53 protein-coding genes and 3 tRNA genes are annotated in these 55,279 nt (G+C 70.0%); 25 read left to right on the top strand and 31 right to left on the bottom strand.

Features of this window, described 5'->3' with window-relative positions:
- Window positions 1-25: 25 nt before the first annotated feature.
- Complete coding sequence (locus MKD51_RS01695) at window positions 26-766, bottom strand: RDD family protein (RefSeq protein WP_240237432.1); 741 nt, start codon at window positions 764-766, stop codon at window positions 26-28.
- Window positions 767-833: 67 nt separating this feature from the next.
- On the opposite strand from MKD51_RS01695, the gene MKD51_RS01690 reads away from it, so the two are divergent.
- Window positions 834-1,853: a pirin family protein gene (locus tag MKD51_RS01690; RefSeq protein ID WP_240237430.1), complete on the top strand. Its 1,020-nt coding sequence runs from the start codon at window positions 834-836 to the stop codon at window positions 1,851-1,853.
- Window positions 1,854-1,888: 35 nt separating this feature from the next.
- Here MKD51_RS01690 and MKD51_RS01685 read toward each other — a convergent pair whose 3' ends face one another.
- Window positions 1,889-2,677, bottom strand: a complete 789-nt coding sequence (locus MKD51_RS01685) for an alpha/beta hydrolase (protein ID WP_240237428.1) — start codon at window positions 2,675-2,677, stop codon at window positions 1,889-1,891.
- The gene (locus MKD51_RS01680) at window positions 2,674-2,964 is read right to left on the bottom strand and encodes a DUF1905 domain-containing protein (protein ID WP_240237426.1); all 291 of its coding nucleotides are present in this window, start codon (window positions 2,962-2,964) and stop codon (window positions 2,674-2,676) included. The genes MKD51_RS01685 and MKD51_RS01680 overlap by 4 nt, the downstream gene beginning before the upstream one ends.
- A gap of 69 nt (window positions 2,965-3,033) precedes the next feature.
- Between MKD51_RS01680 and MKD51_RS01675 the strand changes: the two genes are divergently transcribed.
- From MKD51_RS01675 to nagB, 4 genes are all read left to right on the top strand, one after another.
- Complete coding sequence (locus MKD51_RS01675) at window positions 3,034-3,684, top strand: TetR/AcrR family transcriptional regulator (protein WP_240237424.1); 651 nt, start codon at window positions 3,034-3,036, stop codon at window positions 3,682-3,684.
- Window positions 3,685-3,726: 42 nt separating this feature from the next.
- A complete protein-coding gene (locus tag MKD51_RS01670; protein ID WP_240237422.1) occupies window positions 3,727-4,443 on the top strand; it encodes a GntR family transcriptional regulator in 717 nt (238 codons plus the stop codon).
- Window positions 4,444-4,551: 108 nt separating this feature from the next.
- Entirely contained in the window at window positions 4,552-6,465 is a 1,914-nt protein-coding gene (gene nagE, locus MKD51_RS01665) for an N-acetylglucosamine-specific PTS transporter subunit IIBC (protein WP_240237420.1), read from the top strand.
- A gap of 28 nt (window positions 6,466-6,493) precedes the next feature.
- Window positions 6,494-7,276 carry a glucosamine-6-phosphate deaminase gene (gene nagB / locus MKD51_RS01660; protein ID WP_240237418.1) on the top strand — a complete coding sequence of 261 codons (783 nt, stop codon included), beginning with the start codon at window positions 6,494-6,496 and terminating at the stop codon, window positions 7,274-7,276.
- A gap of 55 nt (window positions 7,277-7,331) precedes the next feature.
- Here the strand turns inward: nagB and MKD51_RS01655 are convergent, their stop codons facing one another.
- Window positions 7,332-8,237 carry a hypothetical protein gene (locus tag MKD51_RS01655; protein WP_240237416.1) on the bottom strand — a complete coding sequence of 302 codons (906 nt, stop codon included), beginning with the start codon at window positions 8,235-8,237 and terminating at the stop codon, window positions 7,332-7,334.
- A gap of 185 nt (window positions 8,238-8,422) precedes the next feature.
- Complete coding sequence (locus tag MKD51_RS01650) at window positions 8,423-9,004, bottom strand: HhH-GPD-type base excision DNA repair protein (protein WP_240237414.1); 582 nt, start codon at window positions 9,002-9,004, stop codon at window positions 8,423-8,425.
- A gap of 287 nt (window positions 9,005-9,291) precedes the next feature.
- On the opposite strand from MKD51_RS01650, the gene MKD51_RS01645 reads away from it, so the two are divergent.
- Complete coding sequence (locus tag MKD51_RS01645) at window positions 9,292-9,552, top strand: hypothetical protein (RefSeq protein ID WP_240237412.1); 261 nt, start codon at window positions 9,292-9,294, stop codon at window positions 9,550-9,552.
- A gap of 118 nt (window positions 9,553-9,670) precedes the next feature.
- Window positions 9,671-10,426 carry a GntR family transcriptional regulator gene (locus MKD51_RS01640; protein ID WP_240237410.1) on the top strand — a complete coding sequence of 252 codons (756 nt, stop codon included), beginning with the start codon at window positions 9,671-9,673 and terminating at the stop codon, window positions 10,424-10,426.
- On the opposite strand, the gene MKD51_RS01635 is transcribed toward MKD51_RS01640, so the two are convergent.
- Together MKD51_RS01635 and MKD51_RS01630 are read right to left on the bottom strand one after the other, a co-directional pair.
- Entirely contained in the window at window positions 10,377-11,084 is a 708-nt protein-coding gene (locus MKD51_RS01635; RefSeq protein ID WP_240237409.1) for a sugar isomerase domain-containing protein, read from the bottom strand. The genes MKD51_RS01640 and MKD51_RS01635 overlap by 50 nt on opposite strands.
- A complete protein-coding gene (locus MKD51_RS01630) occupies window positions 11,075-12,910 on the bottom strand; it encodes a PTS transporter subunit IIC (RefSeq protein ID WP_240237407.1) in 1,836 nt (611 codons plus the stop codon). The genes MKD51_RS01635 and MKD51_RS01630 overlap by 10 nt, the downstream gene beginning before the upstream one ends.
- A 95-nt stretch (window positions 12,911-13,005) precedes the next feature.
- On the opposite strand from MKD51_RS01630, the gene MKD51_RS01625 reads away from it, so the two are divergent.
- The 9 genes from MKD51_RS01625 to MKD51_RS01585 all read left to right on the top strand — a co-directional run bounded on the left by MKD51_RS01625 (window position 13,006) and on the right by MKD51_RS01585 (window position 22,318).
- A complete protein-coding gene (locus tag MKD51_RS01625) occupies window positions 13,006-14,379 on the top strand; it encodes a glucose-6-phosphate dehydrogenase (protein ID WP_240237405.1) in 1,374 nt (457 codons plus the stop codon).
- On the top strand, window positions 14,379-14,663 hold the full coding sequence (locus tag MKD51_RS01620; protein ID WP_240237403.1) for a DUF2470 domain-containing protein: 285 nt from the start codon (window positions 14,379-14,381) through the stop codon (window positions 14,661-14,663). The genes MKD51_RS01625 and MKD51_RS01620 overlap by 1 nt, the downstream gene beginning before the upstream one ends.
- 70 nt (window positions 14,664-14,733) lie before the next feature.
- A complete protein-coding gene (locus MKD51_RS01615; RefSeq protein ID WP_240237402.1) occupies window positions 14,734-15,357 on the top strand; it encodes a biliverdin-producing heme oxygenase in 624 nt (207 codons plus the stop codon).
- Window positions 15,354-16,109 carry a DUF3159 domain-containing protein gene (locus MKD51_RS01610; protein WP_240237400.1) on the top strand — a complete coding sequence of 252 codons (756 nt, stop codon included), beginning with the start codon at window positions 15,354-15,356 and terminating at the stop codon, window positions 16,107-16,109. The genes MKD51_RS01615 and MKD51_RS01610 overlap by 4 nt, the downstream gene beginning before the upstream one ends.
- 298 nt (window positions 16,110-16,407) lie before the next feature.
- A complete protein-coding gene (locus MKD51_RS01605; protein ID WP_240237398.1) occupies window positions 16,408-16,989 on the top strand; it encodes a protein-L-isoaspartate O-methyltransferase in 582 nt (193 codons plus the stop codon).
- A 47-nt stretch (window positions 16,990-17,036) separates the two neighbouring features.
- Window positions 17,037-18,215 carry a M24 family metallopeptidase gene (locus MKD51_RS01600; RefSeq protein WP_240237396.1) on the top strand — a complete coding sequence of 393 codons (1,179 nt, stop codon included), beginning with the start codon at window positions 17,037-17,039 and terminating at the stop codon, window positions 18,213-18,215.
- On the top strand, window positions 18,212-19,492 hold the full coding sequence (locus MKD51_RS01595; protein WP_240237394.1) for a M20 family metallopeptidase: 1,281 nt from the start codon (window positions 18,212-18,214) through the stop codon (window positions 19,490-19,492). The genes MKD51_RS01600 and MKD51_RS01595 overlap by 4 nt, the downstream gene beginning before the upstream one ends.
- A gap of 74 nt (window positions 19,493-19,566) precedes the next feature.
- On the top strand, window positions 19,567-21,045 hold the full coding sequence (locus MKD51_RS01590; protein WP_240237392.1) for an MFS transporter: 1,479 nt from the start codon (window positions 19,567-19,569) through the stop codon (window positions 21,043-21,045).
- Between the two features lie 100 nt (window positions 21,046-21,145).
- Entirely contained in the window at window positions 21,146-22,318 is a 1,173-nt protein-coding gene (locus MKD51_RS01585; RefSeq protein ID WP_240237390.1) for a zinc-dependent alcohol dehydrogenase, read from the top strand.
- A 202-nt stretch (window positions 22,319-22,520) separates the two neighbouring features.
- On the opposite strand, the gene MKD51_RS01580 is transcribed toward MKD51_RS01585, so the two are convergent.
- Window positions 22,521-22,604, bottom strand: a tRNA-Leu gene (locus MKD51_RS01580).
- A gap of 94 nt (window positions 22,605-22,698) precedes the next feature.
- Between MKD51_RS01580 and MKD51_RS01575 the strand changes: the two genes are divergently transcribed.
- The 7 genes from MKD51_RS01575 to pknB all read left to right on the top strand — a co-directional run bounded on the left by MKD51_RS01575 (window position 22,699) and on the right by pknB (window position 31,702).
- The gene (locus MKD51_RS01575; protein WP_240237388.1) at window positions 22,699-23,376 is read left to right on the top strand and encodes a DUF3662 and FHA domain-containing protein; all 678 of its coding nucleotides are present in this window, start codon (window positions 22,699-22,701) and stop codon (window positions 23,374-23,376) included.
- Entirely contained in the window at window positions 23,373-23,924 is a 552-nt protein-coding gene (locus MKD51_RS01570; RefSeq protein WP_240237387.1) for an FHA domain-containing protein, read from the top strand. The genes MKD51_RS01575 and MKD51_RS01570 overlap by 4 nt, the downstream gene beginning before the upstream one ends.
- 2 nt (window positions 23,925-23,926) lie before the next feature.
- A complete protein-coding gene (locus MKD51_RS01565) occupies window positions 23,927-25,168 on the top strand; it encodes a protein phosphatase 2C domain-containing protein (RefSeq protein ID WP_240237385.1) in 1,242 nt (413 codons plus the stop codon).
- A complete protein-coding gene (locus MKD51_RS01560; RefSeq protein WP_240237383.1) occupies window positions 25,165-26,568 on the top strand; it encodes an FtsW/RodA/SpoVE family cell cycle protein in 1,404 nt (467 codons plus the stop codon). The genes MKD51_RS01565 and MKD51_RS01560 overlap by 4 nt, the downstream gene beginning before the upstream one ends.
- Before the next feature lie 23 nt (window positions 26,569-26,591).
- On the top strand, window positions 26,592-28,046 hold the full coding sequence (locus MKD51_RS01555; RefSeq protein WP_240237381.1) for a penicillin-binding protein 2: 1,455 nt from the start codon (window positions 26,592-26,594) through the stop codon (window positions 28,044-28,046).
- Window positions 28,043-29,797 (top strand): protein kinase, encoded by a 1,755-nt coding sequence (locus tag MKD51_RS01550; RefSeq protein WP_240237379.1) that lies wholly within the window; start codon window positions 28,043-28,045, stop codon window positions 29,795-29,797. Before MKD51_RS01555 ends, MKD51_RS01550 begins: the two co-directional genes overlap by 4 nt.
- Before the next feature lie 81 nt (window positions 29,798-29,878).
- On the top strand, window positions 29,879-31,702 hold the full coding sequence (gene pknB / locus MKD51_RS01545; RefSeq protein ID WP_240237377.1) for a Stk1 family PASTA domain-containing Ser/Thr kinase: 1,824 nt from the start codon (window positions 29,879-29,881) through the stop codon (window positions 31,700-31,702).
- A 20-nt stretch (window positions 31,703-31,722) separates the two neighbouring features.
- On the opposite strand, the gene MKD51_RS01540 is transcribed toward pknB, so the two are convergent.
- Genes MKD51_RS01540 through MKD51_RS01530 form a run of 3 tightly spaced genes read right to left on the bottom strand, consistent with a single transcriptional unit; the run spans window position 31,723 to window position 33,370 of the window.
- A complete protein-coding gene (locus MKD51_RS01540; RefSeq protein WP_240237375.1) occupies window positions 31,723-32,436 on the bottom strand; it encodes an aminodeoxychorismate/anthranilate synthase component II in 714 nt (237 codons plus the stop codon).
- Window positions 32,433-32,624, bottom strand: a complete 192-nt coding sequence (locus tag MKD51_RS01535; RefSeq protein ID WP_240237373.1) for a hypothetical protein — start codon at window positions 32,622-32,624, stop codon at window positions 32,433-32,435. The genes MKD51_RS01540 and MKD51_RS01535 overlap by 4 nt, the downstream gene beginning before the upstream one ends.
- Window positions 32,624-33,370, bottom strand: coding sequence for a class E sortase (locus tag MKD51_RS01530; RefSeq protein WP_240237371.1), 747 nt, complete (start codon window positions 33,368-33,370; stop codon window positions 32,624-32,626). The genes MKD51_RS01535 and MKD51_RS01530 overlap by 1 nt, the downstream gene beginning before the upstream one ends.
- A gap of 40 nt (window positions 33,371-33,410) precedes the next feature.
- Between MKD51_RS01530 and MKD51_RS01525 the strand changes: the two genes are divergently transcribed.
- Window positions 33,411-33,674, top strand: coding sequence for a cell division protein CrgA (locus tag MKD51_RS01525; protein WP_240237369.1), 264 nt, complete (start codon window positions 33,411-33,413; stop codon window positions 33,672-33,674).
- A gap of 54 nt (window positions 33,675-33,728) precedes the next feature.
- Here the strand turns inward: MKD51_RS01525 and MKD51_RS16270 are convergent, their stop codons facing one another.
- Both MKD51_RS16270 and MKD51_RS01515 read right to left on the bottom strand, forming a co-directional pair.
- On the bottom strand, window positions 33,729-34,595 hold the full coding sequence (locus MKD51_RS16270) for a rhomboid family intramembrane serine protease (RefSeq protein ID WP_240237367.1): 867 nt from the start codon (window positions 34,593-34,595) through the stop codon (window positions 33,729-33,731).
- A 7-nt stretch (window positions 34,596-34,602) separates the two neighbouring features.
- On the bottom strand, window positions 34,603-35,142 hold the full coding sequence (locus MKD51_RS01515; protein WP_240237358.1) for a peptidylprolyl isomerase: 540 nt from the start codon (window positions 35,140-35,142) through the stop codon (window positions 34,603-34,605).
- A gap of 142 nt (window positions 35,143-35,284) precedes the next feature.
- Here MKD51_RS01515 and MKD51_RS01510 point away from each other — a divergent pair, with 142 nt between their 5' ends.
- Entirely contained in the window at window positions 35,285-35,884 is a 600-nt protein-coding gene (locus MKD51_RS01510; protein WP_240237356.1) for a hypothetical protein, read from the top strand.
- Between the two features lie 72 nt (window positions 35,885-35,956).
- On the opposite strand, the gene MKD51_RS01505 is transcribed toward MKD51_RS01510, so the two are convergent.
- From MKD51_RS01505 to dnaA, 18 genes are all read right to left on the bottom strand, one after another.
- Window positions 35,957-36,142 carry a hypothetical protein gene (locus MKD51_RS01505; RefSeq protein WP_240237354.1) on the bottom strand — a complete coding sequence of 62 codons (186 nt, stop codon included), beginning with the start codon at window positions 36,140-36,142 and terminating at the stop codon, window positions 35,957-35,959.
- 17 nt (window positions 36,143-36,159) lie between these two features.
- Window positions 36,160-36,594, bottom strand: a complete 435-nt coding sequence (locus MKD51_RS01500) for an NUDIX domain-containing protein (protein WP_240237352.1) — start codon at window positions 36,592-36,594, stop codon at window positions 36,160-36,162.
- 9 nt (window positions 36,595-36,603) lie between these two features.
- Window positions 36,604-38,559: a BCCT family transporter gene (locus MKD51_RS01495; RefSeq protein ID WP_240237343.1), complete on the bottom strand. Its 1,956-nt coding sequence runs from the start codon at window positions 38,557-38,559 to the stop codon at window positions 36,604-36,606.
- A gap of 121 nt (window positions 38,560-38,680) precedes the next feature.
- Window positions 38,681-40,072 (bottom strand): threonine/serine exporter family protein, encoded by a 1,392-nt coding sequence (locus MKD51_RS01490; RefSeq protein ID WP_240237341.1) that lies wholly within the window; start codon window positions 40,070-40,072, stop codon window positions 38,681-38,683.
- 71 nt (window positions 40,073-40,143) lie between these two features.
- Window positions 40,144-40,992, bottom strand: coding sequence for an NAD(P)H-binding protein (locus MKD51_RS01485; protein ID WP_240237339.1), 849 nt, complete (start codon window positions 40,990-40,992; stop codon window positions 40,144-40,146).
- An 87-nt stretch (window positions 40,993-41,079) separates the two neighbouring features.
- Complete coding sequence (locus MKD51_RS01480) at window positions 41,080-41,628, bottom strand: TetR/AcrR family transcriptional regulator (RefSeq protein WP_240237337.1); 549 nt, start codon at window positions 41,626-41,628, stop codon at window positions 41,080-41,082.
- Window positions 41,629-41,751: 123 nt separating this feature from the next.
- Window positions 41,752-41,824, bottom strand: a tRNA-Ala gene (locus MKD51_RS01475).
- Window positions 41,825-41,851: 27 nt separating this feature from the next.
- Window positions 41,852-41,928 (bottom strand) — tRNA-Ile (locus tag MKD51_RS01470).
- Between the two features lie 61 nt (window positions 41,929-41,989).
- Entirely contained in the window at window positions 41,990-42,397 is a 408-nt protein-coding gene (locus MKD51_RS01465; protein WP_240237335.1) for a DUF3566 domain-containing protein, read from the bottom strand.
- A complete protein-coding gene (gene gyrA / locus MKD51_RS01460) occupies window positions 42,394-45,045 on the bottom strand; it encodes a DNA gyrase subunit A (protein WP_240237333.1) in 2,652 nt (883 codons plus the stop codon). The genes MKD51_RS01465 and gyrA overlap by 4 nt, the downstream gene beginning before the upstream one ends.
- A 15-nt stretch (window positions 45,046-45,060) precedes the next feature.
- Entirely contained in the window at window positions 45,061-47,121 is a 2,061-nt protein-coding gene (gene gyrB, locus MKD51_RS01455; RefSeq protein ID WP_240237331.1) for a DNA topoisomerase (ATP-hydrolyzing) subunit B, read from the bottom strand.
- Window positions 47,122-47,357: 236 nt separating this feature from the next.
- Window positions 47,358-48,779, bottom strand: coding sequence for a four-carbon acid sugar kinase family protein (locus MKD51_RS01450; RefSeq protein ID WP_240237329.1), 1,422 nt, complete (start codon window positions 48,777-48,779; stop codon window positions 47,358-47,360).
- Window positions 48,780-48,859: 80 nt separating this feature from the next.
- Complete coding sequence (locus tag MKD51_RS01445) at window positions 48,860-49,558, bottom strand: FCD domain-containing protein (RefSeq protein WP_240237327.1); 699 nt, start codon at window positions 49,556-49,558, stop codon at window positions 48,860-48,862.
- A 45-nt stretch (window positions 49,559-49,603) separates the two neighbouring features.
- Complete coding sequence (locus MKD51_RS01440; protein WP_240237325.1) at window positions 49,604-50,098, bottom strand: DciA family protein; 495 nt, start codon at window positions 50,096-50,098, stop codon at window positions 49,604-49,606.
- A complete protein-coding gene (gene recF / locus MKD51_RS01435) occupies window positions 50,091-51,218 on the bottom strand; it encodes a DNA replication/repair protein RecF (RefSeq protein WP_240237323.1) in 1,128 nt (375 codons plus the stop codon). The genes MKD51_RS01440 and recF overlap by 8 nt, the downstream gene beginning before the upstream one ends.
- Window positions 51,219-52,106 carry a phosphogluconate dehydrogenase (NAD(+)-dependent, decarboxylating) gene (gene gnd, locus MKD51_RS01430; RefSeq protein WP_240237321.1) on the bottom strand — a complete coding sequence of 296 codons (888 nt, stop codon included), beginning with the start codon at window positions 52,104-52,106 and terminating at the stop codon, window positions 51,219-51,221.
- A gap of 29 nt (window positions 52,107-52,135) precedes the next feature.
- Entirely contained in the window at window positions 52,136-53,278 is a 1,143-nt protein-coding gene (dnaN, locus tag MKD51_RS01425) for a DNA polymerase III subunit beta (protein ID WP_240237319.1), read from the bottom strand.
- Between the two features lie 589 nt (window positions 53,279-53,867).
- Window positions 53,868-55,277 carry a chromosomal replication initiator protein DnaA gene (gene dnaA, locus MKD51_RS01420; RefSeq protein WP_240237317.1) on the bottom strand — a complete coding sequence of 470 codons (1,410 nt, stop codon included), beginning with the start codon at window positions 55,275-55,277 and terminating at the stop codon, window positions 53,868-53,870.
- Window positions 55,278-55,279: the final 2 nt, after the last annotated feature.

Below are 55,279 nucleotides of genomic sequence, written 5' to 3'. Positions count from 1 at the left end.
CCGCCGCGCGGCGGTTACGCGGCGACTACCGCGAGCGCACCACCAGCGTGCGGCCCGCCTTGTCGTGGAAGGCCTGGTTGCGGCTGTCCCAGTTCGGCCACAGGTGGTCGGCGATGCTGAAGATGCCCGCCAGGAAGCCGAGCAGCGGCACGCCGTTGACGACGCCTGGACCGAACTGCACGAGCCAGCGCAGGCCAGCCGCCCGCAGCTCGGGGTTGCGGTCCTCGTCGACCTGGCGCACGCGGATGCCGACGAGCATCTTGCCGGGCGTCGCGCCGCGGGTGACGTGGAAGCCGATGTTGTAGAGGGCAGCGAAGACCAGGTTGGCGATGGTGATCGTGAGGCCCGTCGCACTGAGCGGCGACAGCATCGCGTTGACCTGATCGATCGCGGTGGGGTCCTCCGCCTCGAGCGCGCTGCTCATGGCATCGACGACGCCCAGCATCTGCAGCATGATCATCGTGATGACGACCATCGGGATCAGGTCGAGCAGGTAGGCGCCGAGGCGGCGGCCCCAGCTCGCGAGCGGCAGCTGGCCGTCGGCATCGGCGGACTGCGAGCGCTCTGCAGCGCGCTCGGGGTGACCGGCCGGCGGCTGCGCCCAGCCAAGGCTGCGACCGGTGGCGCGGAGCTCCTGCTGGGCGGGCTGCGGCTCGGGCGTGGGCGCCTGGGCGTGGCTCGTCCAGCGCTCGCCATCCCAGTAGCGCGTGGCTCCGGCAACGGCGGCGAAGGGATCCGGGTACCACCCGGCAGGCTGCTCAGTCACCCTTCGATGGTACGGCGCGGAGCGATGCCCTGCCCCGCGCGGCCCGTGCGCGGCTAGCGTTGGCTTCATGAGCAACGCCGAGGCGACGATCGTCGAGAACAGTGAGGCGGCCTGCCTCGATGAGGCTGCGGCCGCTGGCCTCGAGCTGCTGCTGCCGCGCGAGGTGCCGCTCGGCGGCCCACGCGCGATGTCGGTGCAGCGGGTGCTGCCCAACAAGCACCGACACTTCATCGGCGCCTGGTGCTTCGCCGACGCATTCGGCCCCTCGCCCGTCCGTTCGGGCGCGGATCCCGCAGCGCGCGGCATGGAGGTGCCCCCGCATCCGCACACCGGCCTCCAGACCTGGAGCTGGCTCGTCGACGGCGCGATCGAGCACCGCGACTCTGCAGGGTTCTCGCACACGGTGCGGCCCGGCGGGCTCAACATCATGACCGCCGGTCGAGGCATCGCGCACAGCGAGTACTCCACGCCTGAGACGACGATGCTGCACGGCGTGCAGCTCTGGACGGTGCTGCCGAGCAGCGAGCGCCAGCGCGAGCCCTCGTTCGACGGGCTCGACGCGGTGCCGCAGGTGCAGCTCGCCGATGGCGTCCTCGGCAGCGTCTTCGTGGGCGAGCACGCGGGCGGCGCGAGCGACGTCGGCGCATACTCGCCGCTGCTGGGGGTCGAGCTGCGCATGGCGGCCGGCAGCGAGGTGCGGCTCGAGCTGCGCGCAGGCTTCGAGCACGGCGTGCTCGCGCTCACCGAGGGCGTCACGGTCGACGACGTGCGCCTCGGCCGCGGCTCGATGGCCTACGCCGCGCCGGGGCGCGAGGCGGTCATCGTCTCTGCCGCGCAGGACGCCATCGTCATCCTCCTGGGCGGCGAGCCCTTCGAGGAGGAGGTCGTGATGTTCTGGAACTTCATCGGCGCCGACCACGCCGAGGTGCTCGAGGCACGGGAGCAGTGGATGCGCGAGCGCGACTCGGGCACGGAGACCCGGCCGCGCTTCGGCTCGGTCGTCGACGACGCGAGTCAGCCGCTCGCGGCCCCGCGCCTGCCGGCCGTCGAGCTGCTGCCGCGCGGCCGGGCGAAGCGCCGCGCCTGACCCGCGAGGCGCGGCGTCGCGCGCGGGGTTCGCGGTCAGGGCCGCGCGAGCTCGGCGATCGCCGTCGCCATCGGGCCCGCCGCCCAGTCGTGCATGGCGCCGGGCACCACGCGGAACACCGCGCTCGGGATCGCCGCCTGCAGGGCCTCGGCGGTCTCCGTCATGCCGGGGAAGGTCTGCGCCCCGACCATCACGAGCACCGGCACCGTGATGCCGGCGAAGCGCTCGGCGGCCGGCAGCTCCTCGGCCCACGCGAGCGAGCGCGCATCGGCGCGATAGGTGCGGCTGCCGAGCACGATCTGCGACCAGGAGGGATCCTGCATCGCACCCTCGAGGAACTCCGGCGGCATGTCGCGCATGTACTCCTTCTGCGCGGCCTCCCAGTCACCCGCGTCGAGGTGGCGCAAGAAGTCGGCCTCGAACGTCGCCGCCCCGCCTTCGAACTGGCCGATCGGCGCCTCCCAGAGGGCCAGCGCCGTCACGGGCAGCCCTGCGTCAGCGGCCGCGAGCGCGATCGAGCAGCCCGACGAGTGCCCGACGAGCACGGCGCTGCCGCCGACCTCGTCGATCGCAGCGGCGATGGCGGCGAGCTCGCGGTCGAGCGTCAGATCGCCCTCTGCCTGGCTGTCGCCGCGACCGAGCCGGTCGTAGACCAGCGTCTGCACGCCCTGCTCTGCAGCCAGCCGCGCGGTCTCGGTCGTCGTCGTGTCCATCGCCCGGAACGGCCCAGCGCCGGCGACGAACACCACGCCCGGCGCGCCGTCCGCCCCGTACCGGTCGAAGCCGATCCGGTCGCCCGCGCTGGACTGCGAGTAGTCGGTCATCGTCCGCTCCTCTCCCGCGGCGCGATCCGCACCACGACCAGGTCGCCGTCGTCCTTGCCGACCGCCCGCATGACCGCCTGCTTGAGCGGCAGCATGTGCGTGCCGCCGCCGAAGGGCAGGAGGGTCGCCTCGATCGGCACGCTATCGACGCTGCCTTCGACACGCACAGGGTTGCCCGTGCCCAGCACCGCCTTCGATCCGGGCAGCAGCACGTACGTCCAGCCGCCCTTCTGCTTGTCCCGCACGATCGTCGCCTCGAGCTCGATCGCCGTGGTCGTCGCCGACATCCCGACTCCTCCTGGAACTAGACCGTCCAGTTCCATTGCAATGCTCAAACTAGACGGTACAGTTCTCGCATGTCAATGGTTGACCCCGCATCCGCTCCCGCACCCGGTCGCAGCCAGCGCATCCACGCCGCGATCCTCGCCGCCGCCGAAGAGGTCTTCCTGCGCGACGGCTACGTCGGCGCGAGCATGGACGAGGTCGCAAAGCTCGCCGGCGCCTCGAAGCAGACCGTCTACAAGCACTTCGGCAGCAAGCAGCAGCTCTTCATCGACCTCGTCACGTCGATGACGGTGATGACCGGCGATCCGGTCGGGCACGAGACGGTGGATGCGTCGGCCCCCGTCGCCGAGACGCTCACGGCCCACGCGGTCGAGATGCTCAATGCGGTGCTGACCCCGCGCATCCTGCGCCTGCGGCGCCTGGTGATCGGCGAGGCCAACCGCTTCCCCGAGCTCGGGAAGGCGCTCTTCGAGCACGGACCGGCCCGAGCCATGGCGGGCGTCGAGCGCCGGCTCCGCGCATTGGTCGAAGCGGGCGCGCTCCCCGACCACGACGCCGCCACGACCGCGCAGCACTACAACTGGCTCGTGATGGGCGCGCCGCTCAACGCCGCCATGCTGCTCGGCGACGAGGCGATCCCCACTCCCGCCAAGCGCCGCGCGCACGCGAAGGCGGCGGTCGCGGCGCTCCTCCGCTCGATCGGCGCCCCGCCCGCGTCGTAGCCGCGCGAGAGTCGCGGCTGCCGAGGTGAGATGCTGGATCGCATGGCAGAGACGGGCGGGACGACGGCGCTCGATCGGGTGCGCTCGCTCGCCACCAGCCTCGCTCCGGGCGAGCTGCTGCCCTCGGAGCGAGCGCTCGCCGCCGAGCTCGGTGTCGCGCGCATGACCGTGCGCGGCGCCATCGACGTGCTCGAGCGCGAGGGCCTCGTGCGCACGCGCCGCGGCGTCGGCACAGAGCGGCTCGCGCCGCCGGTGCGGCTGCAGGTGCGGCTGCGATCGTTCGCGAGCGCCGTACGCGAGCATGGGCTGAGACCCGAGACGCGCTTGCTGTCGTATGCGCGTGGCACCGAGCGGCCCGCAGAGGTCTCAGCGCACCTCCGGCTCGCCGACGACGCCGAGACCGTGCACCTGCGCCGGCTGCGGCTCGGCGACGACCGACCGCTCGCTCTCGAGGATGCGTGGCTCCCGACGGCACTCGTGCCGCAGCTCGACCGAGAGGCCGCAGAGGGCAGCCTCTACGAGCTGCTCGAGGCGCTCGACCTGCTGCCGACCGAAGGGGTCGAGGTCGTGACGGCGGCCCTGCCGAACGCCGAGGAGATCGCGGTGCTCGAGATCGCACCCACGTATCCCGTGCTGCGCCTCTCGCGCACCGCCGTCTCCCATGGCCTGCCCGTCGAGTACTCCCGCGTCACCTTCCCGGCCGACCGGTACGAGCTCACGTTCCCGCTCGCCGAGCGGCTCTCGCTGCCCTCGTCCTGACCGCAGCACGCTCGAACGCCGACGCCGCGGCGCGCCGGTGGTCTAGTCCACAGCCCCGACGTCGAGTAGAGTCCCTGCAACTCTCTCCCTCGACCTTGGAGTCGCACGATGAAGTTCCTCCAGAGACTCGGCAAGTCGCTCATGCTGCCGATCGCCGTCCTGCCCGTCGCGGCGATCCTCTCCGGCGTCGGCTACTGGATCACCTCCGTCGCGGGCGAGAACGTCGCCGCGGCGTTCTTCGCGGCCGCCGGCGGCGCCCTGCTCGACAACCTGCCACTGCTGTTCGCGATCGGGGTCTCCTTCGGCATGGCGTCGAAGTCCGATGGCACCGCGGCGCTCGCTGGCCTCGTGTCGTACCTCGTCATCGCCCGCCTCCTCGCTCCCGAGACGGTCGCCGGCCTCACGGGCGCCGCCGACGTGGCGGCCGTGAACCCTGCCTTCAGCAGCATCGAGAACGCCTTCATCGGCATCCTCGCCGGCCTCATCGGCGCCTTCTGCTACGACCGCTTCAAAGACGTGCAGCTGCCGACGGCGCTGTCGTTCTTCTCGGGCAAGCGCTCCGTGGCGATCGTCACGGCCGGCGTCTCGCTGGTGGTCGCGCTGGTGCTGTTCTTCGTGTGGCCGGTCGTCTACTCGGGTCTGGTCGGGTTCGGCGAGCTGCTGCTGGGCCTGGGCCCCGTCGGCGCCGGCATCTACGGCTTCTTCAACCGCCTGCTCATCCCCACGGGCCTGCACCACGCACTCAACTCGGTCTTCTGGTTCGACGTGGCTGGCATCAACGACCTCGGCAACTTCCTCAACAACACCGGCGTCCACGGCGTCACCGGCCAGTACATGACGGGCTTCTTCCCCATCATGATGTTCGGCCTCCCCGGCGCCGCCCTGGCGATGTACCTCACCGCCAAGACCTCGCGCCGCAAGGTCACCGCGGGCATCCTCATCTCGGCCGCGTTCGCGTCGTTCTTCGTGGGCGTCACCGAGCCGATCGAGTTCGCCTTCATGTTCCTCGCCCCGTGGCTCTACCTGGTGCACGCCGCGTTCACCGGCATCTCGCTCGCGATCAGCGCCCTGCTGCCGACCCGCATGGGCTTCGGCTTCTCCGGCGGCTTCATCGACCTCCTCCTCAACTGGGTGAACCCGATGGCGCAGAACCCGTGGATGATCCTCGTCATGGGCGTGGTGTGGTTCGCCATCTACTTCGTCGTCTTCTACTTCCTGATCAAGCGCTTCGACCTCAAGACGCCCGGTCGCGAGGATGACGAGGTCGGCGTCGAGGGCGCGACCGGCTCGTCGAAGTTCCTCGCGCAGGCCTCGGCGATCCTGGCCGGGCTCGGCGGCGCGCGCAACGTGCTCGACCTCGACAACTGCGCGACGCGCCTCCGGATGGAGATCGCGGATGTGTCGAAGGTCGACGAGGCGGCGATCCGTCGCGCGGGTGCGGCAGGGGTGATGAAGCCCGGCGGACGCTCCGTGCAGGTCGTCTACGGCCTCGAGGTGCAGTTCGTGAAGGACGCGATGGAGGATCTCATCGCCGGCCGCGTCGAGGCGCCGTCGACGTCGGAGGTCGAGGCCGTCGTCGAAGCGTCCCGTCCGGCTGCCGGGGGCGTCGCGACCGCGACGACGGTGACGGTGCGCCAGCCGATCGAGGGCCGGGTCGTGCCGCTCTCGGAGGTGCCGGATCCGACCTTCAGCGAAGGCGTGATGGGCCCGGGCCTCGCGATCGAGCCGAGCGGCGACACCGTCATCGCGCCCGCCGACGGCACCGTCGCGCACATCTTCCCCACCGGCCACGCGATCGCGATGCAGCTGCGCGACGGCACCGAGCTGCTCGTGCACGTCGGCATCGACACGGTGCGGATGGATGGGAAGGGCTTCGAGACGCTGGTCGCGGTCGGCGACGAGGTGACCGAGGGCACGCCGCTGCTGCGCTTCGACCTCGGCGCGATCCGCGCCGCCGGCCTCAGCACGGTGACGCCTGTCATCCTGTTGAACGGCGGCGAGGCCGAGCTGCGGCTGCGCTGAGCGCGGCGGCGAACGAGGGGAGCATCGCATGGAGGTCGTGATCGTGGATGGGCCGGCGGAGGCCGGCGCGCTGGCTGCGGCTCGGATCGCAGAGCTCGTCGCGGCGAAGCCGAGTGCGGTGCTCGGCGTCGCGACGGGATCGAGCCCGCTCGAGACCTATCGGTCGCTCGCCGCCCGCCGCGACGCGGGACTCGACCTCTCGCGCGTCTCGGCGTTCGCGCTCGACGAGTACGTCGGCATCCGCCATGACCACCCGGAGTCGTACCACGCGGTCATCGAGCGTGAGGCGGTGCGACCGCTCGGCCTGGACCCCTCTCGCGTGCACGTTCCCGACGGGCTCGCGGCCGACCTCGATGCCGAGTGCGAGGACTACGAGGCGCGGATCGCGGCGGCTGGCGGTGTCGATCTCCAGCTGCTCGGCATCGGCGCGAACGGCCACATCGGCTTCAACGAGCCCAGCTCGTCGCTGTCGTCGCGCACGCGCGTCAAGACGCTCGCGCCAGCCACCCGCGAGGACAACGCCCGCTTCTTCGACAGCGCCGACGAGGTGCCCGTGCACTGCCTGACGCAGGGGCTCGGCACGATCCTCGACGCGCGGCGGGCGCTGCTCGTGGCGCAGGGCGAGTCGAAGGCTCGGGCGATCGCCGAGATCGTCGAGGGCCCGGTCTCGGCCAGGTGGCCCGGCTCGGTGCTGCAGCTGCACCGTCGCGCGACGATCGTGGTCGACGAGGCTGCGGCGTCGCAGCTGGAGCTGAGCGACTACTACCGCCACACGGTCGAGCACCGGCGGATCGTGCAGCCGGGCGTCTGAGCCGCTCGTCGGTCGAGGAGCACTCAGGCGCAGCCCCAGCGCGTCACGAGACCACTCAGCGTTGTCGCGCCCCGATCAGCAGCCCGGCCGCCAGCGCGGCCAACAGCGCACCGGCCAGCAGGATCGCGGGATAGGCCGGAGACACGTGGCTGCCCTGCGTCACCACGGTGTCGCCCAGGCTCATGCCCATCGAGAACTGCGTCACCGGCAACGCCAGCAGCGCTCCGGCGACCGCTGCCACCAGCACGCCGAGCGCGCCGCGCTGCGAGCGCCGGTTGCGCAGAAGCCCGAGCGCGAGCGTCACGAGCGCCACGGCCCACAACGCCGCCCAAATGAGCGGCACCCACACGCCTCCGTCCTCCCCGGCGGCGACCAGCAGCGCGTAGATCTCGTGTAGCGGCACGCCCGGCACCATCGCGAGCGGCAGCAGCGCTGCCCCGTCGATAGCGCCCACCGCGAGCGCGACGATGCCCGTGCCGAGCCCGGCGAGCACGCCGAGCCAGGGTCGCGGCATTGCGCTGCGCATGCGGGGATCGAAGCCGAGCAGCATGATGCCGAAGGCGAGCGCCGCGACCGGCCCGGCGAGGTGCACCAGGCCGAAGGCGAAGCTCAGCAGGCCGGCGACAGGCGCGAGCAGCGCCCCGAGCGCCGCGCCAACCGCGATGCCGGCCACCTGCGGCGCGCGCCGGGGCTGCGCCCAGGCCAGCAGCACAAGCTGCGCGAATCCAGCCGCGAGCATCGACAGCGCGACGGCCGCGACGAGCCCGAACACGACCCATCTGCCCGCCGTTCCGCCGAACGGGAACGCCAGCCCGGCGAACTGCGCGCCGACGACGCCGGCGAGCAGCCAGGCGACGCTGCTGCGGAGCCGGGCGCGCTGCATCGCGGCGAGCTCGAGCGGGTCGGCCGGCGTCGGGCGCGGCAGGAGCGACGCCAGCATCGGTGCTGCGGAGGCGGTCATGGCGCCAGGCTACGGATGCGCGGCGCCACTCGCGTCAGCCTGCAGAATGATCCTTCGAGAGCCGCGGTGCCAGCCCGCTCCGCTCGACAGATCGTCAGCTTGGTGCACGTCTGTCGCGACAATCGAGCACCAAGTCGACACTCTGTCCGCTCAGCGGCTCCGCCGCGCAGGTGAGCTCGGCAGGATCAGTCCTTGGCGGCCTTCGCTGCAGCCTTCGCCGCCTGCTTGGTTGCGCGCACCTCGGCGAGCGAGGCGGCGTCGACGATGTCGGCCACCGAGCGCTTCGCGCCCTGCTCGCCATACGGGGCCGACGCATCCGCCCAGCCCGTGCCGGCGAAGCCCGCCTGCTTGCCGAGCAGCGCCAGGAAGATCTTCGCCTTCTGCTCGCCGAAGCCCGGCAGCGCCTTGAGGCGCCGCAGCACCTCAGCGCCGTCGGGATCGCCCCGACGCCAGATCGCGCCCGCGTCGCCGCCCCACTCCTCGACGATCACACTCGCGAGCGTCTGCACGCGCTTGGCCATCGAGCCCGGGAATCGGTGCACCGCCGGCTTCTCGCTGAACGCCGCGAGGAACTCGTCGGGGTCCATGCGGGCGATGGCGGATGGGTCGAAGCCGTCGAGCCGGTCGTGCAGCTTCGCGGGCCCGGCGAAGGCGGTCTCCATCGTCACCTGCTGATCGAGCAGCATGCCGGTGAGCAGCGCGAAGTCGTCGTCGGAGAGGAGGCGGTCGGCGGCGTCGTCGCCGGTGATGTGCAGCTCGCGGGTCATGCTCCCAGCCTGCCACGGCGGCGCGATGGGCGGTCGGTCGGATGCGGCGACCGGTCGGATGCGGCGACCGGTCGGGTGCAGCCGGCACACCCCAGCCGCCGGACGCCCCCGAGACGGAGACCGCGCCCCCACCCGGTCACGACGGGTGGGGGCGCCGCCATCCAATGATCACACCGTTACAGAACTCGAGCAATGCCTCGCGCCTGAAGGGTGGCTCAAGACCGGCCATAGCCGATCAACCTCGCGCTCACGGCGATCTCGAAGCAGCGACGCGAGAGGATGGGGGCATGCAAACGAAACGCTCCAACCCCTGGGCGTGGTGGGCGTTCTGGATCGGGCTCCTCGGCCTGGTCCTCATGCCCATCCCGCTCTTCATCGGCCTCATCCTCGGCGGCGGCCTGGCGGCGATCGCCGCGATCCTCGCGATCATCGCGCTGTTCAAGTCGCGTCACGCCGGCGGCAGGGGCATCGCCCCGGCCATCGTTGCGGCCGTCTTCGTGCTGCTGACCTACGGCGGCATCTCGATCGGCGGCGGCGTCATCTGGTGATGCGCCCCCACGGCTGACGCGGGCACGGCCCCGCACGCGAGCGCCTCGGCTCCTGCCGGGGCGCTCTTCGCGTACCGCCGCCGTGCGGCAGTGCGGGGCCGGGTGCCAGGATGGCGACATGGAGCCTCGCGCCGAGCCGAAGTATCGCGGGCTCGTCGAGCGGCTGCACCGACTCATCGACGCTCTGCCGATCGGCGCTGCTGTGCCGAGCGAGCGCCAGCTCGCCGACGACGAGGGCGTGTCGCGGATGACCGCCAGGCGAGCGCTCGCGGTGCTCGAGCGCGAGGGAAGGCTGGTGCGCCAGGTCGGTCGCGGGTCGTTCGTGGCACGACCGGCGGTGAGCCTGCCGCTGCAGCTGACGAGCTTCAGCGACGACATGCGCGCGCGCGGGCTGGTGCCGAGCTCGCGGGTCCTGCTGGCCGAGGTTGCGACCGACGGCGAGGCTGCCGCCGCGCTCGGCATCGGTGCGGCCGAGCCGGTGGTGCGGCTCGATCGGTTGCGACTCGCGGACGGGCTGCCGATGGCGATCGAGCGGAGCAGGCTCGTGGCGGACGCGGTGCCCGGCCTTCTCGAGCGCTTCGACCCGGCGACCGAGTCGCTGTACCGCGTGCTCGACGAGCGGTTCGGGCTGCGATTCGACTCCGGCGAGCAGACGATCCGCGCCGCGATCGTGCGAGAGACGGATGTCGCGGCACTGGCGATGCAGCCCGGCGAGGCGGTGATCGAGTTCGTGCGCGACTCTGTGGTCGCGGGCCGCACCATCGAGCACACGCTCTCGATCTATCCCGCCGACCGGTTCGAGCTGCGCGCCGGGATCGTGCCCGTCAGAGCTCGGGGATCCGGGCTGCCCAGCGCGCTGCGACCGCGCGGTTGAGCGAGTCGTTGCCCTCGACGTTGGCGCTGCGCCACAGCTCGACATCGGGCGCAGCGTCGACGATCTCCTGCTGCACGCGCATCCACAGAGCTGTCGCGGCCAGGCTCGAAGCCGCCGCGGTCGACGGCGCCTCTGCCGGCCACGTCACGTCGCCACGCGGGGCGCCGGTGTCGAGCACGACATCGGCGAGCTCGAGCAGGCGCGCCCCCGCGCGCGGGGATGCGGCCCTGCTCGCGCTGGCCGCGGTGATGGCGATCACGGTGGCACCCCGCTCGCGTGCCACCTGGGCGATCTCGACCGGGTAGGGGTTGATCCCCGAGCTCGAGACGACCAGCACGGTGTCCCGCGGCTCGATGCCGGCTTCCTCTGCGACGCCCCGGCCCAGTCCCGGCTCCCGCTCGGCGGCGGTCGAGGCACTCGCGCCGTGCAGCGGCAGCACCCGCGGGTGCCAGATCGGCCGCACCCCCGCGAGGCCTCCGGCACGGAAGAACACCTCCATGACCGTGGCGAGCGAATGGCCGGCGCCCGCAGGGCGCAGGAGCCCCCCGTCGGCGAGCGTGCGGCGGATGCGCTCGGCGGCGTCGCGCACGCTCGTCGCGTTGCGCTCGCACACGTCGGCGACGATGCGGGCGATCGCCTCTGCTCCCGTCACAGCCATCCGTGCGCCTCCAGCGCCGCGCGCATCCGCCGCTCGGTCTCCTTGACGTCGACGAAGCTCTCGACCGGCACCGCGACCTCGGCGATCGCCGAGATCTCCTCGAGGTAGGTCGGCTGCGCCACGACCACGTCGGGGCTCGAGCCGCGCGCCGACCCGACGTCGGTGTGGGTGACGTCGGCGTCGATGCCGAGCCGCTCCAGGGCCTGCTCGACCGTGCGCCGCAGGATGAGGCTCGAGCCCATGCCCGCGCCGCACACCGCCAGCACCTCCAGCCGATCCGGCCGACCGCTCGCGGCATGCGCGCCGCGCGAGGCGGGGCGTTCGGCACGGTCGAGGCCAGGGGTCTCACGGTCGCCCTCGACACTGCCTGCCGGCGCGAACGCGCCGAGCACCGCATCCGTGCTGCGACCTTCCGGCTGCGCCTGCAGGTCGATGCCGAGCGCCTTCGCACGACGGCCGAGCACCAGCAGCACGACCACGGTGATCGCGAGCGCCGCGAGCGCGATGAGCCACATCGCCCAGACGCCGAGCGGGGCGAGCAGGTGGCCGACGCCGAGCACGATCCACCCGATCGCGAACCAGTCCGGGTCAGCGAGCGTCGCGAGCTCGGGTGCGGTGCTGCCGTAGAGCCCCCAGCCGATCCACTGACCGAAGGCCAGCACGACCCCGTTGAGCACGCCGCCGAAGACCGCGCCCCGCCAGCCGGCGACCGCATTGCCGAACACGCCTCCGGCCCCGCCGCCGAAGAACAGCATGATCATCGGCGGCACGAGCACGAACCAGCCGGCCGCCGCGAACACGCCCATGAGGATCAGGAACACCACCGTCGAGACGACGAACCCCACCATGACGGCCGTCGGCGCCTTGGTGAAAGTGACAGGGATGTCGAGCGCGGGCCGCGTACCGGGAAGCGCACGCTCGCTCAGGCCTCGGAACGCCGGCACGATCTCGGCCAGGAACATCCGCACGCCGAACAGCAGGATGGCGATGCCGGCGGCGAAGCGCAGCGCCTGCAGGATCGCCCAGACCCATGGCAGCACCGTGGCCCCTGCCATCTGCTCCTCGACCACCGCGGCGTCGGCGAAGGCGATCGCGATCAGCATGATGACGCTGATGATGAAGGCGGTCGAGACATTGATGTCCTTGAAGAACGACAGTGCCTTCGGCAGCTGCAGCCGTTCGCTGTCGTGCCGCTGCGGGTCGCCCAGCCGCATCGCGCGTGCACCGTAGCCGGTGGCGATCGCAAGCGTCGACGTGGTGTGCGCCAGGCCGACCTCATCGCCGCCCATCACCTTGCGCATCAGCGGGGCCGTCCACAGTGGCTGCAGCACCCAGTAGCAGCCGAGCAGGATCGAGCCGACGCCTGCGAGCAGCCAGCGATCGACCGCGCCGAAGGCCTCCACGAGGCTCGCGGCGACCACGACGCTCATCCAGTACATGAGGTGTCCGGTCAGATACACGTAGCGCGCCGCCGGGAAGATGCGCACGAGCGCGAGGTGCACCACGAAGCCACCCGCGATCATGAGCGGCACGACCGAGCCGGGGCCGGCGTTGAAGTCGGCGAGGGTCGAGGATGCTGTGGGCGCCTCGAGCCCGACGGCGCTCGAGACGATCGCCTGGAAGCTGACGAGCCCCCCGACGAAGATCTCCACGCCGATGTTGAGGATCACCACGCCGATCGTGGCGCGCAGCGCGCCGGCGACGACCTCGTCGAAGGGCTTGCGCTGCAGCATCAAGCCGACGGCCGCGATGATGCCGATCAGCACCGCGACCTGGTTGAAGAGGTTGTCCGCGATCAGTCGGACGATGCTCTCGAACACATCCATGGGTGGCTCCTTCGCCTCCGGGGTAGCGCAATGGTATAGCCCATTCGACGATGCGTCACGGGTCGACTGCTCCCGACGGATGCAAGGATCGACGCATGGCCCCCAAGCCCCAGACCACCCTGCTCATCCTCGGCGCATCCGGCGACCTCACCAGCCGACTGCTGCTGCCGGGCATCGCGACCCTGCTGCGGGTGCAGCCGAGCCGCCGCGTCGAGATCGTCGGCGCCGACCTGCGCGAGCTGAGCGAAGGCGACTGGGAGACCCGCGTGCGCACCGCCATGCAGGTCGACGGCACCCAGACCGCGGCTTCCAAGCACGTGCTCGCGAGCACCCGCTACGTCGCGGCCGACGCCACCGACCCGAAAGCACTGCGCGAGCTCATCGACTCGATCGGCTGCGACCGGCTCGTCATCTACTTCGCGCTGCCGCCGCACGTCACCGAGCTCGTCTGCACGACGCTCGAGCAGGTGGGCGTGCCCGAGGGCACGATCCTGGCGATCGAGAAGCCGTTCGGCGACAGCCTCGAGGCGGCGGCGCGGCTCAACGCGCTCGTCACCCGCATCGTGCCGGAGGAGCGCATCTTCCGCATCGACCACTTCCTGGGCCTCCACACCGTGCTCAACCTGCTCGGCCTGCGCTTCGCGAATCGGCTGTTCGAGCCCGTCTGGGATCGCGACAGCATCGAGCGGGTCGAGATCCTCTATGACGAGACCGTCACGCTCGAGGGTCGCGCCGGCTACTACGACCGCAACGGTGCGCTGCGCGACATGATCCAGTCGCACCTGCTGCAGATCATGGCGCTCATCGCCATCGAGCCGATCTCGAGCGTCTCGGCGCAGGATCTGCGTGACGCGGTCAGCCAGGTGCTGCGCGCCACGAGCGTCGTCGATCCCGTCAAGCACTCCCGCCGCGCTCGCTACACGGCAGGCAGCATCGGCGGTCGCGAGGTGCCCGACTACGTCGCGGAGGAGGGCGTCGATCCGAAGCTCGCCACCGAGACGCTGGCCGAGCTGCAGGTCGAGATCGCCACGGCGCGCTGGGCGGGGGTTCCCTTCATCCTGCGGTCCGGCAAGTCGCTCGCGGGCATCCGCAAGCGCGCCATCATCCACTGGAAGCCACCGGCGCACGTGCCGACGGGCTTCGGCGGCCGCGACACCCCCGACCGGCTGATCATCGACTTCAAGCCCGACGGCTTCGAGCTGCACATCACCACGAACGGCAAGGGCGACCCGTTCACGCTCGAGCAGACCGTGCTGCGCGGCGAGCTCGGTGGGGGCCAGCTGCTGCCCTACGGAGAGGTCCTCGCCTCGATCCTCGACAGCGATCCGCGGCTGGCAGTGCGGGGCGACGCCGCCGAGCAGTGCTGGCGCATCGTCGAGCCCGTGCTGAAGGCGTGGCGGCGCGACGCCGTGCCGATGCAGGAGTACGCGGCGGGCTCGAAGGGCCCGCGCGGCTGGAAGACCAACTGATGGCATACGCCTTCACCGACGACGTGATCGCGGCCGTCGTCGCCCACATGAACGGCGATCACGTCGACGACCAGCTCGCCATCGTGCGTGCGCACGGCCGACCGACCGCCGCATCCGCCACCCTCGTCACGATCGGTGCGGATGGGCTGGCGTTCGACGTGCAGGAGGCCGGCGGCGACCGCGCAGTCGCCGAGCGCGTGACCGTGCCGTGGCCTGTGCCGATCGAAGAGCGCGCCGACATCCGGCGAGCCGTCGTGCTGCTCATGCCGCGCCCGCAGCACTGACGTCGCCGCCCCTTCCTCCACGGCGGAACGCGCTGGCGAGCCGCGAGCGGGTAAGGGTAGCCTTACTGATGTGACCGAAGCCCCCGAGCTCGCCGTGCGACTGCGTGACGCCACCTGGTCGTCGCACCAGGCCGCGGCCGGCGACGGCTTCCTCACGGGACTGCTGCGAGGCGAGCGCTCGATCGACGACTACGCGCTGCTGGCGTCGCAGCACCTGGTGGTCTATCGCGCGCTCGAGACGGCCGTCGCCGCGAGCGGCAGCGGCCTCGTCGCGGCGCTGCACGACGAGGCGCTCGAGCGCACCGCCGCCATCGAGGCCGACCTCGACGCGCTCGGCGGCATCCGCATGCCGACGGCGGCCGCGGTCAGCTACGCGGCGCAGCTCGCATCGCTCGCCGACGACCCCGTGCGCCTCGCGGCGCACCACTACACGCGCTACCTCGGAGACCTCTCGGGCGGCCAGCACATCGGTCGCACGCTCGCCCGCCGCTTCGGTGCGGGCACCACGAGCTTCTACCGCTTCGCGATCGACGACCTGGATGCGTTCAAGGCGCAGTACCGCACGACGATCTCGACCTTCGGCCTCGACGCCGAGGGTGAGCAGGCGCTGCTCGAGGAGGCCGGTCGCGCCTACGCCAGCGCGCACGCCCTGCACGCCTCGCTCGCGACCGCAGGGGCAGAGGCGGCGGCATGAGCGCCGAGGCCGCGGGCACGGTGCCGACGCCCGACGACACTGCTGACGACCTGGTCCCCGCCGCCTTCGGTGACGCTGGCCTCGGCGACTCCCGCTTCGACGCCGACGGCGACCCGACGCGCGAGGAGTCGCTCTCACGACTGCTCGGCGGCGGCAGAGCGGCGATCGAGGGCAGCATCCCGCCCATCGCCTTCCTCGCCGCGTGGATCGCGAGCGGCGGCGAGTTGCTCACCGCGGTGATCTGGTCGTTGATCGCGAGCGCCGCGACGCTGGTCACGGCGCTCGTCCAGCGTCGCAAGCCGCGGGCCGTCTTCATCGGCATGCTCATGACCGTGCTGGCCGCCATGGTCGCCTACTACACGGGCGAAGCGCGCAACTTCTTCCTCATCCAGCTGCTCTCGAACGCCGCGAGCGCCCTAGCCTGGACGATCTCGATCGTCATCGGCTGGCCGTTCCTCGGGCTCATCGTCGGCGGCATCATCGGCACGAGGCTGCGCTGGCGCAAGGATCCGGTGCTGCTGCGCGCGTACCAGCGCGCCTCCTGGATCTGGGTGCTGCAGTACGTCATCCGGGTCGTGGTCTTCAGCGTGCTGTGGTGGCTCGACGAGGAGACCTGGCTCGCGATCATGCGCGCGGCGCTCACCTATCCGCTCATCATCGCCTGCGTCGCGCTCTCGGGCTGGGTGCTCTTCTCCGCCATCCCGAAGTCGCACCCCGGCATCCGCAAGCCGCAGGTGGCCGTCGCCGACTGACCTCGCGCGGCTGTCCACAGGCGAGCCGAAGACCATTGCGGATGCGTCGGGCCGGGCGTACAGTCACGGTCAAGCAAGCGATGCGGACCGACCAGGCGCCTTCACCAACTCTTGCATTTGCGCAAGCGCCACTGTGCCAGTCCGCATCGCTTCTTCTTGGTCTCGTGACGCGCGCGGCCTGCGGCCGCGCGCTCCTCGACCAACGGCAGCGCGCCACCCCGCAGCTCGTAGGTCGAGGAGCCCGTCGCCCGCAGGGCGGCAGGCGTCACGAGACCGGACGCCGCAGTACCCTCGCCGCATGAACGAGCTCCCCGTGGCACCCGATGCGGTCGAGCGCGTGCGCGCAGCGATGCGCACCGCCGAGCGCCGCGCCTTCCTGCCGCCCAGCGTGCGGCAGCTCGCCGACGTCGACCGCCCCATCGGCATCGGCTGGGATGCCACCAACTCCCAGCCCTCCACCGTCGCCCGCATGCTCGAGCTGCTCGACGCCCGGCCGGGCCACCGCACCCTCGATGTCGGCGCGGGCTCCGGCTGGACCACCGCGATCCTCGCGGCGCTCGGCGCCGAGACCACCGGCGTCGAGCTCGTGCCGCAGCTCGTCGAGCAGGGCAACGCCAACCTCACCGCGCACGGCACCGGCGCGCGCATCCGCCAAGCCACCCCGGGCATCCTGGGCCTGCCCGACGACGAGCCGTGGGACCGCATCCTCGTCTCCGCCGACTTCGGGCGCATGCCCGACGCGCTCGTCGCGCAGCTGGCGGACGGGGGCCGCATGGTCGCCCCGATCGCGGGGCGCATGACGGTCGTCGACCTGTCAGCAGGACGCACACGCATCCGTCACGATTCCGGTCGCTATGCCTTCGTGCCGCTGCGCAGCTGACGCGCCTGCCCTGTCGTAGGGTGTCGACACAGAGAAGAGGAGGCGCGGTGCGGCCCAGCCCCGAGGAGTTCGCGGACCGGCTCCAGCGCACGCGTGCGCGGATGGCTCGCAGCGGACTCGATGGCCTCGTCGTCGTCGACCCGGCCAACCTGCACTACCTCACCGGGTACGACGCCTGGTCGTTCTACATGCCGCAGCTGCTGTTCGTGCCGCTCGCGGCGGAGCCGCTGCTGATCATGCGCGAGATGGATGCCGGCGGCGCCCATCGCACCGCCGACGCGACGCCTCGCGAGCGCATCCTCGGCTACCCGGAGTCGCTCGTGCACCAGCGCGACGTGCACCCCTTCGACTGGGCGGCAGAGCAGCTGCGCGCGCACGGCTTCGGCGGGCGCGGCCGCATCGGCTACGAGGGTGAGGCGCACTTCCTTTCGGTGCGCTCCTTCCTCGCGCTGCAGCGGGGCCTCCCCGCGTGGCAGCTGGTCGACGCCCACGATCTCGTCAACTGGGTGCGGCTCGTCAAGAGCCCCTATGAGCTCGGCCTCATGCGCAAGGCGGGCATGGTCGCCTCGGCCGCCATGCAGGCCGGCATCGACGCGGTCGCCGCGGGTGCGCGTCTCAACGACATCGCCGCTGCGATCCAGCTCGCCCAGGCCACCGGCGTCGAAGGCGCGGAGGGCGACTATCCCGCGATCGTGCCGATGCTGCCGGCTGGCGAGTCGGCCGACACCCCGCACATGACCTTCAGCGCCCGCCGACTCGACGCATCCGAGGCCGTCTCGATCGAGCTCGCCGGCGCGCACCGCCGCTACCACGCACCGCTCGCCCGCACCCTCGTGCTCGGCAGGCCGAGCGACCGCCTCGCGCGCCTCGCGAGCGTGACCGCAGAGGGCCTGCAGCTCGTGATCGACGGCCTGCAGCCGGGCCGCACGGTCGCCGAGGTGCACAGCATCTGGCAGGCGCACATCAGCAAGGAGGGCATCGAGAAGCCCTCCCGCCTCGGCTACTCGATCGGCATCGGCTACCCGCCCGACTGGGGCGAGCGCACCGTGTCCATCCGCGGCGACGAGCAGACGGTCATCGAGCCTGGCATGTGCCTGCACGTGATCGCCGGCATGTGGATGTTGGGCTACGGCTGCGAGCTGAGCGAGTCGCTCGCCATCACCGAGTCGGGCGCAGAGGTGCTCACCACTGCCCCGCGCGAGCTGATCGTGAAGGAGTCTGCATGACGGATGCGTCGGGTCGCCCCGAGACCGAGCACGAGGGCGAGAGCGAGCACGACAAGGAGGGCGAGCTGCAGCGCGCGCTCGCACTGATCGAGGACGCCACGATCGTGGCCGACGCCTCGTCGCTCATCCTCGCTGCGAGCGAGAACCCCGGCGGCACCGAGCTCGTCACGGTGCGCGTGCTGGAGACGATCGCCTCGCGCCTGGGCGGGCGCACGAAGCGCACGATGGTGGCCCCGAAGCGGCCCAATCTCTCGATCCGCTTCGGTCCCGACGCCACGCCTGAGCACCCCGCGGTGCTGCTGCTGGGCCACAGCGACGTCGTGCCAGCGGGCGAGGGCTGGGTCGCAGACCCCTTCAGCCCGCGCGTTGCCGATGGCTGGCTGACCGGCCGCGGCGCCGCCGACATGAAGGGCGGCATCGCGGCAGCGCTGCAGGCGATCGCCGCCGTCAACCACGTGCGCCCCGACCTGCCGATCGAGCTGCTCGTGACGGTCGACGAGGAGGATCTCGCGACCGGCATCCAGGCGCACATCGCCTCGGCAGACGCCGCCGAGCCGGGCCGCTACCTCGCGTGCATCGTCGCCGAGCCGACCGACATGGCGGTCGTGATCGCCTGCCGCGGCGCCGCCAACCTCGAGATCGAGGTCACCGGCAGGGCGGCCCACGCCGGCCGCCCCGAGGACGGCGCGAGCGCCATCACGACTGCAGCTCGCATCGCAACCTGGATCGCAGGCGACCATGAGCGGATGCGCGCGGGTGCGTCGGGGCTGCTGGGATCGGCCACCTGGAACGTCGGTCGCATCGAGGGCGGCCACGGCACGTCGATCGTGCCCGACCGCTGCAGCCTGCTCGTCGACCGCAGGCTCATGCCGGGCGAGACCGGTCAGGAGGCGCTCGCGCAGCTGGAGGCGGGGATCGCCCACGCGATCGGCCTGCTCGGGTGCACCGCTGAGGCGAGCCTGCTGATGGAGATGCCAGGGTTCGAGACCGACCCGACGCATCCGCTCGTCGCCACCGCCGTCGAGGCGCTCCAGGCCGAGGGCGAGGCGGGGCCGATCGAGGCCTGGACGGCTGCGTGCGAGGGAGGATTCATCGCCCGCCAGCACGGCTGCCCGACGATCATCCTGGGCCCCGGCGACATCACCGGCCAGGCCCATCAGCCCGACGAGCGCGTGCGCATCTCGCATCTCGCGACGGCTGCACGCGCGTACACTCGCATGCTCGTGCACCTGCACGATGCGCGGGCCACCCTGCGCACCCACACCATCATCGCCTGAAGCACCACGCACGACCGCATGACCGCACGACTCTGAAGCACGACCCCAAGGCAGCATCCAGAAGGGACACGGCAATGACCGAGCAGACAGCAGCGGCGAATCCGCCGCACGAACCACCGCCCATCACGCGCGAGCTCGACCTCTCGCCCATCCAGCGCACGACCGTCAGGAAGTCGGTCATGGGCGCGATGGCGGGCAACGCCATCGAATGGTTCGACTACGGCATCTACGGCTACCTCACCGTGCATCTGGCGAGCCAGATCTTCGGCGGCTCCGACGACGCCGTGCTGTGGGCGCTCCTCGGCTTCGCGGTGTCGTTCCTCATCCGCCCCATCGGCGGCGCGGTGCTCGGGCCGCTCGGCGACCGCATCGGGCGCCAGAAGGTGCTCGTCTTCACGATCCTGATGATCTCGCTCGCGACCGCCGCGATCGGCATCCTGCCCACCTTCGAGCAGGTCGGCTGGCTCGCCCCGATCCTGCTGTTCCTGCTGCGCATGGTGCAGGGCTTCTCGGCGGGCGGCGAGTACGCCGGCGCCGCCGTCTACATGGCTGAGCACGCGCCCGACGACCGCCGCGGCTTCTGGGGCTCGTTCCTGGAGTTCGGCACGCTGCTGGGCTTCTCACTCGCGGCGATCCTCGTCACGGGTCTCGAGTTCATCGTCGGCCCCGAGGGCATGGAGGCCGGCTGGTGGCGCCTGCCGTTCCTGCTGACCCTGCCGCTCGGCATCGTCGCGCTGCTGATGCGCTCGAAGCTGCACGACTCCGACACCTTCAAGGAGGCGCAGGCGCAGGACACCCGCACGAGCGCATGGCAGGTGCTGCGCGACGTCGTCACGAAGCAGCCGAAGCAGCTGCTGAAGATCATGGGCATCACGATCCTCATCAACACCGCGTTCTACCTCGTGCTGACCTACATGCCGACGTTCCTCACCACCTCCCTCGACATGGATGCGACGCAGTCCGGGCTCATGCTCGTCGGCGTGCAGCTGGTGATGATGGCGGTGATCGTGCCGCTCGGTGCCCTGACCGACCGGATCGGCAGGCGGCCGGTGCTGCTCATCGCAGCCGTCGGCTTCACGCTCTTCTCGATACCGGCGATCCTGCTGCTCAACACGGGCAATGTGTTCCTGCAGGTGCTGGGCCTGGCGATCTTCGGCATCTTCCTGGTGATGCTGCTGTGCAACATCTCGGCAACGCTGCCCGCGCTGTTCCCGACGACGGTCCGCTACGCGGGCTTCGCGCTCGGCTACAACGTCGCGACGTCGCTGCTGGGCGGGCCCGCTGGCCTCATCAACGAGTCGCTCATCCAGAGCACGGGGTCGACGCTCGTGCCCGGCTTCTACATGACGGCCGCGGGCATCATCGGCCTCATCGCGATCTGGACCTTCAACGAGACCGCCGGCCGCAGCCTGCGCGGCGATGTCGTGCCCGGCGATGACGACGTCGATCGCATCGCGATCGGCGAAGATCTCATCGGCAAGGTGAACGACCCGAACCACGAGCTGGTCGACGGCCAGCTGCCCTCGGGCGGTGGAGGCCGCAGCAGCAGCTGACGGTGCACAGACGGATGCGCTCCTGCCCTCGGGCGGGGGCGCATCCGTCTGTGCGGGCAGTGGGTTCCGTTTTGTACCCCAAGCGCGTAGCGTCGCGGGCATGCGAGCACTCACCTGGCAGTCCAAGCGCACGGTCACCGTCGAGGAGGTGCCGGATCCGCGCATCGAGCAGCCCACCGACGTCGTCATCCGCGTGACGTCCGCCGCGATCTGCGGCTCCGACCTGCACCTCTACGAGCTCTTCGGCCCCTTCCTCGCCAAGGGCGACGTGCTGGGGCACGAGACCATGGGGGTCGTCGAGGAGGTCGGCGCCGGCGTCACCGGACTGACGCCCGGCGACCGCGTCGTCATCCCGTTCGTGATCGCCTGCGGCGACTGCTTCATGTGCGCCCGAGGACTCACGACCCAGTGCGAGACCACCCAGAACCGCGACCAGGGCACCGGGGCCGCCCTCTACGGCTACACCTCGCTCTACGGCTCCGTGCCGGGCGGCCAGGCAGAGCGTCTGCGCGTGCCGCTCGCCGACTTCAACGCCACCAAGGTCGGGCAGGAGCTGCCCGACGACCGCTACCTCTTCCTCAGCGACATCCTGCCCACCGCCTGGCAGGGCGTCGCCTTCGCCGCTGTGCCCGAGGGCGGCACCTTGGCCGTGCTGGGGCTCGGCCCCGTCGGCCAGTTCGCCGCCCGGATCGGGCGCCACCTCGGCCACCGCGTGCTCGCCGTCGACCCCGTGCCCGAGCGTCGCGCCATGGCCGAGCGCCACGGCATCGAGACGCTCGACATGGAAGGCGCCACCGAGGCGCTGCGCGAGGCCACCGAGGGTCGCGGCCCCGACTCGATCGTCGATGCCGTCGGCATGGAGGCGCACGGCTCGACCGGGGCCGCCACCGCGCAGGCGATCGTCGGCCTGCTGCCCGATGCGCTGGCGAAGCCGATGATGCAGCAGGCCGGGCTCGACCGCCTCTCGGCGCTCATGACCTCGTTCGACGCCGTGCGACGAGGCGGCACCGTCTCCCTCAGCGGTGTCTACGTCGGCACGGCCGACCCCATCCCGATGATGACCCTCTTCGACAAGCAGGTCGCGATCCGTATGGGCCAGTGCAATGTGCAGTCCTGGCGCGACACCCTCCTGCCGATCGTCGAGGACGCCTCCGACCCGCTCGGCGTCGAGGACCTGGTGACGCATCGCGTGCCGCTCGATCGCGCACCCGAGATGTACGAGACCTTCCAGAAGAAGGAGGACGGCTGCATCAAGGTCGTGCTCGAGCCCTGATCGGCAGCCTTCCCCTGCTACGCGCCGCTGCCACCCGCATCCGTCCTGATCCAGCCGGGCCTTCGCACATCGAATCGAGGGCGCGTCACCGGTTGAAGACCGTGGGTCCTCGATTCGAGACGGATCGCGAATCGGTCGTCATCCGGGGACGGCGGCGCCCCGGGCATGCGAAAGGCCCCGGGGTGGAGCCCGGGGCCAATCGTGCGCGAGGGGGGACTTGAACCCCCACGTCCTTGCGGACACTGGCACCTGAAGCCAGCGCGTCTGCCAATTCCGCCACTCGCGCGCAGCCCGGCTTCACCCGGGCAACTTGACGAGAATATCAGGTTCCTAGCCGCGCCGGGTACGCTAACGGCGGCTGAAGGGAGGTGAAGCACACCATGGGAATTCTCGATTCGATCGAACGCGGTCTGGAGAAGGCCGTCAACGGCGCCTTCGCCAAGACCTTCCGCTCCGGCGTCGAGCCGGTGGAGATCGCCAGCGCGCTCAAGCGCGAGCTCGACACCCAGGCGAGCGTGGTCTCCCGCGATCGCATCCTGGTGCCGAACCACCTGACCGTGCGACTGTCGCCCGCCGACTTCCAGAAGCTCCGCCGCCTCGGCGACTCGCTCCTCGATGAGCTGACCGGCACGCTGCAGACGCACGCGCGGCAGTCCGGCTACTCGTTCCCCGGCCCGATCGACCTCGGGCTCGAACCCGACGAGGGCATCACCACCGGGATGCTCGAGATCCGCTCCGACACGGAGGCCGGCGAGGTCGTCTGGACGGCGGTCGTCGACATCAAGGGCAAGCGCTACAAGCTGCGCAAGGGCAGCACGGTCATCGGCCGCGGCTCGGACGCCGAGATCACGGTCGACGACGCCGGAGCCTCGCGCAAGCACGCCGAGATCATCTGGGACGGCAGCCGCGCCCAGGTGAGCGACCTCGGCTCCACCAACGGCACCACGCTCAACGGCAGGGCGCTCAAGAGCGCGCTCCTGGAGCCCGACTCGATCATCGACATCGGTGCCACGCGGATCGTCTACCGCCTGCTGGCTCAGTCGAAGGAGCAAGCGTGAGCGAACTCACCCTCATCATCATCAGGATCGGCTTCCTCGCCCTGCTGTGGCTGTTCATCTTCATCGTGCTCTACTCGCTGCGCAGCGACCTCTTCGGTCCGAAGCTGACTCCCTTGCAGCGCGTCGCGGTGCAGAGCGCCCGATCCCGCGAGGGCGGCTCGACGCCCGCCCAGGCCCCGGCCTCCTCGGAGGCGCCGACGACCGTGAACGAACGGGCGGCACCCGCCGGGGCGACCAGCGCATCCGCACCCTCCCGTGAGGCCTCCCGCATCGTCGTCACCTCCGGCCCGCGCGCCGGACTCGAGCTCGACCTGCCGCAGACCGGCCTCTCCATCGGGCGCTCCTCCGGCAGCGGGCTGCAGATCAAGGACGACTACACCTCGAGCAACCACGCCAAGATCGTGCGCTGGCGCGACCAGTGGGTGGTGCAGGATCTCGGCTCGACCAATGGCACCTTCGTCGAGGGCAAGCGCATCAGCGAGTCGACGCCGGTGCGGGTCGGCACGGCCGTGCGCATCGGCACCACCACGTTCGAGCTGAGGCACTGAGCTTGAGCACACCGCTCGCGGCAGCACTCAGCCACGTCGGCAGGATCCGCACCGAGAATCAGGACTCCGGCTATGCCGGCGCCCGGATGTTCTTCGTGGCGGATGGCATGGGCGGGCACGCGGGAGGCGACGTCGCGAGCGCCATCGTCACGCGCAGGGCGCGCGAGGCCGACCGCGAGTACGCGACCGCCGAGGAGGCCGCGCAGGCGCTTGCGACGGCGCTGCGCGAGGGCAACGACGCACTGCAGCAGGCGATGCTCGAGCATCCGGAGCTCTCAGGCATGGGCACCACCGGCTCCGGCATCATCCGAGTCGGTGACGAGGTGGGCATCGCCCACATCGGCGACAGCCGCATCTACCGCTACCGGGTGGGCGCGCTCGAGCAGATCTCGACCGACCACACGTTCGTGCAGAAGCTGGTCGACGCCGGTCGCATCACGCGCGAGGAGGCGGAGCACCACCCGCGCCGCAACGTCGTGATGCGCGTGCTCGGCAACGTCGAGCACTACCCAGAGATCGACACCCTGGTCGAGAAGGTCTACCCGGGCGACCGCTGGCTGGTGTGCTCCGACGGCCTCTCCAGCTACGTGGACGAGGATCGCATCCGCGCCATCCTCGCGCAGGGCCTCGACACCCCGTCGACCGTGCAGCGGCTCGTCAACGAGTCGCTCTCGCGCGGCGCCCCCGACAACGTCACCGTGGTGCTGTGCGACGTCGACGAGCGCCGCTCCTCATCGATCGAGCCCACCACCGTCGGCTCCGCCGCTGCGCCCATCAGCTACGAGGCGATCGAGCCAGAGCGCACGTCCGTGAGCCTCGGCCAGCTCATCCTGCACCCGCGCCAGTCGCGCATGCAGCCGGCCTTCGAGCACTTCGAGCCCGAGAGCGAAGAGTTCCTGCAGGAGCTGCTGGCCGAGCAGCGCCGGATGCGCCGCAACCGCCGCATCACGTGGGGCATCGGTGCCCTGCTCGCACTCATCGGCATCGTCGCCGTCTCGATGTTCTTCTACAGCTGGACGCAGGATCGCTACTTCGTGGGCGTCAACGACGCCGGCAACGTCGCGATCTACCAGGGCATCCAGCAGCAGATCGGCCCGATCGTGCTCGCCACCCAGGTGGAGGAGACCGACATCGCGATCGTCGATCTCACTCCCTTCAACCAGCGCAACGTCGAGCAGACGCTCTCTGCCGATTCGCTGGAGGCCGCGCAGGCGATCGTCGAGCGATTGGAGCGATCGCCATGAGCGACCAGACTGCTCCGAACGCGCTGCAGACCGGCATCGTGCAGCTGCGCGACGTCACCGAGGCCATCAGGGTGCGCATCCGCAACCCCGCGAAGCTGCGCAACCTCGAGCTCTTCCTGCTCGTCATCGCGTGGGTGATCGCCGGCGGCGCCATGGTGCTCGTGCAGCTCGGCGCCCTGCAGCGCGTCGACCTGTTCCCGCTGCAGCTCGCCGGGCTCCTCGGCGCCCTCACGCTCGCCCTGCACATCGCGCTCCGGGTCGTCGCGCGCGAGGCCGACGCCATCATCCTGCCTGTCGCAACCGTGCTCAACGGCCTCGGCCTCGCGATGATCTACCGCATCGACATCGCCGATGGCGCAACCGGCTGGGATGCCGCATCCATGCGCCAGATCGCGTGGACGGGCATCGCGCTCATCATCGCGATCCTGGCGATCATCATCGTGCGCAACCACCGCGTGCTGGCGCGCTACCGGTACCTCGCGATGGCCGTCGCGTTCCTGCTGCTGATCCTGCCGCTCATGCCGGGCATCGGCCGCACCGTCAACGGCGCGACCGTCTGGATCGGCGTCGGCCCGCTCTCGTTCCAGCCGGGCGAGCTCGCGAAGATCGCGCTGGCGATCTTCTTCGCCGGCTACCTGATGACGGCGCGCGACTCCCTCTCGGTGGTCGGCCGGAAGCTCCTCGGCGTGCGCTTCCCGCGCCTGCGGGACCTCGGCCCGATCCTGGTGGTGTGGGCGATGTGCATGCTCGTGCTGATCTTCCAGCGCGACCTCGGCACCTCGATGCTCTACTTCGGCCTGTTCCTGGTGATGATCTACGTCGCCACGGGACGCCGCTCCTGGATGGTCATCGGCCTCGGCCTCGTCACCGTCGGCGGCGTCGCTGCCTACTTCTCGCTCGGCTACGTGCAGCGCCGCGTGCACGCGTGGATCCACGCGTTCGACACGGATGTCTACAACGCCACCGGCGGCTCGTTCCAGATCGTGCAGGGCGTGTTCGGCATGGGCCACGGCGGTGTGCTCGGCACCGGCCTCGGCCTCGGGCGACCGGAGCTCACGCCCTACGCCAACAGCGACTACATCATCCCGTCGCTCGGCGAGGAGCTCGGCCTGACCGGCATCTTCGCGATCCTGGCGCTCTACCTGATCCTGATCTCGCGCGGCGTCCGCATCGGCTTCCAGGGCCCGGATGACTTCACGAAGCTGTTGGCCGTCGGCCTCGCCTTCGCGATCGCGCTGCAGGTGTTCATCGTCGTCGGCGGCGTCACGCGGCTCATCCCGCTGACAGGCCTGACGACACCGTTCTTGGCAGCCGGCGGATCGTCGCTGCTGGCCAACTGGCTCATCGTCGCCCTGCTGCTGAGGCTGAGCGACTCGGTGCGCGGAAGGGGGATCGTATGAGTGACGCCACGAAGGAGCAGAGCATGCGACGACCCATCCGGCGTGTCAGCACCCTGCTGCTGATCATGTTCGTCGGGCTGTTCGGCTCATCGACCATGATCCAGGCGGTGCAAGCCGACTCGCTGCGCGCGGATGACCGCAACACCCGCACGCTCTACGACTCGTTCGCCGTCGAGCGCGGCTCGATCGTCGTCGACGGCGTGCAGGTCGCGCTCTCGACCCCGTCGAACGACGAGTACGAGTGGCAGCGGGAGTACCCGATGGGCGAGCTCTACTCCCACATCACCGGCTACAACACCCTCGGTCAGGGCAACACCGGCATCGAGGGTGCGATGAACGAGGAGCTCACGGGCACCGCGAACAGCCAGTTCTTCGACCAGATCGTCGCGACCATCACCGGGCAGGACCCCGCGGGCTCCTCCGTCGAGCTCACGATCGACTCCGGCGCGCAGCAGGCGGCGGCGGATGCGCTGGGCGACCGGGAGGGCGCGGTGGTCGCGCTCGACCCCGAGACCGGCGACGTGCTCGCGATGCACTCGACGCCGAACTTCGACCCCAACGCCTTCGCTGAGCACAACACCGCGGCCGTGCAGGAGCTGCACGACCAGCTGAACGCAGACCCGACGCAGCCGCTCCAGAACAACACCATCCGCGGAGACCTGTACTTCCCCGGCTCCGTCTTCAAGGTGCTGGTGCTCGCCGCAGCCCTCGAGTCTGGCCAGTACACGCTCGAGTCAGAGTTCGACAACCCTGAGACCCTGCGGCTCACCGGCAGCAGTCACGAGATCCGCAACGCATCGCGCTCCACGTGCGGTCCTGGTGAGACCGTCACGCTCGAGACGGCCTTCATCCAGTCGTGCAACATCCCCTTCGCGCAGCTCGGCGAAGAGCTGGGCGAAGACGCGATCGCGCAGCAAGCGGAGGCGTTCGGGTACGGGCAGTCGCTCAACATCCCCCTCAGCGTCTCGCCGAGCACCTACCCCACCGGCCTCGAGCCGTCTCAGCTGCAGCTGACCGCGTTCGGCCAGGACAACGTGCGCGTCACGCCGCTGCAGATCGCGATGACGACCGCCGCGATCGCCAACGACGGCACGATGATGCAGCCGAACATGGTCGACCGCGTCCTCGCGCCCAATCTCGACGTGCTCGCAGAGCCCGAGCCCACCATCCTGGGCAATCCGGTCACGGCAGAGGTCGCCGCGCAGGTGCGTGCAACGATGGAGCTCGGCGTCGCAGAGGGACTCGCCTCCAACGCCCAGATCGACGGCGTCACGGTGGGCGGCAAGACCGGCACCGCGGAGACGGGCGAGAACAACGAGCCCTTCAACCTGTGGTTCACGGGGTACGGAGAATTGGACGACCGGAGCGTGGCAGTCGCCGTCGTGGTCGTGCCAGATGAGAACATCGTCGGTGACACTTCAAACGTGATCGCCGCGCCAATCGGGAGAGCAGTGATCGAGGCGGTGCTGAACTCATGAGACCATCCAGCGGACTCACCTTCGGTGGGCGATACCAGCTGACAAGCCGGATCGCCATCGGAGGCATGGGCGAGGTGTGGCAGGCGACCGATCAGGTGATCGGGCGCACGGTCGCGCTGAAGATCCTCAAGGACGAGTACATGGGGGACCCCGGGTTCCTCGAGCGGTTCCGCGCGGAGGCGCGGCACGCAGCGCTCGTCAACCACGAGGGCATCGCCAACGTGTTCGACTACGGCGAGGAGGAGGGCAGCGCCTTCCTGGTGATGGAGCTCGTGCCCGGCGAGCCGCTCAGCGCCATCCTCGACCGGGACCGCACGCTCTCGGCCGACAAGGTGCTCGACATCGTCGCGCAGACCTCTGCCGCGCTGCACGCCGCCCACCAGGCCGGCCTGGTGCACCGCGACATCAAGCCCGGCAACCTGCTGATCACACCAGAGGGCCGCGTCAAGATCACCGACTTCGGCATCGCACGCATCGCCGACCAGGTGCCGCTGACCGCGACCGGCCAGGTGATGGGCACGGTGCAGTACCTCTCGCCGGAGCAGGCCTCCGGTCAGCAGGCCGCGCCGTCGACCGACATCTACTCGCTCGGCATCGTCGCCTACGAGGCGCTCGCCGGCCGTCGCCCCTTCACGGGCGAGTCGCAGGTGGCGATCGCCATGGCGCACATCAACGACGCGCCGCCGGATCTCCCCGGCACCGTGCCGGAGCCGGTGCGCAACCTGGTGCTCTCGTGCATCGCCAAGACGCCGGCCGACAGGCCGACCTCGGCGGCGCACCTCTCGCGCGCCGCCACGATGCTGCGCCGCGGCGACATCGCCGGTGCCGCAGCGATCGTGCCGGGCATCGCGTCCACCGACTCGTTCGCGACGATCGACTCCCCCACGCAGGCAGCCACCCGCGTCATCACCACGCAGTCGACGCCGGTCACCGCCTCACTGCCAACGGCAGCGGCGACCACCACGCGGCGCGCCAACGAGCGGCGTCGCACGAACCCCTGGATCTGGCCTGTCGTGATCCTGGCCGTGCTGCTCGTCGCGGCCGGCACGGCGATCGTCTTCATGATCATCAACAACGCGCAGAACGCGCCGCAGCCAACCGAGACGTCGCAGACGGCGACCGACCCCGCGATGATCCAGATCGACCCGGCCGACTTCGAGGGCATGACGGAGGCGCAGTTCCGCCAGGCGATCGAGGCGCTCGACCTCGTGGCGAGCGTCGAGACGGGCGACCCCGCCACCAGCCCCGACGACGTCGCGCGCATCTACGCCGTCGACCCGACCGGCCCCGTGGCTCCGGGTTCGACCGTGACCGGCACCATCCGAGGCCCGGTCGCAGCGATCGAGGCCCCCACCTCTGCACCCCGGATGCAAGGGGACGCAGATGCGAGCGACCTCACGGCGGGCGAGCCGTACACGATCGTCTGGGATGCCGCCAGCTGCCCGGCGGGCTACACGCTGGCCGGCTACGACGTCACCATCAACTGGGCGAACGGCGACGAGGAGACGCTGCAGATCAACGGCGCGCAGCTGAACATCACGCAGATGCCGACCGGCGACAACACCGTCTCCTACGTCTACCGCTGCGACATCGACGGCGGGCAGACGCTCACGAGCGGTGACTCGCCGACGCTCACGATGACGGCAGCGGCGCCCGAGGAGACACCGACGCCGACCCCGACGCCGACGCCGACGCCCGAGCCGACGGAGCCGGTGGCCACACTGCCCGTCGAGCCCCCGGACGGGCCCTGATCTGGCGAGTGACGTAGAATCGACCGATCCCTGCGCGAGCCGGGGTCCATCCGGACTGGACGCACGAGGTGAGGAGCCGCGTTGACCGACAGCATCATCGCGTCGCTGCGCACCCTCGGCGACCGCTACGAGATCGGCGATCTCATCGGGCAGGGCGGCATGGCGCAGGTGCATCTCGCTCGCGACACCCGCCTCGACCGCCAGGTGGCCGTGAAGCTGCTGAAGCCCGACCTGTCGAAGGATCCCGAGTTCCGCACGCGCTTCCGACAGGAGGCTCAATCGGCCGCGCGCATGTCGCACCCGACGGTCGTGCGTGTGTTCGACGCCGGCGAGGAGCCCACCGTCGACCCGCAGGGCGAGCCCGCCGCTGTGCCGTACATCGTCATGGAGTACGTCGACGGCCGGATGGTGAAGGACATCATCGCTGAGGGTCCGCTGCCCGAGGCAGAGGCCGTGCGCATCACCAAGGGCATCCTGACGGCGCTCGAGTACTCGCATCGCGCGGGCATCGTGCACCGCGACATCAAGCCCGGCAACGTCATGGTCACGCCCGGCGGCCAGATCAAGGTGATGGACTTCGGCATCGCGCGCGCCGTCAGCGAGACCAGCGCGAACGTCGCCCAGACCGGCACGATCCTCGGCACCGCCGGCTACTTCTCGCCGGAGCAGGCGCGCGGCGAGTCGGTCGATGCCCGCACCGACCTCTACTCCACGGGCGTCATCCTCTTCGAGCTGCTGACGGGCAAGCCGCCGTTCCAGGCAGACACCGCCGTCGGCGTCGCCTACCAGCATGTCGCCGAGGAGCCGCCGACCACCTCATCCATCACGCCTGGCATCACGCCGCAGATGGACTCGGTGGTGCAGAAGGCGCTGCTGAAGCCGCGCGACGACCGCTTCCAGACGGCCACCGAGTTCAAGCAGGCGCTCGACGACGCGCTCGCCGGCACCCTCGTGCCCTTCGAGAGCCCGCAGACGGCGCCGATCGAGATCGGTGCAGCGACGACCATGTTCGCCGCGCTCGCCGCCGACGACGCCGAGCCCGAGACCGCGGCGGCTGCTGCAGCAGCAGAGCGCAGCCGCAAGCCGCATCTTGCGTGGCTGTGGGGCGCGGTCGCGCTCATCGCTGTGCTCGTCGTGGGTGCTGGCGTCTGGGCGTTCAGCCTCGGCAACCTCGAGATCGCCGGGCTGTCGACGCCTGTGCCCGAGGTCGTCGGCCTGCAGGAGGAAGAGGCGATGGCCGCGGTCGAGGGCGCGGAGCTGCTGCCGGAGGTTCGCCGCACCATCGACGCGGCCCCGGCAGGCACCGTGCTGCGCTCCGAACCCGAGGCCGGCGTCAACATCGCGCCCGGCTCTGCCGTGCAGCTGATTGTCTCCAACGGCCCCCCGCCGGCGCCGCTCATGAGCGTCACGAACCTCACGGAGGCGCAGGCGAGGCAGGCGCTCGAGGCCGCGGGATACACGGTCGGCGACGTCACTCGCGACTCATCAGAGACCGTGGCGGCCGATCAGGTCATCAGCACGGACCCGAGCGCTGGCACCGACGTCTCGCAGGGCGCCACGATCGATCTCGTGCTCTCGAACGGCCTGGTGCCCGTGCCGGACGTCACCGGCCAGCCGATCGCCGCAGCGGCATCGCAGATGCAGGAGCTCGGCCTCACGGTCGAGCGCCGCTTCACGCTGCGCTGCATGGGCGGCGACGTCGTCGAGCAGTCGCTCGCACCTGGCGACCACCCGCAGGGCAGCACGATCACGCTGCTCTACTGCAACGGCCAGCCCCCGCCCCCGCCGGAGCCCGAGCCCACCCAGGACCCCGAGCCCAGCGAGAGCGAGGATGGCGGCGGCAACGGTGGCGGCAATGGCGGCGGCAACGGTGGCGGCGGCGGCGGCGGGAACGACGACGACTGAGGTCGTCGGGCTAGCCTCGCCTATCGCGCAGGAGCCGGCGCCAGCGTGACAAGTGGCGCGCGGCCAGCGGCCCGTTCCGCAGCACCGGCGAGACCCGCAGCCTCCAGCCAGTTGCCGAGCATCCGGTAGCCGCCCTCGGTGAGCACCGACTCCGGGTGGAACTGCACGCCCCACACCGGCGCCTCGCGGTGCTCGAGCGCCATGATCACGCCGTCTGCCTGACCGGCCGTGTCGTCCGCATCCGCACCCGACGCATCCGGGAGCGACCCCGCCGAGGTCACCGCGGGCAGCGTGCGCGCCGTGACGCGCAGCATCGCCGGCATCGTGCCGTCGACGATGGCGAGCGAGTGGTAGCGGGTCGCCGTGAGCGGGCTCGGCAGCCCCTCGAAGACCGTCGTGCCGTCGTGCGTCACGAGGCTGGTCTTGCCGTGCATGAGCTCCGGCGCGTGCGTGACGACGCCGCCGAGCGCCTCCGCGATCGCCTGGTGGCCGAGGCAGACGCCCAGCAGCGGCGTGCCGGTCTCGATCGCGGCGTGCACCATCGGGATCGACACGCCCGCGTCGGCGGGTGCGCCCGGCCCCGGCGACAGCAGCACGGCGTCCCACTCGGTGATGGTGGAGGCCTCGACCGCGTCGTTGCGCACGACCTCGACCTCTGCGCCGAGCTCCTCGAGGTAACCGGCGAGCGTGTAGACGAAGGAGTCGAAGTTGTCGACGACGAGGATGCGGGTCATGTCAGTCCAGAGATGGATGCGCGCCCGGATGCGTCGAGCACCGGGTCGGGGGTGGGGAAGAACTCCTGCATGACCCACGGGTAGACGTGGAAGATCAGCAGGTAGGCGACGCCGGCGACGAGCGCCAGCGCGAGGACGAGCCTCAGTGGCCACGGCCCGGGCAGCGCGCGCCAGATGGCTGCGTACATCAGAGCCTCCCGAGCGTCTCGGCGAGCTCGGCGGGCATGCCGTCGGAGGCGGGCTGCCAGCCGACCATCGTCGCGTAGGCGATGAGCCTGCCCTCGGCCGACCACTCGGGGTTGCAGGTCGTGAGCGTCAGGTAGCGGCCGTCCGCAGGAGTCTCGGGCTGCTGCGGCACTGTGGCGACGACACCGACGCCGGTGGGCGCGACGTACTCGTGGTTGCGGAACTCGTAGACGTACCAGGCCTCGGCCGTCTTCACGTAGATGCGGTCGCCGATGCGCATCTCGTCGAGGTGCGTGAAGGGACCGCCCTGGCCGTTGCGGTGGCCCGCGACGGCGAAGTTGCCCAGCTCGCCCGGCATCGCCGATTCGCTGTAGTGCGCGAGGCCCTGCTCGAGGGAGTCGAGCACCGTGCGGCTCGTGCCCTGCCCGACGGTGCGCTCGAACTCCCCCAGGCGCGGGATGTACATGACGGCGAACGAGTCGAGCTCTGCCGGCACCGTCTCGGCGGGCGGCTCGTCGGTGCGCAGCTCGGTCTGCGGCGAGGCCACCACGTTCGGGCCGAGCTCTGCGGCGAACACCTGGGCTGCCTGCTGCTGCTGGCCGCCGAGCACCGCGTCGGCCAACCACACCTGCCAGCCCGCGTAGCCGAGAGCCAGCACTCCGACCGTGAGCAGCAGCTCGCCGAGAACGCTCGCGAACGTGGCTCGGCGCCGCGGTCGGCGCCGGCGCTCGCGCTGCTGCCTGGCCACGGAACAATCCTAGGGCCCGACTGCATTACCATGGGGTTCCATGAGCCCCAGCGAGAAGTCCGTGGAGAAGGCGTCTGCTGCCAAGCCCAAGAAGGGCCGCGAGCGGAACCCCCACGATGCGCAGCGCAACCCCGCCTGGTTCAAGCCCGTCATGTTCGGCTTCATGATCGTCGGGTTCCTGTGGGTCATCGTCTACTACATCTCGGGCACGACCCTGCCGATCCCGTCGCTCGGCTCGTGGAACATCGTCATCGGCTTCGCCGTGATGTTCGTCGGGTTCATCATGACCACGCGCTGGAAATAGTCGAGTTACACGCGTGTAGTTTTCCCCAGGTGTGGATAAACCTGTGGAGAACGCTCAGAGCACGAGCGCGATCCGGAGCGCGAAGAGCGCAGCGAGCACGACGGCGACCCCGCCGATGACGAGCCAGGCTGCCTTCGTGGCCTGGTCGCCACGCATGCGCTTGTGCACCCATCCGATGCCGAAGCCCAACGCCAGCCCGATCACGAGCCCTCCGACGTGCGCCGGCCACGAGATGCCGCCGAACATGAAGGTGATGACCAGGTTGATGCCGACCATCACCAGCAGCGCGGGCTGCACGCGCCCGATCATGCGCTGCATGCCGATCATCATGCCGAAGAGCGCGTAGATCGCGCCCGATGCGCCGACCACCGCCGACATGGGCGTGAGCCAGGCGACCGCGACCGCCGCGCCCGCGGCGCTCACGATGTAGGCCGCGAGGAACGGCAGCCTGCCGATGCGCTGCTCGATGGCCGGGCCGACCATGTAGAGCACCATCATGTTGAAGGCGAAGTGCAGCACCCCCGCGTGCACGAGCGCGTAGGTGACGAAGCGCCATGGCTCGACGAGCGAGTAGCCCAGGAAGTACATGAGCTGGCTCGACAGGTCGCCCGGCAGGATCTGCATCGCGCCGACGAGCGCCGTCACCGCGATGATCGCGATGGTGACCGGTGCCGGCTGCGCGAGCCACTGCCGGACACGGCCACCGACCGCGGTGCGCGGGCGGCCGTTGGCGACCCGCGTCTCGCGCTGCAGCGTGCGCTGCTCCTGCGCGAGCTCGCGCACGCAGTCGGGGCAGCGGACGCCCACGGGCACCTGCTGCTGGCATTCGCCGCAGACCGTGCGCCCGCAGCGCGAGCACAGCACCCAGCTGACCCGGTCAGGGTGCCGGTAGCACCGATCGGCCGGCGCGGATGCGGTCACGGAAGGCTCAGGCCTGCTGGATCTCGACGGCCTCGATGACGACGTCCTCGAGCGGCTTGTCACGGCCGTCGGTCGCCACCGCCTGGATCGCGTCGACGACGGCCTGCGACGCCTCGTCCTCGACGAGACCGAAGATCGTGTGCTTGCCCTGCAGCCACGGCGTCGGGATGGTAGTGATGAAGAACTGCGAGCCGTTCGTGCCCTTGCCCGCGATCTTGCCGGCGTTCGCCATGGCGAGCACGTAGGGAGCGTCGAAGGTGAGGTCGGGGTGGATCTCGTCGTCGAACTGGTAGCCCGGGCCGCCGACGCCCTGACCGAGCGGGTCGCCGCCCTGGATCATGAAGTCGGGGATGATGCGGTGGAAGATCACACCGTCGTAGAGCGGCGCGGTCGACGTCTCGCCGGTGGCGGGGTGCGTCCACTCGCGAGCACCTGTCGCCAGGTCGGTGAAGTTCTTGACGGTCGTGGGAGCGTGGTCGCCGAGGAGATTGACCTTGATCTCGCCGAGATTCGTACGGATCGTTGCGACAGCAGTGTGGTGAGCCATGTGTCGATCCTCCCACAGCAGGGCGCTCCGAAGACGGTCTCCGGGGCTCGGTTCGACGACAGCGAAACCGCCCGACACTGGGTGACGTGCCCAGGAAAACCTGCAAGGATGACGCCCAGGCTTCGACCACGGAAGGACAGCCATGTCACTCGAACTCACGCGCAAGCGCGCGAAGGAGATCAAGAAGCTCCGCAAGCAGGCCGACAAGCTCTGGGCTGAGCAGCGGACCGTGAGCAATCACGCCGCTGAGATCGCCCGTCAGGCGAAGGATCAGGCACGTGCCTACGGCAACGAGTCGCTGCGGCCTGCCGCCGAGCGCGCCGTGCACCGTGGTGTCGACGCCGGCCGTGACGGACTCTCGAAGGCCACCAAGGGCTGGAACAGCACCGTCGTTCCCGCGATCGCCACGGGCCTCGGCTCGTTCGCTGCGATGGCACAGCTCGCCAAGGACGACCGCGTGAAGCACGCGATCGACAACGTGCGCCGCTACGCGACGGTGCCTGAGGTCTCGCCCTCCAAGGCGCAGCGCTCCGGCCCGAACGCGTTCCAGTGGGTGCTCATCGGTGTGGGCACCGTCGCCGTGGTCAGCGCCGCCTACGCCGCATGGCAGACGCTCCGTGCCGACGACGATCTGTGGATCCCGGACGCCGAGGACACCGCGGTCGACGCTCCCCCGCGCTCGGCGGGCCAGCCCTCCGGCGGCCTGGCGGACGGCCCGGAGGCCGGCTCACCGCAGGCCTGATCGAACGACACCGAAGGCCCCGCCACATGGCGGGGCCTTCGTCATGTCTGTGCGCGGTCGCCGCGCAGCGCCTCAGCGCAGCGTGACACCGATGATCACGAGGATCCCGCCGCCCACCAGCAGCCCGGCGGCGAGCAGGAACGAGCGCATCCGCCGTTCCGGCTCCCTGCCCTCGCGGATGGTGCGGAAGATGTCGATGCCGCTCACGACGCAGCAGGCGACCATGAGGCAGAAGCCGATGATGATGAGCGGATGCATGATGGCGGATGCGCGGGTCAGCGCAGCGGGCTGCCGTCGTCGTCGAGATGGCTGATCGCCCAGTCGACCGCGTGCACGTGCCGCAGCTCCGGCACCGCGGCCAGCTGGTGCCAGGCCACGTCGTCGGTGGTGCCGTCGACCTCGACCGCGAGCTCGCCGCCGGTGATCTCGGCGCGATAGAGGATGCGCAGGGCCTGCAGCTCGTCGCCGCGTGCCGTCGTCGGCAGCACCGCGGAGTCGACGCCCAACAAGCCGGTGAGCCGCACGTCGTAGCCGGTCTCCTCCTTGACCTCCCGCACGGCGCCGTCGGCCGGGTGCTCGCCCGGCTCGACACCGCCGCCCGGCAGCGTCCATCCGCTCATGCCGCTCTCGTTCCAGTGCGGCAGCAGGATCTCGCGCCCGTCGCCCTCACCCCTCGTGATGAGGGCGTAGGCGGCGACTCGCATGCGCATCAGGCCATCCTACGGCGACGGCTGCGGCGGGCGGCCCGCTTCGGGCGCGGCACCGGAGCCATCGGGGTCGTGGTCCGCTGACGCATCCGCTCGCTCCTCCGAGGACGCATCCGTCTGCGGCTCGGGCTCGTCGCGCGCCGCGGCCGCCTCGGCCTCGGGCAGCTCCTCGACCGGCTGCGTCGTCACGAGCTCGCCGACGCCCTCGCCTGGCGGCGACTGACCGACCGTGAGCTGGAAGTCGTCGCCGTGCTCGGTGACGCCGTAGACCACCGCGTGCTCGACCGCCGCCGCAGCGTATGCGCGGCGCACGACGACCGGATCCTGCGACAGGTCGCGCGCGAGCGCGATCGCAAGCCCGACCATGACGAGCACGAAGGGCAGCGCAGCGATGATGGTGATCTGCTGCAGGCCGTCGAGCGCATCCTCACCGCCGAGCAGCAGCATGATCGCGGCGACCGCGCCCATCGTGACGCCCCACAGCACCACCGTGCCGCGGTGCGGCTTGAGCGAGCCGCGGTGCGAGAGCGTGCCCATGACGATGGATGCGGCGTCGGCGCCCGAGACGAAGAAGATCGCCACGAGCACCATCACCACGATCGCCGTGATCTGCGCCCATGGCAGCTCGCCGAGCGCCGTGAAGAGCACGGCCTCCTCGGCGCCATCCGTGCCGAGGTCGACGCCGGAGAGCGACAGATCGATGCCCAGCCCGCCGAAGACGGCGAACCACACGAGCGAGACGAGCGTGGGGGCGACGAGCACGCCGGTGACGAACTGGCGCACGGTGCGGCCGCGCGAGATGCGGGCGATGAACATGCCGACGAAGGGCGTCCAGCTGATCCACCACGCCCAGTAGAAGATGGTCCAGCTCGAGAGCCAGTCGGCGACCTCTTGGCCGCCCGCGGCCTCGGTGCGCGAGGACATCACGGCGATCTGCTCGAAGTAGCCGGCGATCGTGGTGGGCAGCAGGTTGAGGATGAAGATCGTCGGGCCGACCACGAAGACGAACAGCGCCAGCAGGCCGGCGAGCACCATGTTGGTGTTCGAGAGCCACTTGATGCCACGCGAGACTCCCGAGACCGCCGAGATCACGAACAGGGCGGTGAGCACCGCGATGATGCCGATCAGCAGCGCGTTCGAGACCTCGTCGAGGCCTGCGACGATCTGCAGGCCGGAGCCGATCTGCAGCGCGCCGATGCCGAGCGAGGTGGCGGAGCCGAACAGCGTGGCGAAGATCGCGAAGATGTCGATCGCGCGGCCCAGCGGCCCCTCGACCACGCGCGTGCCGACCAGCGCCGTGAAGGCCGAGGAGATCAGCAGCGAGCGGCGCTTGCGGAACACGCTGTAGGCGAGCGCGAGGCCAACGACCGAGTAGATCGCCCACGGATGCAGCGACCAGTGGAACATGGTGGTCGCCATCGCCGTGCGCACGGCCTCGGTGTCGGTGCCGCCGCCGGTGCCGGGCGGCGGAGCGATGAGGTGGCTGACCGGCTCGGTGACGCCGTAGAAGACCAGGCCGATGCCCATGCCGGCTGAGAACATCATCGCGATCCACGACACGGTGCTGAACTCTGGTGTCTCGCCGTCGTCGCCGAGCGGGATGCGGCCGTAGCGGCTGAGCGCGATCCAGATGATGAAGATCACGAAGCCGGATGCCGCCAGGGCGAAGAGCCAGCCGGTGTTGTGCACGACCCACTCGAGCCCTGCGCCGGATGCGTCGCTGAGCGACTGGGTGCCCAACGCCCCCCACAGCACGAAGCCGAGGGCGACCGCCGCGGCGACGCCGAAGACGACCTTGTCGAGCGGACGCGGGTCGTCGCTGTCGTCGTCGGCCGGCGTCGGCGGCGCATCGAGCGCCGGATGCAGCGTCCGTGTCGCCTCGATCCCGTGCCGGATCCCCCGCTGCTCGCGCTCGGCATCCGTCGAGTCGTCGTGCCCGCCGACCGTGTGCTCCGTGTGCTCGCTCATCGTCCTCCGCTGCTCCCTGCCTGCTCCGGGACGCGTCGCTCCCGGCGGCCCGCGCCGAGGCGCGCCCGACGGGACCCCACCACGGTAGCCCTCCTGCGCCGCGAGCGCGAAGACGAGGGTGTCAGCGGATGCGGCCGCGGGAGCGCACGCGGCTCTCCATGGTGTCGCGCAGCGGTGCCCCGAGGAACAGGCCCAGCGACGAACCGGCGGCGAGCGCGATGCCGATCGAACCGGCGCCGATGAGCGTCGCGACGCCCAGCACGAGGCTCTCGGCGGTGCCGTCGGCCTCCACGAGCTCGAGCAGGCCTCGGAAGACGGCGGAGCCCGGCACCATGGGCACGATCGCGGCGGTGGTGACGGCGATCGACGGCACGTGCAGGCGGTGGGCGACGAGGATGCCGATGAAGCTTGCGATCAGGGCGCCGAACGCGCTCGAGACCGCTACGTCGAAGCCGCCGGCGGTCGCCGCCGTGTAGCCCAGCCAGGCGATGCAGCCGAGCACGGCGCTGACGACGATGGTACGCAGGCCGGCGCCGTTCCAGATGGCCACGGCGATCGCGATCACCACGACGCCGGCGAACTGCAGCGGCAGCGGGCCCAGCGCGGTGGCCCCGCTCGAGAGCACGAAGCCCATCCCCAGCGCTCGCGCGATCGACAGGCCGCCGACGATGCCGATCACGACGCCGAGCGTGAGGAGCGCGAGGTCGAGGATGCGGCCGCCCGCGGTGAGCGCGAAGCCGTCGATCGCGTCCTGGGCGGCGCCGACGACCGACATGCCCGCGAGCATGAGCACGATGCCCGCGGCGACGATGATCGACGGTCGTGCGTCCTCGAGCAGCGGCACGCCCAGCTGCGCCAGCCAGCTCGTCACCGCGGCGATCGCCGTGACCACGAAGGCGCCGACGATCTGGGCGAAGAAGAAGGGCACTCGCATGCGCGACATCAGCCGCTGCACCATGGCGGCGGCGCACGCGGCGAGGAAGGCGACGAGCGCGATGATCCACGAGGCGCCGAACAGCAGCGCGACGCCGACCGTCAGGACGCCCTGCGCGAGCACGATGAACGCCGGGCGATACATGAACGGCAGGCGGCGGATCGCGTGGAAGCGGCTGCGCGCATGCTCGAGCTCGAGGCCGCCCTCGATGTCGGCGACGAGCGCCTGCAGCTGCTGCAGCTTGGCGTGGTCGGGCACGGGCGCGCGCACGACCCGGATCAGCGTGATCGGCAGGTCGGTGTCGTGGCGGTGGTAGGAGACGCCGATCGAGTTGTAGGTGACGTCGACGTGCACGGGGCGGATGCCGAGCGCACCCGAGACGCGGATGGTCGCGAGCGCGACGTCGTTGGCCGAGGCGCCGACGGCGGTCAGCGCCTCGGCGATGCGCATCGCGAGGTCGATGACCTTGCGCGCATGCACCTCGTCGATCGTGAGGATGGCCTCGGTCATCGGCCGCGCGGACGCGTCTGTGCGGATCGCGCCCACGATCCGCTGCCGCCAGTCCTTGCGCCTGTCCATCCGGACCATCCTCGCACTGCCCGGTGTCTGGCTGCGACGCCCGACTCAGGCGCAGGAAGGGGCCGTCTCCGTCAGGCGCCCCGGAAGGCATCGGCGTGGTCGCGAGCGAAGTCGATGATGTCGCCAGCGGGGCGGGTGGTCAGGTCGGCGACGGCCGTCGTGACCTCGGCTGCCTCGCCGCGCGCGTAGTGCGCGAAGTCCTCCACCGCTCCCTCGAGCTGCCAGGGCGGCAGCCAGTCGGTCATGGCAGCCGCGAACTCCCGCGGAGAGACATCGCGATACTCGACGGAACGACCGATCGCTGTGGCGAGCGCAGCGGCGATCTCGTCGTGCGTCACCGCCCTTGGGCCGGTGAGCGTGTACGTGCCGTGCACGTCTCCGGTCAACGCGACGGCAGCGGAGGCGGCGATGTCCCGTGTGTCGATGACGCTCACGGCCGCGTCGCCTGCTGACGCTGCGAACCAACCTGCGGCGATGCTGCTCGCGAACCCGAGCAGCGACTGCATGTAGAGGTTGGGACGGAGGACGACGTGCGCGATCTCCGACTGCGCGAGATGCGCCTCGACGGCCGCATGCCAGCGCAGGAACCGCACGGGGGAGTCGGCCGTCGCAGCGAACTGCGACAGCAGCACCAGCCGGCCGAGGCCTGCGTCGCGAGCGATCTCCACGGCACGCATCTGCAGCTCGGCCGCCTCCTCCTCGGAGGGGCTGTTGAGGAACATCGCGTCGATGCCCACGAGCGCCTCGCGGAGGCTCGCGGGGTCCCGCAGATCGCCGACGACCGTCTCTGCGCCGGGGATCTCATGATCGGGACGTCGCGTCATCGCGCGGACGGCCGCGCCGCGGACGCCAAGCTCAGCGACGAGCGCGGAGCCGACGGTGCCGGTCGCCCCGAGCACCAGGACGGTGGGAGTTGTCATGGTCGTTCCTCCTGTTGTTGCGGGTTGAGAACGTGACCAGTCACTGCCGGCAGACCTGCGAGCGGCTCGGAGCGGACTCGTGTCGGCTCAGGATCCGGAGTCGAGGAAACGCTTCGCCCACGGCTCCTGGTCCGCACGCGCCGGGAGATCGATCGAGGCGGCGATCATGTAGAGCATCCCGTCGGCAAAGAAGTCGTGCGCGATGTCAGTGGTCACGCCGCGCATGGACTCGAGGGTCTCGAACGTCTCGCCGGTCCACCGCTGCATACGATCGCGGATGACGGCGTCGGAGCTCGCTGCGTATCCCTGCAGCACCATGAGCATGAGCTCGCGGTCCTCCATCAGCAAGCCCCACGCATCCGACATCGTGTCGAGCGGCGCCCCGGGATCCTGCGCGCCGAGGGTGAGCATCTCGCGCGCGATCTTCGCGAAGGCCTCCTCCAGCACGGCGACGAACAGGTCGCGCTTGGTGCGGAAGATGCGGAACAGATTGGGCTGCGAGATGCCGACCTCGGCGGCGATGGTCACGGTCGAGCTGCCGTGCAGTCCCTTGTGGCTGAACTCGGTGAGCCCGGCGATCAGGATCTGGGGCCGTCGCTCCTCGATCCCGACGCGTGGGGCTCTCGTGGTTGCCATGTTAGATAGTGAACACTCACTATCTAGCGCAGTCAACCCCGAGGGTCGAAGTCCTCGCGACGCGCTCCGCCGTTCCTCGAACAACGAGAAGACCCCCGGCCGTCATGGCCGGGGGTCGAACTGTGGAGCCTGGGAGAATCGAACTCCCGACATCCTGCTTGCAAAGCAGGCGCTCTACCAACTGAGCTAAGGCCCCGTGGCATCACTGCCGTGGGATTGTGCGTGGTGGGGCTACATGGACTCGAACCATGGACCTCTTCGTTATCAGCGAAGCGCTCTAACCGCCTGAGCTATAGCCCCGAGCACAAGCATCGACTCTACCATGCCGTGCTTCCCTCCCGGAACACCGTCCGGTGCCGCATCACTGGTTGGCGAAGCCGACCTGCAGGCCCCCGGTGAGGCGCACCGAGAGGTTGTAGATCACTGCGACAACGGCGCCCATCACGGTGATCACCACGAAGTTCAGCACCGCGACGAGCAGCGTGAACATCAGCACCTGCGGCAGCGACAGGATCGAGGTGATCTCGAAATCTGGTTGCGCCAGGATGTCGCGGAGCACGTTGTTGAAGCTGTCGAACAGTCCGACGACCTGCAGCAGCGTCCACATCACGAAGGTGACGACCAGCTGCACGATGCCGAGCACCAGGCCCAGGATCGCCGAGACCTTCATGGCCGACCAGAAGTCGACGTGCACGAGCCGCAGGCGCACCTGCTTGTTCGATCCGCTGCGACGAGGCGTCTTGCTCTGCAGCTTCTCGGCAATGCTCATTCGTCGTTCTCCTCAGTGGTGTCGGCGTCGGCGTCTGCGTCGTCCGTGGCGTCAACGATAGCGCCATCGACCTCCGCGTCGACGGTGCCTGCAGCGTCAGAGGTGGCGGATGCGTCGGCCGGCGCGGGCGCATCGGCCTCGGCGGCCGCCTCCACGACCTCTTCCTCCACGTTTCGGGCGATCTGGATCACCAGATCCTTCTCGGAGCGCTCCGCGAACTGCACGCCCATCGTGGTGCGGCCGGTGGCGCGCACCTCGTCGACGTGCGAGCGGATGACCTTGCCGGAGGTGCGGATGAGCAGCAGCTCATCGCCGTCCTGCACGATCGTCGCGCCGACGAGGGCGCCGCGATCGTGACCGCCGGAGGAGAACGTCAGCACTCCCTGCGTGCCACGGCCCTTCGTCGGGTAGTCGGTGACCGCGGTCTTCTTGCCGAAGCCCTGCTCCGTGACGACGAACACGTAGCCCTCGTCGCCGATGACCATCGCTGCGAGCGCCTCGTCGTCGCTGCGGAGACGGATGCCGCGCACGCCGCCGGTCGCCCGACCCATCGGGCGCAGCGCCTCGTCGGTGGCCTCGAAGCGAGCCGCGCGACCCTGCTTCGAGATCACCAGGATCTCGTCGTCCGAGTCGGCCAGCATCGCCGAGATCAGCCGGTCGTCGTCTGCGAGGTTGATGGCGATGATGCCGCCGGAGCGGTTCGTGTCGTAGAGCTCGAGCTTCGTCTTCTTGACCTGCCCGTGCAGTGTGGCGAGCACGAGGTAGTCGGCCTGCTCGTAGCTGCGGAGCGTGAGCACGGTCTGCACCTGCTCATCGGGCTGGAACGCCAGCAGGTTGGCGACGTGCTGGCCCTTGGCATCGCGGCCGGCCTCGGCGATCTCGTACGCCTTCATCCGGTAGACCCGGCCGAGGTTCGTGAAGAACAGCATCCAGTCGTGCGTCGAGTTCACGCTGAAGTGCCCGACGATGTCGTCGCTGCGCAGCTGCGCGCCCCTGACGCCCTTGCCGCCACGGTGCTGCGCGCGGTACTGGTCGATGCGGGTGCGCTTGATGTAGCCGCCGGTCGTCAGGCTGACGACGATCTGCTCCTCGGGGATGAGGTCTTCCATCGAGACGTCACCGCCGTAGCCGTACATGATCTCCGTGCGGCGGTCGTCGCCGAACTTCACGACGACCTCGCGGAGCTCGTCGATGATGATCGTGCGCTGGCGTGCCGGGCTGCCGATGATGTCCTTGTAGTCGACGATCTTGGCCTCGAGCTCGGTCGCCTCGTCCTGGATCTTCTGCCGCTCCAGCGCCGCCAGGCGGCGCAGCTGCAGCTCCAGGATCTCTGCTGCCTGCTTCTCGTCGACGTCGAGCAGCTGCATCAGCCCGGTGCGTGCCGCTTCGGTGGTGGCGGATCCGCGGATGAGCGCGATGACCTCGTCGAGCGCGTCGAGCGCCTTCAGATAGCCCTCGAGCGTGTGCATGCGCTCCTCGGCCTTGAGGAGGCGGAACTGCGTGCGCCGCACGATGACCTCGACCTGGTGGTCGGCCCAATGCGTGATGAAGCCGTCGATCGGCAGCGTGCGCGGCACGCCATCGACGATCGCCAGCATGTTCGCGCCGAAGTTCTCCTGCAGCTGCGTGTGCTTGTAGAGGTTGTTCAGCACCACCTTCGCCACCGCATCGCGCTTCAGCGTGATGACGAGGCGCTGGCCGGTGCGGCCTGAGGTCTGGTCCTCGAGATCGGCGATGCCCTGCAGCTTGCCGTCCTTGACGAGCTCGGCGATGCGATCCGCGAGCCGGTCCGGGTTCACCTGGTACGGCAGCTCCGTGACGACGAGCGCCGTGCGGTTGCCGACCTCCTCGACCGTGACGACGGCCCGCATCGTGATCGAGCCGCGACCCGTGCGATAGGCCTCCTGGATGCCCTTGGTGCCGAGGATCTGCGCACCGGTCGGGAAGTCCGGGCCCTGGATGCGCTCGATGAGCGCCTCGAGCAGCTCTTCCTTCGACGCATCCGGGTGCTCGAGATGCCAGATGGCTCCTGCCGCAACCTCGCGCAGGTTGTGCGGGGGGATGTTCGTGGCCATGCCGACGGCGATGCCCACGGAGCCGTTGACGAGCAGGTTCGGGAAGCGCGCCGGGAGCACCGAGGGCTCCTGTGTGCGACCGTCGTAGTTGTCCTGGAAGTCGACGGTGTCCTCGTCGATGTCGCGCACCATCTCCATGGCGAGCGGGGCCATCTTCGTCTCTGTGTATCGAGCCGCAGCGGCCTGGTCATCGCCCGCGGAGCCGAAGTTGCCCTGTCCGAGCGCGAGCGGGTAGCGCAGGCTCCACGGCTGCACGAGGCGCACCAGCGCGTCGTAGATGGCCGTGTCGCCGTGCGGGTGGAACTGCCCCATGACGTCGCCGACGACGCGCGAGCACTTGGAGAACGCCTTGTCGGGGCGGTAGCCGCCGTCGTACATCGCGTAGAGCACCCGGCGGTGCACCGGCTTGAGCCCGTCGCGGACCTCTGGCAGGGCGCGGCCCACGATCACGCTCATCGCGTAGTCGAGGTAGGAGCGCTGCATCTCGAGCTGCAGGTCGACCTGCTCGATGGCCCCGTGGTTGGGGGCGTCGCGGTCGAAGGGCTCGGCGGTGGGAGTCGTCTCGTCAGTCATCGTCTTCTCTCAGCCTCAGATGTCCAGGAAGCGCACGTCGTGCGCGTTCTTCTGGATGAAGGTGCGGCGCGCATCGACGTCCTCGCCCATGAGGGTCGCGAAGATCATGTCGGCGACGGCCGCGTCGTCCAGGGTCACCTGCTTCAGCGTGCGGGTCTCCGGATCCATCGTGGTCTCCCACAGCTCCGAGTAGTTCATCTCGCCCAGACCCTTGTAGCGCTGCACGCCGTTGTCCTTCGGGATGCGCTTGCCAGCGGCGTGGCCGGCAGCGAGCATGGCGTCTCGCTCACGGTCGCTGAACGCATACTCGGGCGCCGAGTTCGACCACTTCAGCTTGAACAGCGGCGGCGCGGCGAGATAGACGTAGCCGCGATCGATGAGCGGGCGCATGTAGCGGAACAGCAGGGTCAGCAGCAGCGTCGTGATGTGCTGGCCGTCGACGTCGGCATCGGCCATCAGCACGATCTTGTGATACCTGGTCTTGTCGGCGTCGAACTCCTCGCCGAGCCCGGCACCGAAGGCGGTGATCATCGACTGGATCTCCGCGTTGCCGAGCGCGCGGTCGAGCCGGGCCTTCTCGACGTTGAGCACCTTGCCGCGCAGCGGCAGGATCGCCTGCGTGTAGGGGTTGCGGCCCTGCACGGCCGAGCCGCCTGCCGAGTTTCCCTCGACCAGGAAGATCTCAGAGATCGACGGGTCCTTCGACTGGCAGTCCTTGAGCTTGCCGGGCATGCCGCCCGATTCGAGCAGGCCCTTGCGGCGCGTCTGCTCGCGCGCCTTGCGAGCGGCGATGCGGGCGGTCGCGGCCTGGATGCCCTTGCGCACGATGTCCTTCGCGACGGCCGGGTTCGACTCGAACCAGTGGCCGAGCTCCTCGCCCGTGACCTTCTGCACGAATGCCTTCGCCTCGGTGTTGCCGAGCTTGGTCTTCGTCTGGCCCTCGAACTGCGGCTCACCGAGCTTCACCGACACGATGGCCGTGAGACCCTCGCGCACGTCGTCGCCCGAGAGGTTCTCATCCTTCTCCTTGAGGAGGTTGGTCGCCCGGGCGTACTTGTTCACGAGCGTCGTGAGCGCAGCGCGGAAGCCCTCCTCGTGCGTGCCGCCCTCGTGCGTGTTGATCGTGTTCGCGTAGGTGTAGACGGCCTCCTGGTAGGAGCTCGTCCACTGCATCGCGATCTCGACCGAGATGTGGCGCTCCGTGTCCTCCGACTCGAAGTCGATGATCTCGACGTGCACCGGCTCGGCCTTCTTCGACTCGTTGAGGTGCGCGACGTAGTCCTTGAGGCCGTTCTCATACAGGTACTCATCCGCCCGCTGCTGCGGCGCGGCGGTGTCGTCGCCGTCGGGTTGGACGAGCGCCTCGGGGCGCAGATCCTCGATCGCGATGCGCAGGCCCTTGTTGAGGAACGCCATCTGCTGGAAGCGCTTCGCGAGCGTCTCGTAGTCGAACTCGATGGTCTCGAAGATGTCGGCGCTCGGCCAGAAGGTGACGATGCTGCCGGTGGTGTCGGTCGCCTCGCCGGTCTCGAGCGGACCCATCGGGTCGCCGACGGCGAACGACTGCCGGTGCACGTGGCCCTCGCGGTGGATCTCGACGTCGAGCCGCGACGAGAGCGCGTTCACGACCGAGGAGCCGACGCCGTGCAGGCCGCCGGAGACCGCATAGCCGCCGCCGCCGAACTTGCCGCCGGCATGCAGCACGGTGAGCACGACCTCGACGGTCGACTTCGACGGGTCGCTCGAATGCGGGGCGACGGGGATGCCGCGGCCGTTGTCGGAGACGCGGATGCCGCCGTCGGCCAGGATCGTGACTTCGATGTTGTCGCAGTGGCCGGCGAGCGCCTCGTCGACGGCGTTGTCGACGATCTCGGAGACCAGGTGGTGCAGGCCGCGCGGACCGGTCGAGCCGATGTACATGCCCGGGCGCTTGCGCACCGCCTCGAGGCCCTCGAGGATCTGGATCTGATCGGCGCCGTAGTCCCCCTGCTGGGGCTGCGGTGCCGGCTTCTTCTTCACCGTCTCACTGGGCTCTGGGGCTGACTGTCCTGGCTGTGCGTCGTGCTCGTTCACCATGGTTCTTCGCATCCGCCTTCCGCGCCATCCACCGGGACGGCGCAACCCTCCGATTCTACCCTGTCTGGCCCAGAAAGTCGGCCTCCACGCGCCTCAGAGGGCCGATCGGGGCTCCAGACGGCACGAAACCCTGCCACAACCTCGTTCTCGAGCGCAGGATGCCTCCACAGGCCTCCGTGGGCCGGTTCAGAATCGGTGACGATCCCCCGCTCAGAAGGATGCCGGATGCGGAGGCTTCAGTCGGCGAGCGTGCGGACCACCAGCGCGAGCGACTCGGTGGTGCCGACATTGCCGGCGAAGACGACGTAGGGGATGCCGATGGCGGGGCCGACCTGCGGCTGCCAGAGCGAGACGATCCCGGGAAGCATCGGGCCGACGACCTGCGCGCGACGGATCTCCAGCGCCTCGGAGGCGACGTCGCTCGAGGTGATGCCGCCCTTCGCGATGACGAAGCGCGGAGGCGTCAGCGCCAGCACGCGGGCGACGAGCTCGACGAGCCCGGCCGAGACCTGGCGCGCGATCTCCAGGCTCTCCTCGCCGTCACGACCGGTGACGAGCTCGCGGCTCGTGTGCACGATGACCGTGCCGCGCTCGATCGCGCGGGCCACCGCATCCGCCTGCGCCGTCAGGTGCGCATCGCGACGCTCGTCGATGAGCGAGCGCACGTCGAGCTCGATCGTGGCCGTGTCAGGCCTGTCGACCATGAGCGCTCCGAGCTGCGCCGTCGTGAGCGGCACGTGGCTGCCGACGACGACGAGGCCGCCGCGCTCGTTGGCGAAGTCGATCCGGTCGGCGGTGATCGGCTCGGCGATCGGCTGGCCGATGTGTGCGCGCAGGTAGGGCGGGCCGATGCGCAGCAGCGCCGTGACGCCCTCGCGGTCGAGCGCATGCAGCGCGAGCGCGACCTGCCGCATGTCGGTCTCTTCGACCGTGTCGACGGCGACCACGCTGCCGGCCGGCAGCGCGCGGAGGAACGCGACGACCGCATCCGTCCCCGATCGGATGATGCGGAGGGTGAGGGCGGCGACCTCTTCGCGAACGACCCGTCCCCCGGTCTTCTCCTCGACCCAGTCCCGCAGATCGGACGAGTGGTAGCCGAACGTGGCGTCTGCGGCGAAGGGCGTCTCGCCGACGGGCGTGGCCTCGCCGTCGACGACCCAGTAGTGGACGGCGTCGACCGTGATGCGGCCCGAGTCCGGGAATGCGGGCACCAGCATCGTGAGGTGCGGCGCTTCCCCGCCGTGCTCCGCCGCCGCCGCGCGCAGGACGTCGGTCTCGAGCGGGAAGTGCCCGCGCAGGGTCGAGTCGCTGCGGCTCACGAAGGAGACGCGCCGGCCGGCGCGCGCAGCGGCGGCCACGGCGACCGCGACGATCTCCCGGTTGCGCGCTGCTGCGTGCTCCTCGCTCAGCGAGCGCGAGTTCGTGAGCACGTAGACCGCAGGTGAGCCCTGCGCGAGTGCCCAGTCGAGATCGTCGCTCTCCCAGCGGGTGAGCACCGGCAGGCCGGCGACCGACTGCGTGCCGGTCGGGTCGTCGTCGAGGACGATGAGCACGAGATCGTCCGGCATCGCGGCGCCGACCTCGCTCGCCGGGATGTCGAGCGGCGCCGGGATGCCGGCCAGCAGCGCATCGATGTGCACGAGAACTCCCTTGTCCACGGGATCGGCAGAGGCGCGCGATCGGATATCAGATATCTTCGGAGACGGTGCCCTGGGTTGTCAACCCGCTCGTGCGGACCCTAGTCGTGCACGAGCGAGACGAGGTCGTCCTGCGTCTGCTGCATGTGGTGCGACATCGCGTCGCGAGCATCGACCGCGACGCCCGAGCGGATGGCGTCGAGCACCTTGCGGTGGTCGACGATCGCATGCTCGCGGATCTGCGGCACCGCGCTCGTCTCGCCGCGCGTCTCGGCCATCATCGAGGTCAGCGGCAGCATCGCCGCGATGAGGATGCGGTTCTCGGCCGCCCGCAGCACGGTGTCGTGGAAGACGAGGTCGGCGGCGACGAAGGCCTCGACGGCATCCGCCTCGTGGTGCGCGGTCATCTGCTCGAGCGCCGACTCGAGGGTCGCGAGGTGCTCGGCGGTGCGGCGCTCGGCGGCGAGCTGCGCGGCGCCCGTCTCGATCATCATGCGCACCTCCAGCAGCTCGATCGACGACCGGCGGCGCTGGCCGGCGCTGCGTGCGTGCCGCACCACGGCATCCATGCCGGTCCACTCCGACACCGGGGCGATGCGGTGTCGGCTGCCGGGCACCTGCACGATGACGCCCTGCGCCTGCAGCAGCCGCACGGCCTCGCGCATGGTGAGGCGTGAGACGCCGAACTCGATGGCCAGCTGCCCCTCGGGCGGCAGCTGCTCACCTGCGGTGAGCGCGCCGTCGATGATCGCGTCGAGCAGCTGGTCGACGGCGTCGTGGGTGCGCGATGGCCTGGGCATGTCTCCTCCTTGAGGCAGGTGTCAGACAGCGTAGCCGCCGCAGGCTCAACCCCACGTATCCCGCGGCCCCCGCCCCGGCACCGAGCGCCGTCCGCGCTGGAAGCTCGGCAGATCCGGCCCGATGAAGCGCACCGTCTCCAGTCCGCAGTCCGGGAAGCGGGCGAGGATGCGCGTCGTCGTCTCGGCGCGCAGGATGCGCATCTGCTGCGTCCACGCCGTCGACGCGCAGCGCACCGTGAGCACACCCCCCTCGAACGAGATCGGCTCGGTGCGGTCGGCATTGTCCTCCCCCACCAGCTCCGGCCAGTGCACCATCACATCAGCGCGGGCGAGCGTCGCGACCCAGCCGCGATCCTCTGCGAAGGTGGCGAGCACATCCCCCAGCCCTCGCGGGTCGCGGCCCTTGCCGAACGGCACCGACGCACCCGGATCCCGTTTGGTGCGGCGCCGGCCGTCGCGAGTGACCATGTCGGGGTTGCCCATCTTCGCCTTGAGCCGCAGCCACACGCGCTCCGGCTCCGTGGCTGCGAGCTCACGCATCAGGCACCGCCTCGCGCTCGTCGTCCGGCCCATCCTCGACGACCGCTCCAGCGTCGATCCGGATGCGGTGGTCTCGCAGGGCGCGCGGCACGTCTTCCTCGACGGCTGCCGTGATGAGCACCTGCTCGAACCCAGCGGCGGCCTCGGCGAGCCGCTGGCGCCGGCCGGCGTCGAGCTCGGCGAACACGTCGTCGAGGATCATGACCGGGTCGCCGCCGGAGCCGTCGCGGAGCAGCTCGGCGGAGGCGAGCCGGAGGGCGAGCGCGAACGACCAGGACTCCCCGTGGCTCGCGTAGTGGCGCGCGAGCAGCTCGTTGAGGTGCAGCTCGAGGTCGTCGCGATGCGGCCCGACGAGGCTGACCCCGCGGTCGAGCTCGTCGCGCCGGCGCTCGGCGAGCAGGGCCGTGAACGCCTCGGGCGTCTCGGGCACGTTGGTGACCAGGCTGATGCGCGCCTCGTGCTCGTCACCGGCCACCAGACGATAGGCGGCGTCGACGTGGGGGGCGAGCTCGGCGACGAGCGCCGTGCGCGTGCGCATCACCTCGAGGCCGAGCTCGACGAGCCGGCCGTCCCACACCTCGAGCGTGGTCAGCTCGTCCGGGCGCAGGCGGGCTGCCCTGGCACTCTTGAGCAGCGAGTTGCGCTGCTTCAGCACCCGGTCGAGATCGCTGTGCACGCCCGCGAGCCTCGGCGAGCGCATGACCGCGAGCTCGTCGAGGAACCGGCGGCGACCACCTGGGTCGGCGCGCACCAGCTGCAGATCCTCGGGGCTGAACAGCACCGCCTGCAGGTAGCGCGGCAGATCGCGGATGCGCACGGTCTGGCCATTGGCCTGCGCGCGATTGGCGCCGCGCACGTTGAGCTCGACATCGAGCTGGAAGGAGCGCTCGTCGTTCGTGACCGTGCAGCGGACGATCGCCTGCTGCTCCCCGGCCAGCACGAGCGCGACATCCGTCGGCACCCGATGGCTCGAGCCCGTCGCGATCCAGACGAGCGCCTCGACCATGTTGGTCTTGCCTTGGCCATTGCGGCCGACGAGCAGATTGGCGCCCGGCGCGAACTCGACGTCCGCCGTCCGGTAGTTGCGGAAGTCGGTCAGCGCGAGCCGACTGACGCGCATCTAGACCTGCTTGACCGCGTGACCGCCGAACTGGTTGCGCAGCGCGGCGACCGCCTTCATGGCGGGGCTGTCGTCCTGACGCGACTCGAAGCGAGCGAAGAGCGAGGCAGCGATGGCGGGCATCGGCACCGCGTTGGCGATCGCCTCCTCCACCGTCCAGCGGCCCTCTCCCGAGTCGTCGACGTAGCCCTCGATCTCCGAGAGGTCGTCATCCTCGTCGAGGGCGCGCACCATGAGGTCGAGCAGCCAGGAGCGCACGACCGTGCCGCGCTGCCACGCCTTGAACGAGCCGGCGACATCCTCGACCAGATCCTTGCGCTCGAGCAGCTCGAAGCCCTCGGCGTAGGCCTGCATCAGGCCGTACTCGATGCCGTTGTGCACCATCTTCACGTAGTGACCGGCGCCGACCTTGCCGGCGTGCACGAAGCCCTCCGCGCGCGGGCCCTCAGGGCGCAGCGCATCGAACACCGGCATCAGCTCCTCGATGTCTGCGCGCTCGCCGCCGACCATCAGGCCGTAGCCGTTCTCCAGCCCCCAGATGCCGCCGGAGACCCCGACGTCGACGAAGCGCACGCCTCGCTCGGCCAGCTGCGCTGCGTGGCGCTCGTCCTCGGTGAAGCGAGAGTTGCCGCCGTCGATGACGAGATCGCCCTCCGACAGCTTCTGCCCCAGCTCGGTGACCACAGCATCCGTGATCGTGCCTGCCGGCACCATCGCCCACACGACGCGGGGCGCCGGCAGCGCCGCGATCAGGTCGTCGACGGTCGCGACATCGCTGATCTCGGGATTGGTGTCGTAGCCCGTGACCTCGATGCCGGCCTGCTCCAGACGGGTGCGCATGTTGCCGCCCATCTTGCCGAGGCCGATCAGTCCGATGTGCGTCGTCATGGTGCTCCCTCGTCGCGAAGCTGAGTGGATCAGCGCAGCAGCAGGTTGGGCTGCAGCAGGTACTTGAAGTCGGTCGCCTCGGCGTCGTCGCGGGAGGTCTGCCCGCGGATCAGCATCGGGCCGGGCTTGTTCGTGTTCTCCGAATGCGTGAAGGAGACGCGCACGAACTCGGAGTGCGTCGCCTGGATGCCGTCGATGAGCAGCTGCGGCTTGATGGAGAGCACGATGTCGTCGCCCTCGAGCACGGCATCGATGATCTCGGAGGCCTGCGCCTGCTCGGAGCCGATCGCCTCGAGCTGCACCTGCCCCTCGCTGAAGGTGTAGCGGATGGCCGCCTCGGCGTCGAGCACGAGCTGCACGCGACGAGTGGCGTCCACGAGCTCTGAGGTGCTGACGACTGCGTGGTGGTCGGCGGTCTCGGGGAAGAGCCGGCGCACCGGCGGGTAGTTGCCCTTGATGAGCAGGCTCGTGACGGTGCGGTCAGCGGTGGAGAACGCGATCTGCTGCCGCTCCCCGGCCTCGCTCATCGTGATCTCGATGCGCTCTGCGCCGCCGAACGTGCGACCCACCTCCGTGAGGGTGCGGGCCGGCACCAGCGATGTGATCGCATCCGTCTGCGCACCTGCATCCCACTGGATGCTGCGCACCGAGACGCGGTAGCGGTCGGTCGCGATGAGGGTGAGCGTGGTGTCGGATGCCTCGAGCTGCACGCCGGTGATGACGGGCGTGACGTCTTCACGCGAAGCGGAGATCGCGACCTGCCCGATCGCCTCTGCGAAGGCCTTGCCCTCGACGACACCCGTGCGGCCCTCGACGGTCGGCACCGTCGGGTATTCCTCGAGCGGCATCTTCGCCAGCGAGAAGTTCGCGTTGCCGCAGCGGATCTGCACCTTGGTGCCATCGTCTTCGATGCGCACCTCGCGCTGCGGCAGCTTCGCCGCGATGTCGCTCATCATCTTGCCGGAGACCAGCACGACGCCTTCGGACTCGACATCCGCCTGCACCGAGGTGCGCGCCGACGACTCGAAGTCGAACGATGAGAACACGACGCCGTCGGGTGTCGACTCGATGCGCACGCCGCTGAGGATGGGCATCGTCGGCCGCTGCGGCAGCAGCTTGACGGCGAACGACACGGCATCGCTGAAGACATCGCGGTTGATGACGAACTTCACGGGTCTCCCTCGTTCACTGAGCAGATCCTTCGGCGCTCGTGGCGTCGCAAGACAATGTCGTGTCGCAGAGCGTGCACGGCGGTGTCGATTCTGGCACAGCCTGGGGATCCGTGGCCCGGCACCCCTTCGGACCGCAGCCGGTCATGGTTGGCAGCTCGCCCAATCCTCTTCTCATCAAACCTGTTATTCATAACCTCTGTGCAACCTGTGGAACCCGGGGCTTGTCGCGGCTCGGGCCATGGGAACTACAACCGTGGAAGTTGTAGAGCGACTGTTGACGCGCATCCCCACCTCGGTGGAGGGCGTCGGATGTGTCATGCGATGCCGCTCACAGGCTGCGTCCCGTTGTCCACAGGCAGACGCCTCTCTCCACAGGTCGAATCACATGAAGTGCACGTTGAGACTTTTGTTGCGATCCGCCTGCTCCTCCGACGGTCATCGAGTAGCGCGGAGCGCATATCGAGATGACGGTTGCCGGATGCGACGGTCCCCGACGCCCGAGACGGGCTCGCTGATGCAACGGTTTCCCGACGCCCGAGACGGGCGTCGGCGCTAGCAGGCGCGGAAGAGGCCAGAAATGGCCTCTCCCTCAAGCGCCCGCGCGCTGCCGGATCCGAGCGGTCAGCTCGGTGACCTGCGTGTAGACCGAGCGGCGCTCCTGCATGAGCTTCTCGATCTTCTTGTTCGCGTACATCACGGTGGTGTGGTCTCGGTTGCCGAACAGCTGGCCGATCTTCGGCAGCGACATGCTCGTCATCTCGCGGCAGAGATACATGGCGATCTGCCTGGCGAGCGCGATGGTCTGCGATCGAGATGAACCGTGCAGGTCGTCGACGGTGAGCTTGAAGTAGGCAGCGGTGTGGCTGATGATGTCGCTCGGGGAGACCGGCGCCTCCTCGTCGAACGAGAAGAGATCCTTGAGCACCGTCTGGGCCAGCTCCATCGTGACCGGCAGCCGGTTGAGGCTCGCGAACGCGGTGACGCGGATGAGCGTGCCCTCGAGCTCACGGATGTTCGACTGCACCTTCTCGGCTATGACCGACAGCACCTCCGCCGGGATCTGGATCCGCTCGGCCTCCGCCTTCTTGCGCAGGATCGCGATGCGGGTCTCGAGGTCGGGCGCTGTGACATCGGTGATGAGGCCCCACTCGAAGCGGCTCACCATGCGGTCCTCGAAGCCCTGCAGATGCTTCGGCGCGACATCCGAGGTGATCACGACCTGCTTGTTGTGGTCGTGCAGCGTGTTGAAGGTGTGGAAGAACGCCTCCTGCGTCGACTCCTTGCCGCGCAGGAACTGGATGTCATCGATGAGCAGCACGTCGACCTCGCGGTAGCGCTGCTGGAACGACTGGTTCAGGTTGTTGGCGATCGAGTTGATGAAGTCGTTCGTGAACTCTTCGCTCGAGACGTAGCGGACACGGATGCCGGGGTACATGCCCTCGGCGTAGTGGCCGATCGCGTGCAGGAGGTGGGTCTTGCCGAGCCCCGAGTCGCCGTAGATGAACAGCGGGTTGTAGGCCTTCGCCGGCGTCTCTGCGACAGCGAGCGCTGCGGCGTGCGCGAAGCGGTTCGATCCGCCGATGACGAAGTTGTCGAACACGTACTTCGGGTTGAGGCGCGAGTCGACACGCCGCTGGCTCGTCTCGCCAGGATCCCGTTCGTAGCTCGTGACCTTCGCCACGATCGGCTCTGAGTCGGGGTCGTCGATGAGGTCGGGCAGCGGCTCTTCGCGCTCGAGCTCGGTGTTCACGACGATCTTGAACTGGGAGATCTCCACAGCGTTCTCCACAAGCGCTTCCGTGACGGGAAGGCGGAGTCGCTGCTCGAGCATGTCGCGCGTGAGGTCGTTCGGGACGTCGAGGTAGAGCACGCTCCCCATCACGCCCTGCGGCTCGACCAGGTCGAGGAATCCGCGCAACGAGAGGGGAATGCGACTGTCGGTCTCGAGGGTCGCCAGGACGGAGGACCAGAGTTGTCCGGTGCTGTCGTCCGGGGCCATCG

The organism is Agrococcus sp. ARC_14, from assembly GCF_022436485.1.
Classification (GTDB): domain Bacteria; phylum Actinomycetota; class Actinomycetes; order Actinomycetales; family Microbacteriaceae; genus Agrococcus.
The sequence above is the reverse complement of the archived record's forward strand: the minus strand, read 5'-3'. Positions and strand labels throughout refer to the sequence as shown.

Excerpts from the sequence above, each read along its gene's own strand:
- MKD51_RS01690 (WP_240237430.1), top strand. The coding sequence starts at position 834 with ATGAGCAACGCCGAGGCGACGATCGTCGAGAACAGTGAGGCGGCCTGC.
- MKD51_RS01685 (WP_240237428.1), bottom strand. The coding sequence starts at position 2,677 with ATGACCGACTACTCGCAGTCCAGCGCGGGCGACCGGATCGGCTTCGAC.
- MKD51_RS01680 (WP_240237426.1), bottom strand. The coding sequence starts at position 2,964 with ATGTCGGCGACGACCACGGCGATCGAGCTCGAGGCGACGATCGTGCGG.
- MKD51_RS01675 (WP_240237424.1), top strand. The coding sequence starts at position 3,034 with ATGTCAATGGTTGACCCCGCATCCGCTCCCGCACCCGGTCGCAGCCAG.
- MKD51_RS01670 (WP_240237422.1), top strand. The coding sequence starts at position 3,727 with ATGGCAGAGACGGGCGGGACGACGGCGCTCGATCGGGTGCGCTCGCTC.
- nagE (WP_240237420.1), top strand. The coding sequence starts at position 4,552 with ATGAAGTTCCTCCAGAGACTCGGCAAGTCGCTCATGCTGCCGATCGCC.
- nagB (WP_240237418.1), top strand. The coding sequence starts at position 6,494 with ATGGAGGTCGTGATCGTGGATGGGCCGGCGGAGGCCGGCGCGCTGGCT.
- MKD51_RS01655 (WP_240237416.1), bottom strand. The coding sequence starts at position 8,237 with ATGACCGCCTCCGCAGCACCGATGCTGGCGTCGCTCCTGCCGCGCCCG.
- MKD51_RS01650 (WP_240237414.1), bottom strand. The coding sequence starts at position 9,004 with ATGACCCGCGAGCTGCACATCACCGGCGACGACGCCGCCGACCGCCTC.
- MKD51_RS01645 (WP_240237412.1), top strand. The coding sequence starts at position 9,292 with ATGCAAACGAAACGCTCCAACCCCTGGGCGTGGTGGGCGTTCTGGATC.
- MKD51_RS01640 (WP_240237410.1), top strand. The coding sequence starts at position 9,671 with ATGGAGCCTCGCGCCGAGCCGAAGTATCGCGGGCTCGTCGAGCGGCTG.
- MKD51_RS01635 (WP_240237409.1), bottom strand. The coding sequence starts at position 11,084 with ATGGCTGTGACGGGAGCAGAGGCGATCGCCCGCATCGTCGCCGACGTG.
- MKD51_RS01630 (WP_240237407.1), bottom strand. The coding sequence starts at position 12,910 with ATGGATGTGTTCGAGAGCATCGTCCGACTGATCGCGGACAACCTCTTC.
- MKD51_RS01625 (WP_240237405.1), top strand. The coding sequence starts at position 13,006 with ATGGCCCCCAAGCCCCAGACCACCCTGCTCATCCTCGGCGCATCCGGC.
- MKD51_RS01620 (WP_240237403.1), top strand. The coding sequence starts at position 14,379 with ATGGCATACGCCTTCACCGACGACGTGATCGCGGCCGTCGTCGCCCAC.
- MKD51_RS01610 (WP_240237400.1), top strand. The coding sequence starts at position 15,354 with ATGAGCGCCGAGGCCGCGGGCACGGTGCCGACGCCCGACGACACTGCT.
- MKD51_RS01605 (WP_240237398.1), top strand. The coding sequence starts at position 16,408 with ATGAACGAGCTCCCCGTGGCACCCGATGCGGTCGAGCGCGTGCGCGCA.
- MKD51_RS01595 (WP_240237394.1), top strand. The coding sequence starts at position 18,212 with ATGACGGATGCGTCGGGTCGCCCCGAGACCGAGCACGAGGGCGAGAGC.
- MKD51_RS01590 (WP_240237392.1), top strand. The coding sequence starts at position 19,567 with ATGACCGAGCAGACAGCAGCGGCGAATCCGCCGCACGAACCACCGCCC.
- MKD51_RS01585 (WP_240237390.1), top strand. The coding sequence starts at position 21,146 with ATGCGAGCACTCACCTGGCAGTCCAAGCGCACGGTCACCGTCGAGGAG.
- MKD51_RS01575 (WP_240237388.1), top strand. The coding sequence starts at position 22,699 with ATGGGAATTCTCGATTCGATCGAACGCGGTCTGGAGAAGGCCGTCAAC.
- MKD51_RS01560 (WP_240237383.1), top strand. The coding sequence starts at position 25,165 with ATGAGCGACCAGACTGCTCCGAACGCGCTGCAGACCGGCATCGTGCAG.
- MKD51_RS01555 (WP_240237381.1), top strand. The coding sequence starts at position 26,592 with ATGCGACGACCCATCCGGCGTGTCAGCACCCTGCTGCTGATCATGTTC.
- MKD51_RS01550 (WP_240237379.1), top strand. The coding sequence starts at position 28,043 with ATGAGACCATCCAGCGGACTCACCTTCGGTGGGCGATACCAGCTGACA.
- MKD51_RS01540 (WP_240237375.1), bottom strand. The coding sequence starts at position 32,436 with ATGACCCGCATCCTCGTCGTCGACAACTTCGACTCCTTCGTCTACACG.
- MKD51_RS01535 (WP_240237373.1), bottom strand. The coding sequence starts at position 32,624 with ATGTACGCAGCCATCTGGCGCGCGCTGCCCGGGCCGTGGCCACTGAGG.
- MKD51_RS01525 (WP_240237369.1), top strand. The coding sequence starts at position 33,411 with ATGAGCCCCAGCGAGAAGTCCGTGGAGAAGGCGTCTGCTGCCAAGCCC.
- MKD51_RS01515 (WP_240237358.1), bottom strand. The coding sequence starts at position 35,142 with ATGGCTCACCACACTGCTGTCGCAACGATCCGTACGAATCTCGGCGAG.
- MKD51_RS01510 (WP_240237356.1), top strand. The coding sequence starts at position 35,285 with ATGTCACTCGAACTCACGCGCAAGCGCGCGAAGGAGATCAAGAAGCTC.
- MKD51_RS01505 (WP_240237354.1), bottom strand. The coding sequence starts at position 36,142 with ATGCATCCGCTCATCATCATCGGCTTCTGCCTCATGGTCGCCTGCTGC.
- MKD51_RS01500 (WP_240237352.1), bottom strand. The coding sequence starts at position 36,594 with ATGCGCATGCGAGTCGCCGCCTACGCCCTCATCACGAGGGGTGAGGGC.
- MKD51_RS01495 (WP_240237343.1), bottom strand. The coding sequence starts at position 38,559 with ATGAGCGAGCACACGGAGCACACGGTCGGCGGGCACGACGACTCGACG.
- MKD51_RS01490 (WP_240237341.1), bottom strand. The coding sequence starts at position 40,072 with ATGGACAGGCGCAAGGACTGGCGGCAGCGGATCGTGGGCGCGATCCGC.
- MKD51_RS01485 (WP_240237339.1), bottom strand. The coding sequence starts at position 40,992 with ATGACAACTCCCACCGTCCTGGTGCTCGGGGCGACCGGCACCGTCGGC.
- MKD51_RS01480 (WP_240237337.1), bottom strand. The coding sequence starts at position 41,628 with ATGGCAACCACGAGAGCCCCACGCGTCGGGATCGAGGAGCGACGGCCC.
- MKD51_RS01465 (WP_240237335.1), bottom strand. The coding sequence starts at position 42,397 with ATGAGCATTGCCGAGAAGCTGCAGAGCAAGACGCCTCGTCGCAGCGGA.
- gyrA (WP_240237333.1), bottom strand. The coding sequence starts at position 45,045 with ATGACTGACGAGACGACTCCCACCGCCGAGCCCTTCGACCGCGACGCC.
- gyrB (WP_240237331.1), bottom strand. The coding sequence starts at position 47,121 with ATGGTGAACGAGCACGACGCACAGCCAGGACAGTCAGCCCCAGAGCCC.
- MKD51_RS01445 (WP_240237327.1), bottom strand. The coding sequence starts at position 49,558 with ATGCCCAGGCCATCGCGCACCCACGACGCCGTCGACCAGCTGCTCGAC.
- MKD51_RS01440 (WP_240237325.1), bottom strand. The coding sequence starts at position 50,098 with ATGCGTGAGCTCGCAGCCACGGAGCCGGAGCGCGTGTGGCTGCGGCTC.
- recF (WP_240237323.1), bottom strand. The coding sequence starts at position 51,218 with ATGCGCGTCAGTCGGCTCGCGCTGACCGACTTCCGCAACTACCGGACG.
- gnd (WP_240237321.1), bottom strand. The coding sequence starts at position 52,106 with ATGACGACGCACATCGGACTGATCGGCCTCGGCAAGATGGGCGGCAAC.
- dnaA (WP_240237317.1), bottom strand. The coding sequence starts at position 55,277 with ATGGCCCCGGACGACAGCACCGGACAACTCTGGTCCTCCGTCCTGGCG.